We start from the raw sequence: 57,320 nt of genomic DNA on the forward strand, positions 1-57,320 counted from the left end.
TGTCGGTGTCCGCCAGCCCGAATATCCTGTTCGTCGACATGTCCGAATCGGGTGATCCGATCAACGATATCAACGCGCTGGCCGAAGTCTGCGAGCCTGGAACGGTCGTGATCGCCGCAGGCCAGGTCAACGACGTGCGCCTGTACCGCGACCTCTTGTCGAGCGGCATTCAGGACTATCTGCTGAAACCGCTGTCGCTCGAGCAAGTCCGCGAATCGCTGACCATGGCGCAGGCGATGCTGTCGGCTCCGAAACACGCGGACATGCACGACGACAAGCCGCACCATATGATGGGTATCGTCGGCGTTCGCGGCGGCGTGGGCGCCTCGCTGGTCGCGACGTCGCTCGCCTGGGCGATCAGCGAACAGGGCGACCGTCAGACGGCACTGCTCGATCTCGACGTTCATTTCGGAACGGGCGCGCTTACGCTCGACCTCGAACCCGGGCGCGGCCTGATCGATGCGATCGACAATCCGAGCCGCATCGACGGCCTGTTCATCGAGCGCGCGATGGTGCGCGCATCCGACAAGCTCAGCCTGCTGTCCGCCGAAGCCCCGATCCACCAGCCGGTGATGACCGATGGCTCCGCCTTTTTCCAGCTGGAGGAAGAGCTACGGGGCGCGTTCGAGATGACGATCGTCGACATCCCGCGCCAGGTGCTGATCCCTTTCCCGCACCTTGTGTCGGAAATGGGAACGATCCTGCTCGTCAGCGACGTGACGCTCGCCGCGGCGCGCGACACGATCCGGCTTCTGTCTTGGTTCAAGCAGAACATCCCCGGCGCGCGCGTGATCCTCGTCGCGAACAAGTTCCAGAGCGCGATCGGCGAGCTGTCGCGCAAGGAATTCGAATCGTCGATCGAGCGGCCGATCGACATCGTCATCCCGTTCGATCCAAAGCTCGTCGCGCAAGCGGCGAAGCTCGGGAAATCCTACGCTGAAACGTGCAAGGGCACCAAGTCGGCGCAGGTCTGGAACAATCTGATGCGCCTCGTCCTCGACGGTGCCGACGTCGATGCCGAAGACGTGCCGGTCGCCGCCGCGAAAGCCAAATCCGGCGGTTCGCTGCTCGGCAAGCTCGGTCTGGCCAAAAAGGGCGCGAAACAGGCGGCGTGAAGGCGTGCATGACGCGCCGTCACGATCTCCAGCGATAGAAGCGGACACCAGCTGACCATGAACTTGCCAGTCATCCTTATCGTCGCCGGGGCCATCCTGGCCTTCGCCCTCCTCGTCATTCTGGTCGGCGGGCCGTCGGCGGGCAAGGCGAAGACGCGGCGGCTGGCGATGGTCAAGGATCGTCATGCGGCTTCGACCGAAGCGGTTGTCGCGGCGCAGATGCGCAAGACGATCCAGTCGGGCCGCGCGGGCGACTCGTCGCTCACCAATCTGCTGCCGCGCCGCGAAGAGCTCGAGAAGCGGATTCGCCGGACCGGCAAGAATTGGACGCTGACGCAATATATGTTCGCGACGATGATCGTGTTCGTCGTCGCCACCGGCGCGATGCTCGTCGTCCGCGCGCCCGTTCTGATGGCGGGGCTCGTCGGGTTGCTGCTCAGCCTCGGCCTCCCCTATCTCGTCGTCGGCATGACGATCAAAAAGCGCGTCGCCGCTTTCAACAGCCGCTTTCCCGACGCGATCGACCTGCTCGTGCGCGGCCTCAAATCGGGTCTGCCGGTCACCGAAACATTTCAGGTGGTGAGCCAGGAACTCCCCGGTCCGGTCGGCGAGGAATTCAAGGGTGTCATCGAGCGCATCCGCATCGGCAACACCATGGAAGCCGCGTTGCAGGAATCGGCCGAGATGCTGGGTACGCCCGAATTCCAGTTCTTCTGCATCACGATCCAGATCCAGCGCGAAACCGGCGGCAATCTGGCTGAAACGCTGGCCAACCTGTCGGACGTCCTGCGCAAGCGGGCGCAGATGAAACTCAAGATCCGCGCGATGTCGTCGGAAGCCAAAGCGTCCGCTTATATCGTCGGCGCGCTGCCCTTTTTCGTGTTCGGCGTCGTCTGGACGGTGAACCCCAGCTATCTTGCGGGCTTTTTCGTCGAAGAACGGCTGATTATCGCCGGTATCGGCGGTCTGATCTGGATGAGCATCGGCGCCGGAATTATGGCCAAGATGATCAGCTTCGAAATCTGAGGGGCGGAAGACAGTGAACAGCAGCCTCCTTTTCTCCTCGGCCTTCTCGGGCGCGCAAAGCGGCCCGACCCTGCTCGGCATCGACGTCGTATGGGCCGGCACCATGCTGGCGGCGGTCGGCGTCTTCGCCGTGCTGTTCGCGATCTACAACACGCTGACCGTGCGCAATCCGATGACGAAGCGCGTCAAGGCGCTCAACGACCGCCGCGAACAGCTGAAAGCCGGCATCACCGCCTCGACCGCGAAGCGCCGCGCCCGGCTGGTCCGCAAGAACCAGACCGCGGACAAGATGCGCACCTTCCTCGGCAAGCTCCAGGTCCTTCAGGATAGTCAGATCAAGGAAGTCCAGCAAAAGCTGGCGCAGGCGGGTATCCGGTCGAAGGATCTCGCCGTCGCGGTGATTTTTGGCCGCATGGTGCTGCCGATCCTGTTCGGTGGGCTGGCCATCTTCCTGATCTACGGCATCGACATGTGGCCCAGCCTGACGTCGTTCAAACGCACGGCCTTCACCATGGGCGCGCTGATTCTCGGCTACAAGGCACCCGACCTCTTCGTCGACAATATGCGCCAGAAGCGGACCGACGCGATTCGCAAGGGTCTTCCCGATGCGCTCGACCTGCTCGTCATCTGCGCCGAGGCGGGCCTGACGGTCGACTCCGCTTTCGCCCGCGTGTCGAAGGAACTGGGCCGCGCCTATCCCGAGCTGGGCGAGGAATTCGCGCTGACGTCGATCGAGCTCGGCTTCCTGACCGAGCGGCGCCAGGCGTTCGAGAATTTCGCCTATCGTGTGAATCTGGAATCGGTAAAGGGCGTCGTTACGACGATGATCCAGACCGAAAAATACGGCACGCCGCTCGCCTCTGCGCTTCGCGTGCTGTCGGCCGAATTCCGCAACGAACGCATGATGCGCGCCGAGGAAAAGGCCGCGCGTCTGCCCGCGATCATGACGGTGCCGCTGATCCTGTTCATCCTGCCGGTGCTGTTCATCGTCATTCTGGGCCCGGCGGCCTGTTCGCTGAGCGACGCGATGTCGGGCGGCAGCTTCGGCGGCAAGGGCTGACGGCAACTCGCTCCGGTTAAAGAAAAGAGGGCGGAAGCGATTTCCGCCCTCTTCGCCGTCAGGCCACGCTCTGTTCGATCGCACCGAAGATGCTGTGGTGGCGTTCATCGTCCATCCAGATGCGGACCGTATCGCCCTTCTGCATGAACGGCGTCTTCGGTTCGCCCAGCCGGATCGTCTCGACCGTCCGCACTTCGGCAAGACAGCTATAGCCCAGCCCGCCTTCGCTGACCGGCTTGCCCGGACCGCCGTCGGCGTCGCGGTTCGATACGGTGCCCGACCCGATGATCGTGCCCGCGCCCAGGTCGCGCGTCTTTGCGGCATGGGCGATCAGCGCGCCGAAGTCGAACGTCATGTCGATCCCCGCGTCGGCGCGGCCCAGCGGTTCGCCGTTCAGGTCGACCGACAGCGTCCCGTGCAGCTTGCCGTCCTTCCAGCGATCGCCGAGCGCCTCGGACGTCACGAACACCGGCGACATCGCGCTCGACGGCTTCGACTGGAAAAAGCCGAAGCCTTTGGCGAGTTCGGCCGGGATCAGCCCGCGCAGCGACACATCGTTGGTGAGGCCGACGAGCAGAATCTTGTCGCGCGCCGCGACGGCGTCGATTCCCGCCGGCACGTCGCCGGTGACGACGACCACTTCGGCCTCCATGTCGCAGCCCCATGCGGGATCTCCAAGCGGGATCGGATCGCGGGGGGCCAGAAAGGCGTCGCTGCCACCCTGATACATCAGCGGGTCGTGCCAGAAGCTGTCGGGCATTTCGGCGCCGCGCGCCTGCCGGACGAGCGCGACGTGATTCACATAGGCGCTGCCGTCGGCCCATTGATAGGCGCGCGGCAGCGGCGATGCCGCGTCGCGTTCGTGGAACCGCTCCTTCGGAATCGCGTCATGGTTGAGGTCTTCGGCCAGCGCGGCGAGGCGCGGAGCGGCATAGGCCCAATTGTCGAGCGCCGCCTGCATCGTCGCCGCGATCTGGCCGGCGTCGGCATACCAGGCGAGATCGTCCGAAACGACGACCAGGCGGCCGTCGCGGCCCTTTTTGAGCGAAGCTAGTTTCACGAAAACTCCCATGTCTGACGATGCGGCTGAAACCGTCATCGCCTGTCGGGAAGCGATAATCAGCGCGACGTCGTGATCGATGCGAAACAGGTAAAGCCGCTCTGGCCTGCCTGCAAGCGCCGGATATACTGAAGATAGGCCTGCGACTGATTGTAGGTCGCACCGGGCAGCGTCTGACCACGGAACGCGCGTTTCACTTCCTCGCCGGTAAACGGCCGCGGCGATCCCGGAAACGCGCCTTTCGTCCCCGCCGGCACCAGCTTGCCCGCGCGGTCGATATATTGGCCCGCCGCCGTCGCACCGGGAACGGGAATCTCGCAGTTCATCACCGATACGGCGGTCTGAGCGAAAGCGGGTCGGATCGTCAGCGCGGCTGACACGCCGACGGCGCCCAGCGCCAGCATCCTGCGGCGCGACGGGACGGCTTCGTCCTTCATTTCGTCATCCATCTCGGGCGCGCCGGCGGGAATGTCGCTGTTTTCCATGGCCGGCGCATAACGCAATGAAGCGCCAAGGAAAAGCGAAAGACCGCCGGGTCCTGTCGGCTTCCCGCTTTGGCACAGCCTCCCTCAAAGCGTTAACGGTCGCAAAGCCGCTTGCGCCGATCCCCCGCTTCGTGCGACGCGGGCGGCGCATGTTCGATCGTCTCTCCAGCCTCGTCATCGCCCTGACGCTGGTCGTCATCGCGGCGATCTTTGCCGCGTTGACGGGCGGCGATCCCCTGTCGATCGCGCTGATGGCGGTGGCGGGTTTCGTTGCTGCCGGCACGGTTTACAGCGCCCTTCCCGCTTCCCTCACCGACGCGCAGGGCGCGGCGCCGTCGGCCGAAGCACCGCCCGTCTCGCTTCTACGCCACCCCGATTTCGCGCGCTGGGTCGATCAGGAAAAGGACCCGCTGCTCGGCGTCGCCGACAATATCGTCGCGATCGCCAATGATGCGGCGATCCGCCTGCTCGGCCGCCATATCGTCGGCGCCGACATACGCACCGCGATCCGCCACCCGGCGGCAGCCGAATGGCTCTCGCGCATCAACAGCAACGCCCCGCTCGAAACGATCAATCTCGTCGACTTTCCGCGGCCCGGCCAGCGCTGGACGATGCGCGTCGCGACGCTGTCGGGCGGACAGCGCATCGTCATGCTGTCGGACCATTCGGCGATCGACGCCGCCGACCGGATGCGATCGGATTTCGTCGCCAATGCGAGCCACGAGCTGCGCACGCCGCTCGCGGCGATCCTCGGCTATGTCGAAACGCTGCAGGACATGAACGGCGACGCCGATGCGCCGACACGCGGCCGCTTCCTGTCGATCATCCACCGCGAGGCCGGGCGGATGCAACAGCTCGTCATCGACCTGCTCTCGATCTCGCGTGTCGAGGCCGACCGTTTTCGCCGCCCGACGACGCCCGTCGACTTGGCTGCGATCGTCCAGACGTCGGTCGCGCAGCTTCGCGACAGCGAGCAGCCGCGTGCGAAGGACATCGCCTCAATATTGGGCGACACGCCGCAGCCGATGCTGGGCGACGGCGCGCAACTCGGGCAGCTTGCGCACAACATCATTTCCAACGCGATGAAATATGGCCATCCGGGAACGCCGGTCACGGTCGAGCTGGCGCGCGAGGGAAACCGCGTGCGGCTGTCGGTCAGCGACGAGAGCGACGGCATCGCGCCCGATCATCTGCCCCGCCTGACCGAACGTTTCTACCTCGTCGACGAGGCGCGTAGCCGCTCGGTCGGCGGCACCGGGCTCGGCCTCGCGATCGTCAAGCATATCAGCGAGCGCCACCAGGGCCAGCTCGACATCGAGAGCGAACTGGGCAAGGGAACGCGCGTGTCGGTGACCTTCCCGCTCGCCCTCTAGTCGATCGCGCCGAGCAGTTCGGAAATCCGCTCAAACATCTCGTCGATCTGCGGCTTTTCGACGATGAGCGGCGGCGACAGCGCGATGATGTCGCCGGTCGCGCGAACGAGCAGGCCATTGTCGAAACAGGCGTGGAACAGCTCCATCGCGCGCGCGGCCGGCGCGCCGGCGCGCGGCTCGAGCTCGATACCGGCGACGAGCCCGATGGTGCGGATGTCGATGACGTGCCGCCGCCCCTTCAGGCCGTGCGCGGCATCCTCCCAATAGCTCGCCAGTTCGCCCGCGCGGTCGAACAGACCATCGCGCGCATAAAGATCGAGCGTCGCGAGCCCCGCCGCGCTCGCCAGCGGGTGGCCCGAATAGGTATAGCCGTGGAACAGCTCGATTCCGCCCTCCACGCTGTCCAACACCGCATCGTGCAGTTCGCGCTTCACCGCGACCGCGCCCATCGGCACCGCGGCGTTGGTGAGCCCCTTCGCCATCGTGATGATGTCGGGCGTCACGCCCCACGCTTCCGACGCCGTCGCACCGCCGACGCGACCAAAGGCGGTGATCACCTCGTCGAAGATCAGGATGATGCCATGCTTGTCGCAAATCTCGCGCAGGCGCTGGAGATAGCCGACCGGCGGCACAAGCACGCCGGTCGAGCCCGCCATCGGCTCGACGATCACCGCGGCGATCGTCTCGGCACCGTGCAGGTCGACGAGCCGCTGGAGATCGTCGGCCAGCTCGGCGCCATGCTGCGGGAATCCGCGCGTGAAGGCGTTGCGTTCGATGTCGTGCGTGTGGCGGAGATGGTCAACGCCGGGCAGCCCGCCACCGAAGGCGCGGCGGTTGTGGACGAGCCCCCCGACGCTGATCCCGCCGAACCCGGTGCCGTGATAGCCGCGCTCGCGCCCGATCAGCCGCGTCCGCGTCCCCTGCCCCTTCGCGCGCTGGACGGCGAGCGCGATTTTCAGTGCCGTATCAACCGATTCGGAGCCACTATTGGTAAAGAATATTCGGTCCATTCCTTTGGGCATCAGGGCGGCGAGCCGCTGCGCCAGCTCGAACGGCAACGGATGACCGAGCTGAAAGGTCGGCGCGAAGTCGAGCGTCGCGGCGGCCTTCGCGATCGCTTCGCTGATCTCGGGACGGCAGTGCCCGGCGTTGCTGCACCAGAGGCCCGACGTCCCGTCGAGGATCTGCCGCCCGTCGGCGCTCTGGTAGAACATGCCGCTGGCGGACACGATCTGGCGCGGGTTCGCCTTGAACGCGCGGTTCGCGGTAAAAGGCATCCAGAAGGACGCCAGCTGGTCGTTGTCACCCCTCATCGCGAACCTGCTCCTGCCTACCCGTCATTGCGAGCGGAGCGAGGCAATCCAGGGCGGTTTACGCTGCTCTGGATTGCCAAGCGGCTTCGCCGCTCGCAATGACGAAGACAATCTGGCGGGTGACGTGACGACTGGCAATCGCGAAAATGGCCGATAAGGGCCCCACTGGCGCCGGCCCGCACTTCACGATAGGCTGTCCTTTCCACAAGCGGGCCGGCTCCTCGGCCCTATCGGGGGCGCATGTCAGTCAATCTGGAACAATGGATCAGCGACCATAATATCGACGAAGTCGAATGTATCGTCCCCGACATCAACGGGGTTCAGCGCGGCAAGGTGCTGCCGGCGAAGAAGTTCCTCTCCTCGGTCAAGGACAAGTCGCTGCGTATTCCGGGCAGCGTCTTCATCTGCACGATCGACGGCCACTACCCCGAAGACATCGACGACATCTGGGACAAGGATCCCGACAAGATATTGATCGCCGACCCCGACACGATCTGCGTCGCGCCGGGTTTCAGTTCGCCCACGGCCTTCGTGATCGCCGATGCGTTCAATCGCGACGGGACCGAGGTCGACATCGCGCCGCGCACGATCCTGAAGAAAGTGCTCGGCCTCTATGCCAACAAGGGCTGGAAACCGATTATCGCGCCCGAGGTCGAATTCTATCTCGTCTCGCCGAACACCGACCCCGATTTTCCGCTGACCCCGCCGACGGGCCAGTCGGGTCGCAGCGAGAACGCCAGCCAGCCCTACGGGCTCGAGGCGATGAACGAATATGAGGATATCATCGATCATATCTATGACGATTGCGAGCTGATGGGGCTCGATATCGACACGATGATCCACGAAATGGGCGCCGCGCAGCTCGAGGTGAACTTCATCCACGGCGACCCGCTGCGCCTCGCCGACGAGGTGTTCCTGTTCAAGCGCGTCGTGCGCAACGTCGCAAAGCAGCATGATGTCTACGCCACCTTCATGGCCAACCCGATGGCGGGGCAGCCGGGCAGCGCGATGCACGTCCACCAGTCGGTCGTCGATGCCGAAACCGGGCGCAACCTCTTCGCCACCGCCAACGGCCGCGACAGCGCGGCGTTCCGCAGCTATATCGCCGGCCTCATCCGCTTCATGCCGCAAATCTCGCCGATGTGGGCGCCGAATGTGAACAGCTTTCGCCGCATGCGCCCCGACAGCTCGGCACCGATCAATGTTCAATGGGGCGAGGATAACCGCAGCTGTGGCATTCGCGTTCCGATCGCCGACAAGAACAACCGCCGCGTCGAAAATCGCCTGCCCGGCGCCGACAGCAATCCGTATCTTGCGATCGCCGCCTCGCTCGTATGCGGCTATATCGGCATGGTTGACCGCATGGTGCCGCCCAAACCGATCGCCGGCAGCGCCTATAACCGCGCGCGCACGTTGCCACGCACGCTCGAGGCGGCGCTCGACCGCTTCGCCTCGTGCAAGAAGGTCCGCAACCTGCTCGGCGACGATTTCTTCGAAATCTTCTTCGCGGTGAAGGATTATGAGCTGTTCAACTATCAGTCGGTGGTGTCGAGCTGGGAACGCGAACATCTGTTGATGCGGGTCTGATCCGCGCGCCGGCGATGACCGACCCGCTGAACCACAGCTATTATGCCGCGACCGCGCACGAGCGGCGACCCCAGCGCGACATCGAAGGCGACCTTGAATGCGACGTCGCGGTCATCGGTGGCGGCTTCACCGGCCTGAGCGCCGCCCTCGCCTGCGCCGAGCGCGGTTTTTCGGTGATCTTGATCGAGCGCGAGCATATCGGTTTCGGTGCGTCGGGACGCAATGGCGGGCAGCTGATCCCGGGCCTTCGCTGGACGGCGTCCGAACTGGAAGAGGAATTCGGCCGCGAGCGCGCCGATGTACTCTTCGACCTCTGCTGGCGCGACAACCGCGTGAAAGCGCGGATCGCCAAGCACGGGATCGACTGCGACCTGAAAGCCGGACATCTGGAGGCGGCGTGGACGCCGAAGGATTTCGGCGCGATGCGTCGCGAGGCCGAGTTTCTCGAAAATCGTTTCGGCTATCGAAGCGAAATCGTCGCGAAGGCGGACATGGGCGCGCATATCGCGAGCCCTCTCTACTATGGCGGCGTCCACGATCCGCAAGCCGGCCATTTCCATCCGCTGACCTATGCGCTGGGGCTGGCCAAGGCGGCCGAGGCGGCAGGCGTTCGCATCTGGGAAGGCGAACCGGTGCGCCGGATCGTCGCGTTCAGCGACGGATCGAGCGAACTCGTCACCGAAAGAGCGATCGTCGGCGCGCGCTATGTCATCGATGCAACCGACAGCTGGATCGGCGACGTCGAACCCGATCTCGGCCGCTACACCGTGCCGATCATGAACTATAATATCGCGACCGAACCGCTCGCGAACGCCGACACGCTGCTGCCGAGTGATGCCGCCGTGGCCGACAGCCGCTTCGTGCTCAACTATTTCCGTCTGTCGGTCGACAAACGTCTGATCTTCGGCGGGGGGGAGCGCTATTCGCAGACGCCGCCGCGCGACATCGCGGCGTTCGTGCGGCCGTTCATGGCCGAAGTCTTCCCGCAGATCGCTGACGCAAGGATCGACTATGGCTGGGGCGGCGCGGTCACTGTGACACGGAACCGGCTGCCGCATGTTGGCCGCGACGGGAACATCTTCTACGCGCATGGCTTTTCGGGCCATGGCGCGCTGGTGACGACACTCGCGGGCGAGTTGATCGCCGAGGCGATGGCGGGAACCGCCGAACGCTTCGACGTTCTTGCGAACTTGCCGTCAAAGCCCTTCCCCGGCGGCCAATGGCTCCGCCGCCCGCTCGCCACGCTAGGGCTCCTCTGGTATGCGCTGCGCGACCGGTTGGGGTAAAGGAGCGTATATCCATGTCGAAATCGTCGGGCGTAATCGCGCCGCGGTCGGAAGCCGAGGCCTTTTTCAAGGCGAACCCCGACGTCGATTCGGTCGAGATGATCTACACCGACATGGGCGGCGTCCCGCGCGGCAAACGGCTGCGCCAGCACGAAGTGCTCGCGGTCTATGAAAGCGGCCGCATGATGCCGGGATCGATCACCGTCGTCGACATCACCGGGCAGGACACGATCGAAACCGGCCTCGTGTGGGAGGATGGCGACGCCGACCGCTCGATGAAGCCGATCCCCGGCACGCTCGTCCGCACGCCATGGGGCGGCGACCATGCCGCGCAATTCCTCGTCTCTTTCTACGAACTCGACGGAACGCCGCACGACCTCGACCCGCGCCACGTCCTCGGCCGCGTCATCGACCGCTTCGCCGCCGATAGTCTCACCCCCGTGCTCGCGGTCGAACTCGAATTCTACCTCGTCGATCCCCGCCGCGCGCGCGACGGGAGCATCCGCCCCGCCCGTCCCGGCTACAGTCGCAGCGCGTCGCGCAACGTCGAGGTCTATGGTCTGCGCGAACTCGACGATTTCCGGCCCTTTTTCGATGCGCTCTATGCCGCGACCGATGTGCAGGACCTGCCGCTCGAAAGCGCGATCTCGGAATTCGCGCCCGGCCAGTTCGAACTTACGCTCCGCCACAAGCCCGACGCGCTCCGCGCCTGCGACGATGCGATCATGTACAAGCGGCTCGTCAAGGCGATCGCGCAGGCGCACGGCTTTGAGGCGACCTTCATGGCAAAGCCCTTCGCCAATCAGGCGGGCAGCGGCATGCACATCCATGTCTCGGTCGATGACGCGGCGGGCAACAATATCTTCGCCGCTGACGATCCCGAAGGGACGCCGGAGCTGCGCCACGCGATCGGCGGCATGATCGGCAGCGTCGGCGATGGTTTCGCGCTCTTCGCCCCGCACGCCAACAGCTATCGCCGTTTCAAGGCGAACAGCTATGCCCCCGTCGCGCCGACCTGGGGCGTCAACAACCGCACCGTGTCGTTCCGCATCCCTGCCGGCCCGGCGCCGAGCCGCCACGTCGAGCATCGCGCGTGCGGCGCCGATGCGAACCCCTATCTCGCCGTCGCGGCTGTCCTTGCCGGCATGCACCATGGCATGGCGAGCAAGAGCGTTCCCGGCCCCGCGGTAGTCGGTAATGGCTATGACCGCGACAACAGCGGCGACGACAAGCCCCCGTCGAACTGGTTCGCCGCCGTCGACCGCTTCCATGCGTCAACGCTGATGCGCGACTATCTCGGGACACGGTTCGTCGACATGTTCAGCATCGTGAAGCGCGTCGAACAGGACAATTATTTCAGCGTGGTACCGACGCTCGATTACGACTGGTATCTTCGCAACGCATGAAAGTTTCAAAGATTCGCGGCGTCACGCAAAAATTGCCCTTTCCAAGCCGCCCCTATTGAGCCAGCTTGACGTCATACAGGGAGGCCGGCCATGGATTTCAATGAACTGATCAAGCAGACCCGCGGGCGTCGCTCGCTGCTCCAGGCACTCGGCGTCGCGGCGGTCGGGATCAGTTTCGGCGGGCTCGCCGCGTGCAGCAAGAAGGGCGGCAAGACGCTCGCGAACGGCGAGGAGGCCAAGCTCAATTTCTACAATTGGGACACCTATATCGGCGAGAATACGCTCGATAATTTCAAGGAAGCGACGGGCGTCGACGTCACGATGGACCTGTTCGACAGCAACGATGTGCTGTTCGCGAAGTTCAAGGCCGGCAACCCAGGCTACGACGTGATCGTGCCGTCGAACGATTTCGTCGAGCGGATGACGAAGGCCGACATGCTGTTACCGCTCGACCATTCGCTCCTTCCGAACAAGAAGAATATCGACCCGGCCTACATCAATGTCGAATATGACCTGCAGCGCAAATTTTCGATGCCCTACACCTGGCTCGTCACCGGCATCGGCTATCGCAAGTCGAAGGTGTCGTCGCCGCCGGACAGCTGGAAAGTGTTGTTCGACAGCCCCGAATATGCCGGCCGCATCGCCTGGCTGTCGGAGGCCGGCGACATGTTCCGGCTCTACGGCAAATATCTCGGCAAATCGGTCAACGCGCTGACCCCGGCAGACATCGCGACGATCGAAAGGATGATGATCAAGCAAAAGCCCAATGTGAAGAAATTCCACGAGGATGACGGGCAGGACCTGCTCCTGAAGGGCGATTGCGACGTCGTGCTCGAATATAATGGCGACATGGCGCAGGCGATGGTCGAGGACAAGGATATCGACTTCGTCATTCCGAAGGAAGGCAGCCAGCTCAATTCGGACAATCTCTGCATCCCGAAAGGCGCCCCGCACCCGAAGAATGCGCACGCCTTCATCAACTATATTCTCGACGCCAATGTCGACAAGCACATCACCGAGACGATCCTCTATCCGACGCCGAACACCGCGGCGCGGAAGCTGATGCCCGACAGTTATCAGAACAACCCGGTGATCTTCCCGCCCGCCGAAGCACTCGCGAAATGCGAATATGCGCGCTTCGATCCCGAACTTCAGCCGTTGTTCGAGGAAGCTTTCACCAGGGTGCGGGCGGCTTGAAAGCCTGAAAGGGGCATAGGGGGGTGACCGGGCAGGACTGGAAAACGAACAGACGCGTCTTTGCGGCGGTGTCGCTGCCTACCTTGTTCTGGATCATCCTCTTCTTCCTCCTGCCCATGGCGATCGTCTGGCTTTACAGCTTCGGCGAAAACCGGGGCCTGACCGACATCGAGATTTCGGGCACGCTCGACAATTACAAACGCGCAACCGAGTGGCTCTATCTCACCATCTTCGGCAAGAGTTTCGCGGTCGCGGCGCTCGTCACGCTGATCTGTCTGATCGTCGGCTTTCCTGTCGCGATGGCGATCACTTTCGCGAATGAAAAATGGCGCCCATGGCTGCTGCTCGGCATCATGCTGCCCTTCTGGACCAATTTGCTTATCCGCACCTATGCGCTGATGATGCTCCTCGGCACCCAAGGCTTCGCGAACAAGGGGCTCGGCGCTTTGTGGGAGGGAACGAGCTGGCTCAAGGTGCTCGCCGGGCTCCAGCCGCTCCCGACATGGGAGCCGGTGCCGCTGCTCTTCAACAATTTCGCGGTCGTCTTCGGGCTCGTTTACGTCCACCTGCCCTTCATGGTGCTCCCGCTCTACGCCGCGCTCGACCGGCTCGACCGCAGCCTGATCGAGGCGAGCCTCGACCTTGGCGCCGGCCATTTCCGCACCATCATGCGCATCGTCGTGCCGCTTGCGGCGCCGGGCATCGTCGCCGGGGTGATGATCACGCTGATCCCGGCGCTCGGCGCCTATCTCACCCCCGACCTGATGGGCGGGACCGACAGCCAGATGATCGCCAATGTGATCGAGCGCCAGTTCAAGAAAGCCAACGACTGGCCCTTCGGCGCCGCCCTCTCCTTCCTGCTCATCTATGCGATGTTCATCCTGATCGCATTGCAATCGATGCGTCGCAAAGTGCCGGAAGCGCATTGATGGCGCGCTTTGCCCGCCCTTCGCGCGCGCCGCTCGAATATAGCCGCACGCTGTGGATGCGCCTTTGGGTCGGCGCGGTGATGCTGTTCCTTTACGCGCCGCTGATCGTACTCGTCATCTTCAGCTTCAACGACAGCAAACGCAACGTCGTCTGGCGCGGCTTCACCACCAGATATTATGAAAAGGCGCTGGGCAACGACCAACTTGTCGAGGCGCTGTTCAATTCGCTCACCATCGCCGCGCTCGCGACGATCGTGAGCCTCGCGCTGGGCGCGGTCGCGGCGGTGATGCTCTGGCGTTTCCGCTTCCCGCTGAAGGGCACGGTCGACGGCACCATCTCGTTGCCGATCATCGTCCCGGAGATATGTCTCGGCGTCGCCTTCCTGATGTTCTTTGCGCGCGTAGGCTGGCCGACCGACCTCGTCTGGCCGTTCAACCTCGGCGCGATCACCATCGCGCACATCACCTTCTGCTTTCCCTTCGTGACGATGGTCGTGCGGTCGCGGCTTGCAAGCTTCAACCGCGAGCAGGAGGAAGCGGCGAAGGATCTCGGCGCGAGCGAATGGCAGATGTTCCGCGATGTGCTGATCCCGCACATCAGGCCCGCGCTCGTCGCCGGCGCGCTGCTTTCCTTCACGCTCAGCCTCGACGACTTCGTCATCACCTATTTCACCAGCGGTCCCGACACGATCACCTTCCCGGTAAAGGTCTATTCGATGGTCCGCTTCTCGGTGACGCCCGAGGTCAACGCGGCCTCGACGCTGCTCATCGTCCTCACCGTCATCCTGACCTTCATCGCGCTCAAGCTTCAGGGCGTGAAGGCGATAGCAGAAACCCACTGACCATGGCCGACCCCGCCCGCCCGATCATCCAGATCCGGAACGTCTCGAAACGGTTCGGCAGGGTGACCGCGGTCGACGATGTCAGCCTCGACATCAACGCGGGCGAGTTCTTCGTGCTGCTCGGCCCCTCGGGCTGCGGCAAGACGACGCTGCTGCGCATGATCGCCGGGTTCGAACTGCCGAGCGAGGGTCAAATCCTGATCGACGGACAGGACATGGCGGGCATTCCGCCGAACAGGCGCCCGGTGAACATGGTGTTCCAAAGCTACGCCGTCTTCCCGCACATGCGCGTCGCCGACAATGTCGCCTATGGCCTCAAGATCGCGGGCGTGAAAGGCGGCGAGGCCCGCGACCGCGTCGCCGAGGCGCTCGATCTGGTCAAGCTCGGCGGGTTCGAAAGCCGTATGCCCGATCAGATGTCGGGCGGGCAGCGCCAGCGCGTCGCGCTCGCGCGCAGCCTCGTCATGCGGCCCAAGGTGCTGTTGCTCGACGAACCGCTCTCGGCGCTCGACGCGAAGCTGCGCGCGCAGATGCAGTTCGAGCTTTCGGAATTGCAGGAAAAGGTCGGCATTACCTTCGTCACCGTCACCCACGATCAGGATGAGGCACTGTCGATGGCGTGTCGCATTGCCGTCATCAACAAGGGCGACGTGGCGCAGCTCGCGACGCCGTCGGACCTGTACGAATATCCGGCCAACCGCTTCGTCGCCGATTTCGTCGGCTCGGTGAACATCTTCGAAGGCAAGCTAAGCTTGGACGAGCCCGACAGGGCCGCGATTGACTGCACGGGACTCGGCAAGGTTTATCTCAACCACGGCGTCACCGGCCCACACGGCGCCAATGTGTGGGTCGCGCTGCGGCCCGAGAAAATCTATCTCCACGTCCCCGGCGTCGGGAAAGCGGTGAAGGCAGCGGGGGAGGACGCCCCCGAAGGCCACAATTTCGCGCGCGGCACGATCAAGGGCATGCGCTATCTCGGCGACATCACCCTGTTCGACATCGAACTCGAAACCGGCGCGCGCATTCGCGTTTCGCGCCCCAACCTCTCGCGCCGCGACCAGGAGGATTTCACCTGGGGCGACAAGGTGAGCATGCACTGGCGCGCCGATAGCCCGGTGGTGTTGCTCGGGTAGTTCAGTGGGCCTTCTTGCCCGGCAGCAGATGCAGCACGCCGACGATCACCGCGCCTAGCAGCAACCCGAACACGCCCGCACCGCCCGCATTGATCAGCCATTCCCACACGCCCGCACCCGGCAGACCGCCCGCGACCGAATGGGCGAAATCGTGCAGCCCGTGCCCGATATTGCCGATATGATATTCGTCGAGGCCGTGCAGGAAAATCTGGCCGCCGACCCACAGCATCGCCGCGGTGCCGATCAGCGCCAGCGCCGCGAGCAGCTTGGGCATGAAGGCAACCAGCCCGCGCCCGATCGCGCGGCGCGCGCTATTGCCCTCCTTCGCCATGTGAAGTCCGATGTCGTCCATCTTCACGATCAGCCCGACGACGCCATAGACCGCGATGGTGATCGCGATCGCGACGACAGCGAGCGTCGCCGCGCGCATCGCGAAATGTTCGTCGAGCACCTCGTTCAAGGCGATCACCATGATTTCGGCCGACAGGATGAAGTCGGTGCGCACCGCGCCCTTCACCATCGCCTCTTCATGGTCCTGGTCGGCGACGATCGCGGCATCCTCGGCGAGCGTAGTCTTGTTCTTCTGCAACGAATGCAGCACCTTTTCGGCGCCTTCGAAACAGAGATAGGCGCCGCCAATCATCAGCAGCGGCGTGATCGCCCATTGCGCGACGGCTGACAACAGCAGCAGCACCGGCACGATGAAGAGCAATTTGTTGCGGAAAGACCCCTTGGTGATCCGCCAGATGATCGGCAGCTCGCGGTCGGGAGTGAAGCCGGTGACGTAGCGCGGCGTCACCGCGGTATCGTCGACCACCACCCCCGCCGCCTTGACCCCGGCCTTCGACGCCGCCGCGCCGATATCGTCGATGCTCGCGGCGGCGACCTTGGCGATGGTCGCGATGTCGTCGAGCAGAGCAAAAAGGCCGGAGGGCATAAGGTCTTGGTCTTTCCTGTTCAGAGCGCCCGGAGCTTGGGCATCACCTCATCCAAGGATTTGCGGATGATGGCAACCACCTCGTCGATCTGTTCGGTCGTGATGATCAGCGGCGGGCACATGACGAGGCTATCGCGAATGCCGCGCACCATCAGCCCGTTCGCGATGCAGGCATCGCGCGCCATCGGTCCCGCGGTTCCTTCGGCGCCGCCGAAGCGGGCGCGCGTCGCCTTGTCGGCGACGATCTCGACCGCGCCAAGCAGTCCGACCGATCGCGTCTCACCCACGAGCGGGTGATCGTTGAGCGTCGCGAGCGCCTTGGCGAGATACGGGCCGGTAACGCTGCCGGTGCGCTCGACGAGGCCTTCGCGTTCGATGATCTCGATATTCCTGAGCGCGACCGCTGCGGCGACCGGATGCCCTGAGTAAGTGAAGCCATGGACGAAATCGCCGCCGGTCTTGAGCACATCGACGACATGGCTCGCGACCGCGGTGGCGGAAATCGGGAGATAGCCCGACGACAGCCCCTTCGCCATCGGCATCAGGTCGGGGGTGAAGCCCATCGTCTCATGCCCCCACATCTGGCCGGTGCGTCCGAAGCCGCAAATCACTTCGTCCGCGACGACGAGCAGGCCATATTTGCGGGCGACGGCCTCGACCTTGGGCCAATAGCCCTTGGGCGGGATGATCACCCCGCCCGCGCCTTGCACCGGCTCGCCGATGAAGGCGGCGCAGTATTCGGGGCCGACCTCGAGGATCTTGTCCTCGATCGCAGCCACGCACGCGTCGCAGAATTCTTCCTCGGTCATCCCCTGCCCTTCGCCATAGGCATAGGGCTGGCGCACATGTTCGACGCCCGGGATCGGCAGGTCGCCCTGCGCGTGCATCGCCTTCATCCCGCCGAGCGAAACGCCCGCGACGGTCGAGCCGTGATAGGCGTTCCAGCGGCTGATGAAGACGGTGCGTTTCGGCTCGCCCTTGAGCTTCCAATAGTGGCGCACCATGCGGAACACCGTGTCGTTCGCCTCGCTGCCCGAGGCGTTGAAGAAGATATGCGGCAGGCGGTTCTGCGTCAGGCTCGCGATCTTCGCCGCGAGCGTCACCGTCGGCGGCGTCGCGGTCTTGAAGAAGGTGTTGTAGAAAGGCAGTTCGCGCATCTGCGCCGCCGCCGCCTCGACCAGCTCTTCGCGGCCATAACCGACGTTGACGCACCAGAGGCCCGCCATCGCGTCGAGGATGCGATGGCCGTCGCCGTCGTGAATATAGCAGCCCTCGGCATGGGTGATGATCCGGCTGCCGCCGAGTGCCTCGATTTCCGCCCAATCGGCCTGCGCGGGTAGATGGTGCGCGATGTCGAGGCGGCGCAGTTCGGCGATGTTGTGATTGCGGGGCATGAATTTGCTCCTGAGCTGGAAGTCCGTTTGCATCGAGCGAAGTCGAGATGCCCCTCGGTCTTGCGCTACGAGATGGGTGTCTCGAATCCTGAGCGCGTCGAAGGGCTCGACACGAGCGGAGCGAGAGCCTCGGCTCTTCGGTCAGGGCGAAAAGCTGATCCGCGCGAGATAGCGGTCGTAGCGGGTGATGCGGCGGCTCATAATTCGCCTCTCAAAGCGCGTCCGAGCAGCTTGAAATAGGTCTGGCTTTCGGCATTGCCATCGACCGCCCATTCGGGATGCCATTGCACCGCAAGCAGCGGCGCGCCATTCGGCCGCGCACTGAACGCTTCGACGAGGCCGTCGGGCGCGCGCGCCTCCACCGAAAGCCCGTCGGCGAGCCGTCCGACGCCCTGATAGTGGACCGAATTCACGTCGAGCGATGGGACGCCATAGGCCGATGCCAGCATCCCCCCCTCGACCAGATCGACATGGTGGCGATGATCGAACATCGCATCGAACAATGTTCCGTCGGGCGTATGATGGCGAAGAAGCGCGCCGTTGATCGCTGTGTCGCGGCGCAGCGTGCCGCCGAGCGCGACATTGATGTCCTGAAACCCGCGGCAAATCCCGAACAGCGGGCGCTGCGCGGCGATCACCGCACGAACAAGATCGCGCATCATGCGATCGCGGTCGGGGTCGAACGGCCCCTCGCCCGCGTCATCCTCGCCATAACGCACGGGCTCGATATTCGACGGTGAGCCGGTGAGGAGCACCCCGTCGAGCCGTCCGACGATCTCGTCCGCGTGCATATAGTCGGGAAGCGACGGGATCAGCAGCGCCGCGCAATCGGCATGGCGCATCGCCGCCATCGCATAGCGGTTCATCACCGCCTGCGCACATTCGGTTCCAACCATGCGGTTGCAGGCGATGATGCCGAGGACGGGGCGTTGCGACATGGTGCCACGCTGCCGATTTTGGCGCCGCAGCGCCAGCGGAATCTTAGGCGTGTTGCCGCGCGAAGGCCGCCGCCGCGCCAAACAGGCCGGGCTGCGGGTGGGTGATCAGCTTGACCGGAAGCGCCGACATGAAGCCTTCGAACCGCCCCTTTTCGATGAAGCGTTCGGGAAAACCCGATCGGACCAAGCTGTCGCGGATGCGCAGCCCCAGCCCGCCCGCGACGACGACGCCGCTTGCTCCCTGCGCCAGCGCGAGGTCGCCAGCGACGCTGCCGAGCGACAGGCAGAAGCGGTCGACCGCCGCCGCGGCAAGACTGTCCTCGCGGTCCATCGCCCGGCTCCAGATCTCCTTGTCGTCGAGCGGGGTCACCGCGCGCCCTTCGAGCGCGGCGAGCGTTTCGTAAATATCGACGATCGCCGGGCCTGACACGATCCGCTCGACCGATACGCGCCGGTGGCGTTTGCGCAGCCGCGCGAGGATCGCGTCCTCGATGCTGTCGAGCGGCGCGAAGTCGATATGCCCGCCTTCGGTCGCCTGGACGCGATATTGATGGCCGTCGCGCCAGACATGCGCGACGCCAAGGCCGGTGCCGGGACCGATGATTGTGATCGTTCCGGTCGCGGGAAGCGGCTCGTCGGGGCCCGCGAGCCGCTCGAAATAGCTCGCGTCGGCCTGCGCGACCGCGTGGCCGACCGCTTCGAAATCATTGACCAGCACATAGCGGTCGACGTTGAGCTTTTCGCCCACCAGCGCCGGGCGGATGATCCACGGATTGTTCGTGAAGCGGATGATCTCGCCCCGCGTCGGGCCCGCGATCGCGATCGCCACCGCGCGGGGTAGCGCGCCGCCCTGCTGCCGTTCGAAATCCTGCCACGCTGTCTGGAAGCTCGCATGATCCTTGGTGTGCAGCGTCGTCTCTTCGCCGAGCGAAAGGACCCGGCCGCCTTCGACTTCGGCGATCGCAAAACGCGCGTGCGTACCGCCGATGTCCACCGTGACGATCTGTTCGCTCATGACTCTCCCTTGCCGGCCTGCGTGACCGGTGCGACCTTGGCATGTCCGATGGCCCATGGCGATGCAACAGGGCATAGCTATGCGCGCGCTTGCCTTGGGTTGGCAAATCGCATAGATGCGAGTCATTCGCAATAAGGAAACTCCGCCATGTCCGACGCCCCCTCCGCTCCCACTCACGACTGGAACGGCGACAGCGGCGATCGCTGGGCCGCCAATCTGGCGCGGCTCGACCTGATGCTCCAGGATTTCGGCGACGCCGCGGTCGCGGCGGCCGATGCGAAACCGGGCGAGCATATCCTCGACATCGGCTGCGGTTCGGGCACATCGAGCTTCGCGCTGGCCCGTTGCGTCGAACCCGCGGGGCATGTTCTCGGCGTCGACATATCCGAACAGCTCGTCGCGATCGCACGCGCGGAGGCGCCCGTCGGAGCGCCGGTCGAGTTCCGTCTGGCCGATGCCGCGACGGCGCCGCTGCCCGCGGAGCGCTTCGACCTTCTCTTCTCGCGCTTTGGCGTGATGTTCTTCGACGACCCGGTAGCGGCGTTCGCGCATGTGCGCGGGGCGCTGAAGCCCGGCGGGCGGCTCGCCTTCGTCTGCTGGCGCGGGGCGGCGGAGAATGACTGGGTGCGCCTGCCGATGTCGGCGATCCGCGGCATCGTAGACGTGCCCGCCGCCGATCCCCAAGCACCCGGCCCCTTTGCCTTCGGCGACAGGGAGCGGATGGCACGCATCCTGGCCGCGGCGGGATTCACCGCCATCGACATCGCGCCGTTCGACGCCGCTATCGCCTATGGCCGCGGCGCGACGCGCGAGGAGGCGGTCGACGATGCGCTCGACATGGCGTTTCAGGTCGGACCGCTGTCGCGCGCGCTGGCCGATCAGTCGGAGGATGTTCGCGCCCGCGCCGCCGAGGCGGTGCGCGCCGCCTTCGAAAAACGGCCCGGCGACACCTCGATCCGGATCGACGGCGCCGCCTGGATCGTCACCGCGCGCGGCTAGCATATTTTTTTCCAAGGTCGCGCGGAGATCATTCCGTCTTGTGATTGTCGCCGGGAAGAGGTCCCGGTCCCGATCTCAAGAGGAACCCGATGCGCAAGACCTTGCTGGCCTCCACCTGCCTGGCCACCCTCCTTTCGACCGCCGCCCATGCCGAAACGACGATCACCACCGCGACGGCGGCACCGGTGCGCACGTCGACGATCAAGTCGGGGGCGCCCGACGATATCAAGATCACCTCGGCGGGGTCGATCAAGCCGACCGTCGCCGGGCCCGCGGTGACGATCGACAGCAACCACAAGGTCGTCAATGACGGCACGATCGAATTCGCCAATGTCGATGGCGCGACGGGCATCCTCGCGGGCGCCGGAACGTCGGGCGGCATCACGAATGGCGCAACCGGCAAGATCACCATCGGCGAAACCTATGCCGCGACCGACATCGACAAGGACGGCGACCTCGACGGCGCGTTCGCGATCGGCAGCAACCGCGTCGGCATCGCCACAGCGGGCGCCTTCACCGGCAACATCGTCAACGCGGGCGCGATCGCGATCGAGGGCAATGACTCGGCGGGCATCCGCCTCGGCGGTCCGCTGACGGGCAAATTCACCAACGACGGCACGATCAGCGTTCTCGGTGATCGCGCGCTCGGCGTCGGTCTGCAGGATGTCACGGGCGATGTCCGCCTCGCCGGCACGATCACCGCGATCGGCGTCGATGCGATCGGCGCGCGCCTCGCCGGCGACGTCACCGGCGCGCTGGTCGTCCAGGGCAATCTCGCCGCCACCGGCTATCGCGTCACCACGCCGCCCGCCGACCCCTCGAAGCTCGATGCCGACGACCTGCTGATCGGCGGCAACGCGCTGTCGGTCGAGGGCGATGTGACGGGCGGCATCGTCCTCGCCGTCGCCCCCAAGGATGCCAAGCCCGACGACAAGGACGAGGACAAGGACGGGATCGAGGACGCCAAGGAAGGCAACGCCGTCGTGCGTTCCTTCGGCTCGGCGGCGGCTATCCGCATCGGTTCGGCCGACCGCGACGTCGCGATCGGCGCGGTCGCCGGGACGGGCACGGGCCTTGGCTTCATCATCGACGGCGCCGTGCTCGGTGACGGGCTTTATGCAGGCAAGGACGGCAACGGCATCCAGATCGGCGGCCTCGGCGGCGCGGTCACCATTGCCGGCGGCATCGGTATCGGCGCTACCGGCAGCGTAGCCGCGAAGTCGAAGGACAAGGCCGCCACGGCGATCCGCATCGGCAGCGGCGCGACGACCCCCGAAATCCGCAACGCGGGCAAGATCGAAGCGACGACCGGCGGCAAGGAAGCTGGCGCGGTCGCAACGGCGGTGATCGTCGAAGCCGGCGGCGACGTTGCGCTGATCCGGAACAGCGGCACGATCGCCGCCAAGACCGGCGGCGACGGCGGTACCGCGCGCGGCATCGTCGATCTGTCGGGCAATGTCGACATGGTCGAGAATAGCGGCACGATCAGCGCGACCGGCGCGCTCGCCTCGTCCGACCGCAACATCGCGATCGACCTGTCGGCGAACAACAACGGCGCGACCGTGAAGCAGACAGCCGTCGCCTCGGGCGTCACGGCGCCCAGCATCGTCGGCGACGTCCGCTTCGGCGGCGGCAACGACGTGTTCGACATCGCCGACGGCTCGGTGAAGGGAAACAGCTTCTTCGGCGCCGGCGACAACAAGCTCGCGCTGTCGGGCGATGCGACCTACGCTGGCAATGCCCGCTTCGGCGCCGGCAGCGACGCGATGACCTTGGCCGGAACCTCGAAGTTCACCGGGCTCGCCGATTTCGGCGGGGGCACCGACACGCTGACGATCGGCGGCACCTCGATCTTCTCCGGCACGCTCGCCAATTCGCAGGGGCTTGCGGTTTCGGTCGCAGGCGGCGCCTTCGACATCGGCGGCAAGGCGACGATCGCCTCGCTGGCGGTCACCGACAAGGGCACGCTCGGCGTGATGCTCGATAGCGGGGCCACCGGGACCGGGCTTCAGGTCACGGGCAACGCCAGCTTCGGCGAGGAATCGAAGCTCGCGCTCAAACTGTCGAGCATCGAGCAGGCCGAGGGCCAGCATATCGTGCTGACCGCCGGAACGCTGACCGGCGCCGACAAGCTGACCGCCTCGCAGACGCTGCTGCCCTTCCTCTACAAGGGCACGCTGACCTCGAACGCCACGCAGCTGATCGTCGATGTGTCGCGCAAGAGCACGACCGAGCTTGGTCTCAACCGCTCGGAAGGCGGCGCGTTCGACGCGGTGCTCGACGCCGTCGTCGCCGACGAGAAAATCGAGGACGTCTTTCTCGGCATCACCGACGGCGACCAGTTCCGCAACCAGCTCGGCCAGATGCTCCCCGAGCATGAAGGCGGCGTGTTCGAAACCGTCACCTCGGGCTCGCGCGCCCTGTCGCGCTATCTGCAGGATCCCAACGCACCGTTTCAGGACGAAGGCAAATGGGGCTATTGGGTCAACCAGGCGGTCTGGGGCACGTCGAAGAGCGTCGGCGACACGGCGAGCTATGACGTCAGCGGCTGGGGCATCTCGCTCGGCGCCGAAATCGAGAGCGACGTCGGCAATTTCGGCGGCTCGGTCGCCTATCTCAGCGGCAAGGACGGCAACGGCAGCAACGCCAACGAGGTCAGCACCAGCCAGTTCGAAGGTGCGCTGCACTGGCGCCTGCGCTCCGACGGCTTCATGGCGAACGCCCGCGTCTCGGGCGCGCCGGTCAGCCTGAAGGGCACCCGCATCTTCCGCGCCGAGGCCGGCGCCGAGGACATCGAAAAGACGATGAAGGGCAAGTGGGACGCCACGCTCTGGTCGGCTTCGGGCTCGCTCGCCTACGACACGCGCGTCGGCGGCCTCACGCTCCGCCCGATGGTCGCGGTCGACTATTTCAAGCTGAAGGAAGATGGCTATCAGGAAACGGGTGGCGGCGACGCGCTCGACCTCACGGTCCTGAGTCGCGACAGCGACGAGCTTGCCGTATCGGGCACGATGACGCTCGGCCTCGAATTCGGCGGCGGCGACGAATATGACGGCTGGACGCGCTTCGAACTCGAAGGCGGCCGCCGGCAGATCGTCAGCGGCGCGCTGGGCGCGACGACCGCGTCGTTCAAGGATGGCACGCCCTTCACCCTTGTTCCAGATGACCGCACGAGCGGCTGGGTCGGCCGTTTCCGCGGCATCGCCGGCAATTCGGCCTTCCAGGTCGCCGGCGAAGTATCCGCCGAGGAACAGCAAAGCCACATCGGCTGGGCGTTCCGTGCGAGCCTGCGGGTCGGTCTCTAGCCCCCCGACCGACCCTGCCCGCAAGGGGGAAGCGGCCTCCCCTACCCTCGCTTCCCCCTTGCCTTGGCGAATCAATGAAGAAACCGATGCACGCACTGGCCATCCTCTCTTACCCCCCGCCGCGGTTGCGCCGCAGGGCATGGACGCTATATGACGGCAGCATCAGGGGGACGTATGGCGCAGGGCGAAGCGGCGCTAATCGACGGAAGATGGCGTTCCAAAGCAAGCAATCCATGACCGATTCGCATGATCGAACCGACGCCGCCCAGGGCATCGAAGGCGTGTTGCTTGCCAACCGCGACCGTATCGTGCGCTTCCTCGAGGTTCGCGGCGCCGGCGACGGCGCCGAGGATCTGTTTCAGGATCTGTGGATGCGGCTGACCGATCGGCGCATGGGTCCGATTGCGGATCCCCTGCCCTATGTCATGCGCGCCGCGAACAATCTGATGCTCGACCGCTACCGCTCGGCACGCCAGCGCGAGCTGCGCGACAAGGCATGGGGCGAGGCGTCGGCGACGCAAAGCCCGTCGAGCGAATGCGCGCTGATTTCGCGCGAACAGTTGGCGCTCGTTGAAAGTGCGATTGCGGCGACGGGCGAGCGTCCCGCCCGGATTTTCAGACGCTTTCGCGTCGAGGGAATCCATCAACGCGATATTGCCAGCGAAATGGGGGTCAGCCTGAGCACCGTCGAAGCCGATCTGCGCAAAGTCTATGCGAAGCTCGCCGAAATCCGGAGGCAGTTCGATGCAGGTTGAACGGACGGATGCCGAAGCGCGCGCGATCGACTGGCTGGTCCGCCAGCGCGATCCCGATTTCACCGACTGGGACGGTTTTGCCGACTGGCTCGCCGAGGATAACGCGCACGCCGCGGTTTACGACGCGGTCGCAAGTCTCGACCGCGACCTCGACGCGCTGCCGTCCGCGTCGGCGCCTGCCGTCACGATCATAACCGATGCGCCCGCACGCCATCACCCGTCGCGGCGCAGGTGGTTCGGCGGAGCTATGGCGGCGGCGCTGGTCGGCGCGATCGGCCTGTCGAGCCTGGGCCTGTTCGGCGATGATGGCCGGATCGAGACCCTAGCGGGCGAACATCGCACCGTCGAACTCGCCGACGGGTCGAAGATCGAGATCAACGGCGCCTCGGTGGTCGAAATCGACAAGGATCGCCCGCGCTTTGCCCGGCTGGAATCGGGCGAAGCGATGTTCCACGTCGTGCACCGCGAGCATGATCCCTTCGTCGTCGAGACGGGCGGTGCAAAGATCGTCGATCTTGGCACCGCCTTCAACGTCGTGCGCCGCGACAGGCAGACGTCGGTGGCGGTGTCCGAGGGTATCGTCCTCTATAACCCCGACCGCGACAATGTCCGGCTGGTTGCGGGCAAGGGCATCGAAGCGCGCGACGGCGATCGTAACGCGCCGGCGGTGCAGGACGTCGACGTTGCGAATGTGGGCGGCTGGCGCAGCGGGCTCCTCGTCTACAACGGCACGCCGCTTGCGGTCGTCGCGGAGGATCTGAAGCGCACCGCGGGGATGCAGGTGAGCATCGCGCCCGACGCGAACGACCTGTCGTTCCGCGGCGCGCTGATCATCGACAAGAACCGCGACCGCACGATCGCCGACCTCGCCGCGCTGTCGGGGACGAAGGCCGAGCGGCAAGGCGATGGCTGGATATTGACCCGCTGAGCACGCGCCCGCGCCTTTCCCTCGCCGTCGCAGCGATAGCGCTGTGCCTGCCTACGCAGGCGCTGGCGGGGGAGGAGCGTGCGTTCGACGTGCCGAAAGGCAGCCTGTCCGCCGCGCTTCCGCTGATCAGCCGGCAGGCCGGGGTCAGTATCAGCGTCGGCGATGCGAAGCTCTGGCAGGCACGCGTCAAACCGGTGCGGGGGCGGATGAGCGTCGAAAAGGCGATCCAGCGCCTGCTCGAGGGCTCCGATGCGCGCGCGGTCCGGGTGAGCGCGACGAGCTGGCGCATCGAACGGCGCCCCGCCCGCGTCGCCAGGGCCGCACCGCCGCCGCGACCGGCGCCGCAGCCGCGGGCCCGCGAGCCGTCGAACGACATGGTCGCAGCCGCGCGCGACGAGATCATCGTCACCGCGTCGAAGACCGACCTTCCCCATTCGCACTTCGCCGGCGTCGTCACCCGATTGGATGGCGGCGATTTGGCGTTCGGCGGCGAACGCGGAATGGATTCGATCCTCTCGCGCACCGCGACCGTTTCGTCCACGCATCTGGGCCCGGGACGCAACAAGCTGTTCATCCGCGGCATCGCCGATTCGAGCTTCACCGGCCCGACGCAATCGACCGTCGGTCAATATTTCGGCGACATCCGCCTCAGCTACAACGCCCCCGACCCGGACCTGCGCCTCTACGACATCGACAATGTCGAAATCCTCGAAGGGCCGCAGGGCACGCTCTATGGCGCGGGCTCGCTGGGCGGCATCATCCACGTCGTGCCGAAAGCGCCCGATCCGCGCGCGATGAGCATCCAGGCGATCGCCGGCCTGTCGGTCACCCAGCATGGCGACCCCGGCGGCGACATCGCCGCGATCGCCAACCTGCCCGTGGGCGAGGACGGCCATGCGCTGCGCCTCGTCGGCTATATGCTCACCGACGGCGGCTATATCGACAATCCGTTGCGCGGGCAGAACGACGTCAACCGGGTGCATGTGCGCGGCGGAAGAGGCACCTTCCGGCTTGAAGCTGGCGACGACTGGACGATCGATTTCGGCGGCATCTATCAGGCGATCACCTCCGACGACGCGCAATATGCCGACAAGGATGCGCCGCCGCTGACCCGCGCGTCGATGGTCGAGCAGAATGCGACCGCGCGTTACGGCATGGGCACGATCGTCGTGATGAAGGATTGGGGCGATCTTTATTTCCAGTCGTCGAACGCCTTCATCGACCATCGCCTTTTCGAGCGGTTCGATGCGAGCCTGCCCGAATCGCGGCGCGGTGCCGGGGACGGTGCCGGCGCTGTCATGGGCGCGGTCGATGTCGAGCGTCTGTTCGCCCCGGTCGAGATCACGCCCATGGCCGATGTCCCGCGCGTGCTCGACCAGCATAATGACACGCGCATGTTCGTTAGCGAGAACCGCCTGTCGCGCCCATATCACGACGGGCTCGGCTGGGTCGTCGGCGCGAGCTTCGTCAACAATCGTGCGCGGCAGGACCGCGAATATGGTTATGGTCCGCTTCGCGCGGTCCTGCCCGGCGTGACCAACCGGATCACCGAAGTCACCGGCTATGCCGAAGCGACGGTCGAAATCATGCCCGACCTGATCGCCTCGGGAGGCCTTCGCCTCTCGCACGCCCGGCTGGGCGGCGAGGCCGAGGGCGTATCCTTCGCGCTGGCGGAAGCGAACCGCGCGACGACCGCATCGCGCAACGAAACCGACCTGTTGCCGTCGCTTTCGCTGTTGGCCACGCCGCTCGATAATGTCCGGGTCTATGCGCGTTATCAGGAAGGTTTCCGCCCTGGCGGCCTCGCGGTCGACGGCAATTTCGTGCGGCGTTTCCTCAACGACAAGGTCCGCACCTGGGAAGCCGGGATGCGTTTCGGCGACAAGGGCCGAAGCCTGCTCGACGCGAGCATTTCGATCTCGCACAGCCGCTGGCGCAATATTCAGGCGGATTTCATAGACAGTAGCGGCTTCCCGACCACCGCCAATATCGGCGACGGCCGCATCACCAGCCTGTCCGGCGCCATGGCCGTCCGGCCTACCTCCGCGCTGACCTTCGAACTCGGCGCGGTCTACAACCACAGCCGCGTCGACGATCTGTCGCCGCAGATTCTGCCAGTGTTCGCCGCCGCGCCGGCGCGCCTCGGCCGCATCCCCAATGTCGCGAGCCATGCCGTGCGCGGATCGGTCAATTACGCGACGATGGTCGGCGACGAGGATTTCCGCATGAACGGCTGGGCGAATTATATCGGGCCCTCGCGGCTCGGCATCGGGCCGGTGCTCGGCGAAAGCCAGGGCGATTATGTCGATACCGGGCTCGCCATGCGCGTCGGCAACGATCGCCGCGGCCTGTCGCTGACGGTCACCAATCTGTTCGATTCGCGCGGCAATCGCTTTTCGCTCGGAACCCCGTTCCTGGAGGGCAATGAGGGCTTCCTCACCCCGCTGCGTCCGCGCACGCTGCGGATCGCGGTGGACGTGGCTTATTAGCGACGGCCCCCTTTTGGGGTGGGGAGCGAACGTTCCTATAGGATGGCGGCTACCCGTCGCCGCCGGCGCCGCATCAATCCGCCAGCGTGATCCGCTCATAGCGGTCCATATGGAAGTCGGCGCTGCCGAACTGGCTCTCGATCATCGTCGCGCGCTTGAAATAGTGGCCGATGGCGAGTTCCTGCGTGATGCCGATCCCGCCGTGCGTCTGGATCGCATTCTGCCCGACGAAGTTCGCGCCGCGCGCGACCTTGTTCTTCGCCGCCGACACCGCCGCCATCCGCTCGTTCGCGGGCAGGCCCAGCTTCAGCGTGCCCATGATCGTCATCGAACGCGCCTGTTCGACCTCCATGAACATGTCGACCATGCGGTGCTGGAGCACCTGGAATTTGGCGATCGGCACGCCGAACTGCTTGCGCTGCTGCGTATATTCGAGCGTGCCTTCGTGCAGTTTCTGCATCACCCCGGTCGCCTCGGCGCAGACGGCCACCGTCGCTTCATCGACGATCTGCTCGACCAGCGGCAGGCCCGCGCCCTCGCCGCCGAGCAACGCGTCGCCGGGGATCGCGACATTCTCGAAATAGATTTCCGACGCGCGGCTGCCATCGACGGTCGGATAGTCGCGGCGGACGATGCCGGGCAGATTGGCGTCGATCAGGAACAGCGAGACGCCGTCCTTGTCCCGCTGACCGCCGCCGGTGCGTGCGGTGACGAGCAGGTGCGTCGCCCAAGGCGCGGCATAGACGACGCCCTTGTGACCGTTCAGCAGATAGCCCGCGCCATCCTTTTTGGCTGTGGTGCGCAGATTGGCGAGATCGTAGCGCCCCTGTGGCTCAGCATAGGCGAAAGCGACGATCGCATTGCCCGCGATGATCTCGGGGATCATCGCGTCGGCCTGCGCGCCGCCGACAGCCTTCAGCGCGCCGCCCGCGATGACGACGGTCGGCAGATAGGGCTCGATCCCGATGACCTTGCCGAGCTCCTCCATGACGATCGCATTTTCGAGCGCGCCGCCGCCGAGGCCGCCATGCTCTTCGGCAAAAGGCGCGCCGAGCATACCGAGTTCCTGCGCGAGCGCGGTCCAGATTGCCGGATCGCGACCGCCGTCGCCATTGATGAACTTCTGGCGTGTCTCGAAATCATAGGTGTCGCTCAGGAAGCGGGCGAGCGTGTCGCGGATCATGTCCTGCGTTTCGGTGTAGGTGAAATCCATTGTTTGCCCTCTCATAAATAGGGACAGTCCCTATTTATCGGATATCATCATTGCGGCTGGCCCGGCGCTCGCGATAAATAGGGACTGTCCCTATTTATGGGCGCCGGTGCGTTAAAGCCCCAAAACCATCTTTGCGATGATGTTGCGCTGGATCTCGTTCGATCCGCCATAGATGGTCGTCTTGCGCATGTTGAAATAGGTCGGCGCCGCACGGTGCGCATAGTCCGGACCGATCGGATGTTCGTTATCGCCCTCGCCGAACCCGCGGAAGTAGGGCGCGCCATAATGTCCGACGGCTTCCAGCGTCAGTTCGGTCAGCCGCTGCTGGATTTCGCTGCCCTTGATCTTGAGCAGGCTCGATTCCGGCCCCGGTCCCTTGCCCGCATTGGCGCCGGCGAGGCTGCGCAGTTCGGTGAATTCGAGCGCGGTCAGATCGACCTCGAGCTCGGCGAGCTTGCGCTTGAAGAAGGCATTGGCGATCAGCGGTTTGTCGCCGTCGAGTTCGGTGCGCGCGATGTCCTTCACCTTCTCGATCCCGCGCTTCGACGCCGCGACGCCGGCGATGCCGGTGCGTTCGTGCGCGAGCAGGAATTTGGCGCAGGTCCAGCCCTTATTCTCTTCGTAAACGCGCTGCGACACCGGCACGCGGACGTCCTCCAGCCACACCTCGTTAACCTCATGCTCGCCGCCGAGCGTGATGATCGGGCGCACGGTGATGCCGGGCGATTTCATGTCGATTAAAAGGAAGCTAATGCCTTCCTGCTGCTTGGCATCCTTGTCGGTGCGGACGAGGAAAAAGCCCCAGTCGGCGTGCTGCGCGAGGGTCGTCCACGTCTTTTGTCCGTTGACGATATAATCGTCGCCCCCAGAATCATTGGCGCGAACCGCCGTCGTGCGAAGCGAGGCGAGGTCGCTGCCCGAACCAGGCTCCGAATAGCCCTGGCACCACCAATCCTCGCCCGACAGGATGCGCGGCAGGAAATGCGCCTTCTGCTCGGGGGTGCCGAAGCTGTAGATGACCGGGCCGACCATCGCGAGACCGAAGGGCATCAGGCGAATGCAGTCGGCGCGCGCGGTTTCTTCGGACCAGATGAAACGCTGCGTCGGCGTCCAGCCGGTGCCGCCATATTCGACCGGCCAGGCGGGCGCGATCCAGCCCTTTTTGTGAAGGATCTTGTGCCAGGCGAGGAAATCCTCCTTGGACAATTCTTCGCCCTCGTCCTGCTTGCCGCGGAGTTCCGCGGGGTAATTTTCGGCGATGAATTGGCGAACTTCCTGCTGGAAGGCCAAATCTTCGGGGCTGAATTCCATGTCCATCGCGAATCTCCCATTGGGCATTGGCGCCCTTATAATGGACGCTCACCTTTACGTAAACGGCAAGTTGCGACTTGCAACCTTCCTTGCCCCGATGATTGCGCCTATCATCGCCGCTTGTCCAGCATGTGCGACAAGCCGCGTGCGGACCGGGAGGGGGCGAAGAATGACCAGAAATCAGCGGGCCGCGCTGTGGATCGCGGCGATCATCGGCGTCGGGGTGCTGTCAGCATGGCTGTTCCAGCGGCCGATCGGCATGTGGCTTTTCGACCGAGCCGTCGAGCGCGGCGTCGCGCGCGATCCGCTCGCCACCCTCCCCGACGGACTGCATGTCGGCCTGTGCGGTACCGGTTCGCCGCTTCCGGCGCGCGAGCGCGCGGCGTCCTGCACCGTCGTCATCGCGGGCAAGGCGATGTTCGTCGTCGATGCGGGCGAAGGCGCGGCGCGCAATATTTCGCTGATGGGCCTGCCCAACGGCCAAATCCGGGCGCTTTTCCTCACGCACTTTCACTCGGACCATATCGACGGCATGGGTCCGATGATGCTGCTGCGCTGGACCGCCAGCGGGAACCGGTCGCCCCTGCCCGTCCATGGCCCGACGGGCGTCGAGGGGGTGATCGCGGGGTTCAACGCCGCCTACGCGCTCGATAACGGGTATCGCACCGCGCACCATGGTGCCCAGATCACGCCGCCCGCCGCCGCCGGGGCGGTCGCGATGTCTTTCGACCTCCCGGCCTCGCCGACGGTCGTTTATGATGCCGGGGGCTTGCGCGTCACCGCCTTCGCGGTCGATCATCGCCCGGTGCGGCCCTCGGTCGGCTATCGCTTCGACTATAAGGGGCGCAGCGTCGTGATCAGCGGCGACACCGCGCGATCGAAAACGCTCGAAACGGCCGCGAAAGGCGCCGACCTGCTGATCCACGAGGCGCTCCAGCCAAAGATGGTGAAGACGCTCGCCGCACAGCTCGACAAGGTCGGCCGCAAACAGACCGCGCAGATCATGCGCGACATCCTCGATTATCACGCGAGCCCGGCGCAAGCGGCCGACAGCGCACGCACCGCGGGGGTGAAGATGCTCGTGCTCAGCCATGTCGTGCCGTCGATGCCCTCGCCCTATCTGGACGCGGCCTTCCTCGATGGGGCCGAGGATCATCTCGACGGACCGATCGTCGTCGGCGAGGATGGCGAATATTTCTCGCTACCCGCGAAGGGCACGGCAATCGAACGCGGACGCTGGTTTTAGGGCCTGTCCTGAAGGCGCGTAACGAGCACGACGGCGCCCTCGCTGGCATAGGGCCCGCGCACCTCCGCGATCGTCAGGTTGACGTCGACGGCTGACCCGTCGCGCGTCACCATCTGCGACGCGAGGCGGGCCGGGTCGCCCGAGCGGAAAACCGATTCGAGCGCCTCGACGAAGGCGGCGCGCTGCCCGACCGCCAAAAGCGCGGAAAAGCGCACGCGGCGGATCGCGGCCGGATCGACGCCGACCAGCGCGGTGAGCATCATATTCGCCGACTCCACCGTTTCGCGGACCGAAATGCGGGCGTGACCGATGCCGCCATCGCTCTCGATTGCATTCAGCATCGCGGCGCGCATTCCGCCGGCCGCAACATCCTCCATCGCCTCGCTGATGTCGCGCAGCATGATCGCGCCGCCGACGGGCGCCGGAACCAGATCGACGTGCAGCCACTGGCGCGGTCGCAACAGTCCGGGCAGGTCGCCCGAAAAGCGTTCCCTGTGGCCGAGCAGGCGGGTGATATGGTGGCTAACGAGACTGTCGCCGAGCGACGGCAGCGCGGCGATCAGCGCCTCGCCGATCAGGCTGGCCGCCGGCATTTCGAGCATATCGGACGCCGCGGGATTGACCGCTACGATGCGCCGCTGCCGGTCGATCAGGATCACCGCGTCGCGGACCGATTCGACGAGTCCGGCAAGCGAGGCCTGGAGCAGATCCGACGCCGCGGCTACATCGCGCGCCATCTTGCCGTCGAGACGGCGATAATCGTCGAGCGAGATCAGCACATGCGCATCCTTGCCATGATGCGTCACGACGACGGGCTTGCGCGCCGACTGCAATCGCCAATTGGCAAAGCCGCGAATGAAATCCGCCGCCGATACGCGCTGTGGTTCTTGTGCGGTCGCCACGATCACCCCCAAAGTCTTACGACCATTATAGGGCCCGCGAGGGGTGATCGGGCGCGCCATTAGGTCCCTAATGGCGCCACCCTGCGCGGGATCAGACCAGCCGCGCCTTGCCGCAGCGCAGCGCGTTGATCCGCGTATCGGCCTGCCCGACCTGCAAGCCGAGCAAGCCCGTGAGGTCCGATAGCACGCTGTCGAGCACCGGGGCGGCAAGCGCGACCGTTTCGCCGACCACGCTCGTCAAGGCTTTCAGGTTCAGGGCCAGGCCGAGGACGTTGACGTCGAGTTCCATCTCGTCCGCGAGCGACCCCGCCGCGCCCGCGACCAGCCCGGTGCTCGACACCGTCTTCACCTTTCCCTCGTCGATCTCGCTGCGCGAAAAGGCGACGGGCTTTTCATCGAGGTCGGACAGGGTCAGCTCGGCCCGCGCGTCGATGCTGACGAGCGGCAATTTTACCACGCGCGCGGGTTGAGGGTCGAGCGGGCGCTGCATGTCCTGGAAATCGCTGTCGGGAACCGTCCCGATCGCGACCATCGCAGGGGACGTCACGACGCCGAGCGATACCGCGGCGCCGCTGTTTGGCGCACAGTCGATGTCGGTGATCCGCGCCGAGGCCGACCCGAGCTCGGCGAGCAGCGGCACATGGACGCTGGCGAGCGGTGTCGCGACGCGCGTATCGACCTTCAGCCGGACCTGCGCGGTGCGGACGATGACATCATTGGTATCGGTCACCGCGATGAGCGGCGAGTCGGCGGGCGGCTCGCCGACGAGCAGCGCGATATCGACGCCCGATCCGCCGGGCAGGTTGCCCGCTAGCGACAGGTCGACCTGGCGGTTCGCATTGCCGAGGAGCAACATGGCGCGAAGGAGGCTGAGCGCGTTGACCTTCACCGGATTGGCGGCGTCGATGCGGATGCTCGACGAGCGTGGGCCGAGGTCGATCGCCCGCGATGGCAGCAGCGCGCGCGGCAGCGCGGCATCGGCGATATGTTCGAGCGCGCTCGCCGCCTGCCCGTCCGACGCGCTCGCCAGCGCCGATACCACTTGCGGCAAGGTCGCCTGCGTGTTTAGCGTTTGGCCGAACGTCAGCACATCGGCATCGAGCTGCGTCCGGAGCGCGTCCGAAAAGGCGAGCAGGTCGATGTCGGTGCTCGCGAGCGCATTATAGTCCATGACCGAAAGGCTGACCTCGCTGCCGGTCAGTGCCGACAGCAGCGCGTTGGGCAGGCCGCCGTTCAGCGCCGCGACGCGCGATCCGAGCGAAAAGGCGGCATAGCCGCGCCGCGCGCCCGTCGCGGTCGCGCGGATGATGCTATCCTGCCGGCCGGTCAGAAAGCTGCCGAAGAACAGCGGGCGATTGCGCGTCAGCGTGACTCGTATCGCATTCGGCGACGCGCCGCCGCCGCTGAAGCGCTGTTCGGCCTGAATCGAGGGATCCGCCGTGTAAGTGCCCGGGATCAAAGCCGCGATGGCGATGCCGCAATCGCAATTGGCCGCGATGATCCGCTCCGCCGCCGCGCGCTCCTCGCCCGGCCGCCCGGCCGCAGCCATCGCCGCGGCGTCCGCGATCCCCTGCAACTTCCGCCGGTCGAGATAGAGCGAACCGAGGTCGACCGCGAAGGCCGCCGACCCGATCAGCATCGTCATGCCGAAGGCGGTCGTGATGCTGATGCTCGCACGGCGGTTGCGGACAAGGCGGCGCAGGGCGGAAAGCATCGTCAATCGACCGGCAATTCGAAGGTCGCGCGGGCGCGAATGACCTCACCCGGCGACGGAACGAAGCTCGAGCGCAACAAGCTGTCCTGCGGCGCCGTGTAAGTGACGGCGACGGTAATCGCCTCGCCGGTTTCGGATATCGCGACGCTGTGCGTGCCGCCCACGGCTTGCAGGCTGCGCGCCACCGCGCGGTTCGCGACCGCGCTCCGGTCGGCGGCGTCGAGGCCGACGATCGAAGCCCGCGCGCCGTCGTTGGCGGCCTGCTGCACATTATGCGCGAGCATGAAATATTGGCCGTAGACGAGGACACCCATCAGCAACGCGAGGAGCAGCGGCAGCACCAGCGCCATTTCGACGATGGCGGCGCCGCGCTCCTCGCGCGCCAGGGTAAGGTCTGCCTTGCCGATGTTGCGGACGCACCGCGAAAATATGCTGGAACCGGTCATGCGGCCAGAATGGCGCGGGCAAATGAAAGCGGCGTCGAGAAGACCCGACGCCGCCTTTATGTATTTTGCAGGATTTCGCCGCGCGTCACATCGCGGCAATCGGCGGCAAAACGGCCCATGTTGCCGTGTGGTTAATCGCCGCGATGCACCGCTACGCGCAAAATGCGATCATTCGGCGTCCTCCAACTTGTCCTGCGTGCGCAGCTCGAAGTCGGACGCGTCGTGGCGTTCGCGAAGCTGGCTCGCCGGATCGCCCGTCACGCGGTTGACCATGCGCCCACGCCTCACCGCCGGGCGCGCCGCGAGCTGGTCGGTCCAGCGCTGGACATTCTTGTAATCGTCGACCTGCAGGAATTCACCGGCTTCATAAACGAGCCCCTTGGCGAGCGCGCCATACCAGGGCCAGATCGCCATGTCGGCGATCGTATAGTCGGTGCCCGCGATATGCTCATGCTCCGCCAGCTGGCGATCGAGCACGTCGAGCTGGCGCTTCACTTCCATCGCATAGCGATTGATCGGATATTCCTGCTTCGTCGGCGCATAGGCGTAGAAATGCCCGAAACCGCCGCCGAGAAAAGGCGCGCTGCCCATCTGCCACATCAGCCACGACAGCGTTTCGGCGCGCTTTGCGGGATCGGTCGGCAGGAAAGCGCCGAATTTTTCGGCGAGATGGATCAGGATCGCGCCCGATTCGAACACGCGGATCGGATCGGCCCCGCTGCGGTCGACAAGCGCGGGGATCTTGCTGTTCGGATTGGCGCCGACGAAACCGCTCGAAAATTGGTCGCCCTCGCCGATATTGATCAGCCAGGCGTCATATTCGGCGCCCGCATGGCCCGCCGCGAGCAGTTCCTCGAGCATCACCGTGACCTTCACGCCATTGGGTGTGCCGAGCGAATAGAGCTGGAGCGGATGCTTGCCGATCGGCAGATCCTTGTCGTGCGTCGGGCCCGCGACCGGCCGGTTGATATTGGCGAAGCGCCCGCCGCTTTCCTTGTCCCACGTCCAGATTTTCGGCGGCACATATTCGCTGTTGTCGGTCATCGGGAGCTCCTCGGCTGATTTTTATACTGACCGGTAACTTAAGTGGCGGTTGCCGTTTGTCCACCCTTCCCGTTCAAATAATCCTTGCCGCACGCAAAGCCGAGATCGCTTCGGCGTCATATCCGAGTTCGGCAAGGATCGCATCGCTATGCTCGCCGACCAGCGGCGCGCGCCGCGCGACCGCCTTGTCGATGCCCGATAGGCGAATAGGCGCACGGATCACCGGGAGGGCGCCGTTGGCGCCGGGATAATCGACCGGCTCGACCAAGCCCATCGCCGCCACCTGCGGCTGCGCCAGCGCCTCACCCGCGCGCAATACCGGCGCGGCGGGAACCCGCGCCGCGCCCATTTCCGCGATAGCCTCGGCGCTCGTCCGCTCGATGCACCAGCGCTGCATGATTGTGCTCAGCTCCTCACCATTGTCGCCGCGCAAAATGTCGCTGGCATATAGCGGATCGTCGATCAATTCGGGGCACCCGACGAGTTCGGCCCAGCGCGCGAAGATGCCATTCCCGACGATCTGGGTGACGATCCACCCGTCGCGGGTGCGGAAAATGTCGGTCGGCCCCGAACTGAAAGCCCGGTTTCCGAGCGGCTGGCGGTCGATGCCGTTCAGCGCATGATCGATTGTGAGCGCGTTCGACAGCGCGAGCGCGGTGCCGAGCAGCGATCCCGACACGCATTGACCCTTCCCCGTCGCCTCGCGTGTCCGCAGCGCGAGCATGATGCCGAAAGCGCAGTGGAGCGCGGTGCCGAAATCGACATAATTGACCTGCGCGCGATAGGGCTGGTCGGGCGTGCCGGTGAGGTGCACCGTTCCCGACATCGCCTGTCCCACCGCATCGAAGCCGACGCGGCTGGCGAGCGGCCCTTCGCTGCCGAACGCCGACGCCGTCGCGAGAATGATGCGCGGGTTGATCGCGGAAATACTGTCATAATCGAGGCCTAGCTTGACGAGCGCGTCGTGCGGCAGGTTGGCGATCACCACATCGGCGGTTTCGGCGAGGCGGCGGACAATCTCGCGGCCTTCGGGGCTGCCGGGCTTCAAGGTCAGGCCGCGCTTGGCGCGGTTCATCTGCATGAACATCGCGCCCGATCCGTCCTCGGCGACCGGCACGGTATAGCGATCGTCGTTGCCGCCCGGCGCCTCGATCCGGATGACGTCCGCGCCATAGTCGGCGAGCAAGGCCGCGCAATAAGGCCCTGCGATATAACGACCAAAATCGAGTACGCGGATTCCTGTCAGCGGCACATCGCCCTCCCGGCTTGTTTCGGACGGGCTAGCAGCCGCCCGTCGAGCCTGCCAGCGCCTTCGTCGAAAGCTGCCGCTTGCATGTTCGCGCCCGGACCATATGCTCGGCACATAATTTCAAACGGGGATAATATCATGGCGCGCTTCGCTCTCGCCCTTGCGGCGACTCTGGCTTGTTCAACCTCGGTCTGGGCGCAAGCCGCGCCCGATGCCGACGCGAAGAAGGAGGATAAGTGGGACGTCAACGCCCCGCCGGGCCTCGCGACGCGCAAGGTTCAGCTGTCGGTCGACGAGGGAAGCTGGATGAACGTCGATGTCGCCCCCGACGGCCGCACGATCGCGTTCGACCTGCTCGGCGACATCTACACCATGCCGATCGAAGGCGGGACGCCGACGCGAATCGCCGAGGGGCTCGCCTTTGAGCATCAGCCGCGCTTCTCGCCCGACGGCCAGCGCCTCGCCTTCGTCTCCGACCGCGCGGGCGGCGACAATATCTGGCTGATGAATCGCGACGGCAGCGACAAGCGCCAAATCTCGAAAGAAGATTTCCGCCTGCTCAACCAGCCGAGCTGGTCGCCCGACGGCCAGTTCCTCGTCGCCAAGAAACATTTCACCACCGGACGCTCGCTCGGCACCGGCGAGGTGTGGATGTATCACGTCTCGGGCGGCGCGGGCGTGCCGCTGGTCAAGAAGCCCAATGAAAAGCACCAGAAGGAGCTGGGCGAGCCGATCTTCGCTCCCGACGGCAAGAGCGTCTATTATACGCGCAACGTCACCCCCGGCCCGATCTTCGAATATGCACAGGACAGCAACACCGACCTGTTCCACATCGAACGCTATGACTTGGGCGATGGCGAAATCAGCACCGCCGCGTCAGGGCCCGGCGGCGCGGTGCGGCCGACTCCTTCGCCCGACGGCAAGCGCCTCGCCTTCGTCCGGCGCGAAGGCACGCAGTCGAAGCTGTACGTCAAGGACCTCGCCTCGGGCGTCGAGAAAAAAGTCTATGACGCGCTCGACCAGGATGTGCAGGAAACCTGGGCGGTCACCGGCGTCTATCCCAACATGGCGTGGACCCCCGACAGCCGCGACATCGTCTTCTGGGCCGGCGGCAAGCTGCGCCGCGTGAACGGTAACGGTGGCGAGGCGCGGATCATTCCGTTCAGCATCAATGACGACCGCGTGATCGTCGATGCGACGCACCCGGCGGTCGAGGTCGCGCCCGACAGCTTCGCCACCAAAATGCCGCGCTGGGCCGAAGTGTCGCCCGACGGCCGCAGCGTCGTCTTCGAAACGCTCGGCAAGCTCTGGGTCAAGCCCGCGACCGGCGGCACCGCGCGGCGGCTGACGAGCGCCAAGGACGCCGCGATGGAGCTGTGGCCGAGCTGGTCACGCGACGGCAAGTCGCTCGTCTTCGTGCGCTGGACCGACGCCGGTCTGGGCGAGATCCACGTCACCGGCGCGGGCGGCGGCAACTCGCGCAAGGTGACCGGGACGCCCGGCCATTATGCCGAACCGCGCTTCTCGCCCGACGGCAAGACGATCGTGTTCGAGCGGCGCGGCGGCGGGGGGCTCACCTCGGAGCGTTGGGGCGAAGACCCCGGCGTCTATCGCATCGCCGCCGCTGGCGGGGCGGCCGAACGGATCGCTAGCGACGGCGCCAAGCCGCAATTCGGCGCGACGAGCGACCGTGTGTTCATGGTCACCGCGGGCGGCGGCAAGAGCCAGCTCGTCAGCACCGACCTCCACGGAGAGGACAAGCGCGTTCATGCGAGTGGCGAGCTCGTCAGCGATTACGAGATTTCGCCCGACGGCCGCACGCTCGCCTTCCGGCAGAATTACGACGCCTATGTCACCCCGTTGATGCCCGGCGGACAGGATGTGTCGCTCGGCATCAAGAGCGGCGCGCTCCCCGTCACCCGCGTTTCGGGCAGCGGCGCCGAATATATGCACTGGTCGGACGGCGGTCGCCGCCTGCACTGGAGCCGCGGCGCGACGCTGCTCAGCGCCGATCTCGCAAGCCTCTTCGCGAGCGCGCCCATGGACGACAAGGCGCCGAAATTCACGCCGCCGACCGATGGCGTCTCCTTGTCGATGACACGAGCGGCGGCGAAGCATGAAGGCATCGTCGTCATTACCGGCGCGAAGATCGTGACGATGGCCGACAAGGACGGCGGGGTGATCGAAAATGGCGCGATCGTCATCGACGGCGACCGGATCACCGCGGTCGGCCCGGCGAGCGCGATCACCGTGCCTGCGGGCGCGGTGACGATCGATGCGGCGGGCAAGACGATCGTCCCCGGCTTCGTCGACGCGCACGCGCACGGATCGCACGGCGACGACGAGTTGGTCCCGCAACAGAACTGGTCCGAAATCGTCAATCTCGCGATGGGCACGACGACGAGCCATAACCCCTCGTCGCGCGCGTCGGAGATTTTCGTCTCGTCCGAAATGCAGCGCGCCGGCCTGATCCTGGCGCCGCGCATCTTTTCGACCGGCGAGGTCATCTATGGCGCGAAGGCGGCGGGCGTCTATGCCGAGATCAACGGCTATGACGACGCGCTCGCGCACGTCCGCCGGCTGAAGGCGCAAGGCGCGCACAGCGTCAAGAATTACAACCAGCCGCGCCGCGACCAGCGCCAGATGGTCGTCAAGGCCGCGCAGATGGAGGGCATGACCGTCGTGCCCGAGGGCGGTTCGCTGTTCACGCAGGACGTGACGCTGATCCAGGACGGCAACTCGACCGTCGAGCACAACATTCCGCTCGACATCTTCTACAAGGACCTCGTCCAGCTGTGGGGCCAGACCGAGGTTGATTACACCCCGACGCTGGTCGTGACCTATGGCGGCCCCGCCGGCGATCCCTATTGGCGTGCGCATACCAACGTCTGGGAACATCCGATCCTGACAAAGCATATCCCGCCGGCCGAACTCGCCGCGAACAACAAGCGCCGAGTGATCGCTCCGGAAAGCGACTACGTCGACGATGATTCGGCGCGCGAGGCGGGCAAGATCGCCGCGGCGGGCCGCATGGTCTCGATCGGCGCGCACGGTCAGCAATCGGGGCTCGGGGCGCATTGGGAAATCTGGTCGTTCGTACGCGGCGGCTGGAGCAATATCGACGCGCTGCGCGCCGCGACGATCATGCCTGCAACATCGCTCGGCTATGCCAAGGATGTGGGATCGCTCGAGGCGGGCAAGCTCGCCGACCTCGTGATCCTCGACGCCGACCCGACGCAGGACATCCGCAACACCGAGAAAATCCACCGCGTAATGCTCGGCGGACACCTCTATGATCCGCTGACGATGAACGAGGTCGCGACGGGCGACCGCACGCGCGCGTCCTATTGGTGGGAAGCCGACAAGCCCTGACCGGCGCGCCCTTGCGGCGGCGGCCCCGCGAAATTGTGACGAGAGGGTTGCAAGTCTCGCGGACCGCCGCTAGGGGCGTCTCCTCTCAGCGAGGAGAGTTGGCTGAGTGGTCGAAAGCGTCGCACTCGAAATGCGAAGTGCCGGCAACGGTACCGAGGGTTCGAATCCCTCACTCTCCTCCATTTCTTTCCCTTAGCGGATTGAAATGATTGGCCTTTTCGACCGAGGCCTTAAATCGTTCCCTCATTCGTGCCCACATAAGGTTTTCTTTATGCGCGCTTCGCGATATATTCGCCGGCAGGGGAAGCGTGCGCCAACCGAAGAAGGCCCCCGCTGGTTTATCGGCTGTGCCGAACCACTCCGCCCGATCGTTGCGGCGCTTCCCTCACCAATCCAGCCGCCGTCGCTCGCACTCAAAAAGGCTTGGACAGCTCGAAAGAAAACAGGCCAAAACTCTCGCGCCCATCCTTCCCCCGAACCTTTTTGATTCCGAGCCTGACGATTTGCATGGAATCTCTACGAAGCTCGTTGAGGAGGGCTTGAGCGAGATCGGTGGGAAGACCCATGAAGACCTCGCATCCTCCGCTTTCGTAAATCCTCACCCCGCCGATGCGTGACTCTTTAAACCAGTCCGTCATTGGACCGACAATAATGCCGATCCGCTCGGGTAGATGAAGCGCGTCAATGACGGTCTCATCTCGGTGCAGCACCTTGCCGTAGATCGAAAATCCTCGACCTGCGTCCCACCCGTCGATGAATGCGATCTTGAAATCGCTCTCCATCACGTTGTCTATTTCTACCGCGACCCACTCATCCGGCAATTCAAAGCGGAAATTTTCGGCTTGCCGCGACTTGGGCAACTGCTCCAAAATTCTCAAGCACATAAAAATGACCGCGACGATCAATCCGGCGATGACCCAATTGTCCATCAAGCAAGCCCGATCAACGCGGCTATTGCTCCGCCAGCAAAACTTCCGAGAGAAAGTAGAGCGGCACCGACGCCGACCTTCAAGAAAGTGTCACCCCGCTTCTCCTCTGAGGATTCATCCTCTCGATGATCGAGCCTCGCCATCGCAGACCGCGAATTGATCGCTTGCTTGTGGACTGCGAGCATATAACTGGCCTGCGAATAGAACGCGCCAAAATATGCGAACATCGCGAGCCCGAGGCCGCCGGCAAACGACGCGAACGAACGTTTCAACCAAAGCAGATCGAAGGCCGCTCGCTCGTGGCCGAGAAATGTAAATAGGGCGATGATCGCGCCCCCGTTGACCAGCACCAAAGTTTTGAGCGCAGACTGTGAGAAATCGTGCTGGAATTGCAGACGTTGCGCCGCCTCCGCCATGTAGGCCTCATAGTCGCGCCGGTTGGTATCGTAGTATGGAACGACGTCCGATTGGTTCTCTTTCATTGCCGCCCCTCCGCGTTGGAGCAAACATATGGCACGACGCGAGAATGCGGAAAAGGGTCCCCTTGATTACTCCAGCACGAACCCCGGAGGCAGCGCCTCGACCTCGAACCCGGGAGGCGGTGGCGGAATGCCGTTCACTTCGGCAAACTGCTCCAGTTGCTCAGGGCTGGCATCAGGCGACGTCAGCATGGTGCCATAGGCTTCCTGCACTTCGGGCCGCATCCCGGCGAACGCGTTCTGTTTCTTGAAATCCGCCAGCGTCGCAGCGTCCCAACTGGAATAATCAATGGCGCCGAATTTCTGGCCCTTGCGAATGTCTGCGATAAACTCGGGGGCCGCCGCTTCGGATGCCTGCCGCCCCTTGCTCTTCCAGTAGGCGTCAAGGTCCGCCTGGCTGAAATTCTTGTTGCCCGACTGGCTGGCGAGGAAGCCGTAGAAATCACGCTCCTCCTCGTCGGTGAGGCGCTGAAACTCGGGCCGCAACTCAGGCAGGTCGCTGGTATAAACCGCCTCCTCGCCGGGACGGATTTTCAGGTTCCAACGGTCAGCCGTGCGGTGGACGTCGGGAGTCATATATTCGGTAGCGTGCGCGCCCTGCCGGTTCAGGCGGCCAAGACGCTCGGCTTCCAGATACTGCCCACGGCGGCCGGGATCGTCGGCGAGATATTCGGGTGCGGCGAGGCCGTGCCCCTGCCACAGCATCGGCAGCGCGGCATCAAGATCGCCGTCGCGGGCAATAACGACGGGGCGACCGAACGTCTGCTTGCCGATGCCGCGCACATCGGTCTGCGGGGTGATGAACCCCTCCAACGCGTTCGTGGACTGCTCGCCGATACGCAGCGGGCCACGACCGGGGCGATAGCCGATCTGGTCCGACTCCCAAGCATCGAACCCCGACAGGCGGGCATTGCGCTTGTCGGTCAGGCGGATTGTGTCGCCGTCCACGACTTCGCCGGTCGGCTCCAGCTCGAAACCCGGCGGCGGCGGAGGATCAATCCCTTGTCATCGTCCCGGCGCCGCGAGGAATCGAGCCGACGCGATGGAGGATCAGCTAATGGCGCCTACACGGCGCGCGGAGCCGGTGCCATTTACGATAGGAGAATCTGAGAGTGAGCGTGATAACCCTCAACATTGACATTGGCGAGCTGGCCAGCGCCCTTGCCGACCAGTTGGCCGAGCGCGGACTCGTCGTGCCGCAACAGGCCGAACGATCCGACGCAGACGAACTGTGGAGCGCCGCGCAGGTCCGCGATTATCTCGGCATCGGTCAAACCACATTCTATCAGCGCCGCAAGACGCCGGGTTTCCCTAGCCTCGTTGATCGACCGGGGCAGCCCCGTTGGCGCGCAGGCGAGATACGCGCTTGGGCTGCCGGGAATTGACCATATAACGGGGGAGCGAGGCGCTCATCGGAGGGTGGCGGGGGAAACCTTGCCGCCCTCATTTTTTGCGCCGTCCCCGCTCAGGTTGCGCCAATTCTGGATTATAGACAGGGCTTTTGCTTCGCCAGTCGTTGCTCCCGGCGTAGAGTTTGCTGGTTGCGCGCCAGTCCCCGCCATCGGTCAAGTTCGACAGATACACGTCGATTTGCTCACGGCTCCACCGCTCCTTTCCACCAAAGAAGATCGGCATAGGCAGACGCCCTGAGACCACTTCACGCTCAAACGCCGCTTCCGACATGTCGAGATAGGCCGCAGCGGTTTTACGCAGCATGGCCGCAGGCCAATACGGCAGCTTGGTCTCCCTTGCCCGATGGGCACCTGTCACTGTGCAGGAACGATCATCGTTTGAAACCTGTGGACGTCACTCCCAATGGCAATCGTGATAACTGCCGGAGTCGGCTGCTTCACCTTTCTCAGAGCCTTGGGAATCTCAATTGCGACCCGGCCACCGAACGAACCGCCAGGGTCCACGGTGGACGTCTGCATGTTGGCGTCAAGGGCAGCGACAGCCGCTTGCTCATTGCGCTGGATCGTTTGCATCATTTGCTGATTGTCGCGATTCGCCTGCGCTTGCGCGGCCTGAGCTGCGCCAGCGTCATAGCTGCTGTAGTTCCCGTGCGCGTAAGACCCGTCATTTCCGTATGCGGAGAAAGTGCCGTTGCTACTCCCGGCATTCGAGGCCGCGGCGGAATTGGAACCCGCCGCCAGCGCCCCCGCCAAGCGTCGCCACTTTGCCTTGTTCCTCGTTTCTCGCAGAAGCTGGTCATATGTCAGGACGACGAAGGTTTCCCCCTGCGCGGAAACCGAGATGTTTTCAGGTCCAAAATTATAGGGAACCTCGCCGACGTTCCGCGTCAGCACCACCAGAGACGCGCGCTTTTTTGTCGGCTCGCGGTCCTCCATGACTCCGACAACCGAGCGCTCCATGACGCTTGTTACGGCCTCGGTGCCGGAAAACATGCGCGAGGATTGCGTCTCATCGGCGCGAACATCGAGCAGCACCTTTGCATTCGCTGCGACAGGCACAAGCATCGCCACGCTAACGAGTAAGATAAAACGCTTCACAGGCCCGCCCCCTACTGCTGTCATCCAGCGTTATAGCTAGTTTACACAAGCGCCGATAGTTGTTCGGTGGCCCCGCCACATCGGGTCGCTGATGCGGCGGGGCTGGCGACCAGATAGCCGTAGCCGGTAAAGGATGGGTGAAACTCTCAAATCGAGAGCAGTTCCGCTTGATTCCCTACCCACAATGACCGACATTTGTCCCGCTGGTCGGCCGGACGAACGAGACGCCACGGCCTTGGGGCGGGAGCTTGAGACTACCCGCCCGCCAGTCTCTGTTTTCCCGCCGCCGTCATGATAGCCTCAGACGTCTCGCTGAGCGAGCCGCGGACGGTTTGCTTGTGATCCGCGTCGAAGAAGATATCGGTAAGCGGCCCGCTGTTGTCCGTGTCGCCATCCATGGTGCGAATGAGGTCGATGTTCACGATTACCGGATCGCCAAAGGGATCATTGAACGTAACCAGCCTCATCGTCTCTCTCCTGTCCGCCTATGATTTTCCGTTGATTGTTTTCAAGTATCTGGAGAACCCGGTGGCCCTTAGATTCTCTTCTCGCACGCGCGCGCGTATCGGTCTCGTTATTCCCTCGCGCGCGCGTATTGCTGCAAAAACCCCGCGCGCGTGATTGCGTCCAACAATTCCCCTGCCCGCTTTTTCCCGCCCTAAGGGTGCCTGACAAAATTCGGGGCCTATGACTGCCTCGCAAAATTCCGGCATGACTGCCTGAAAAAATTATGCACCTTTCGGCGTCGCACAATTCGCCCCTTTTTCTGGCATGAAGAAATTACGTGCCTCGCGTATCGTCTCCGCTGTTTCCGCCTGTAAAAACAGTTAGGTCTACCACCAGCGTTCGCGCGCCAGTTGAGCAGCCCTCGCAATCAGGGACGGGTCAAGCTCGATTGCCGCCACCAGCACCAGCATGGCGTGATGCGGCGAGTATCGTTTCTGCTCGGCATTGCGGACAACATCCTTCGTCAGCCCGTAGCGCTCGGCGAACCGCACCTGGCTCATTCGCAATTGCCGGAACCGCAGCGCCGCCAGATCGCGACCGAACTTCGCATCCCCTGTATCTTCGCCTTCCGTCATGCTGGTCTCCATTAAATCCCATTATCAATTGGCGTCACGTGACCGTCACGACCCCCGCAGATTCTGCACCCGTCGAAATGCCGAAAATCGCCCACGATGATTTTTGCTTGTGTCGGTCCCATAGGAAGGGGGGCAGAGGGGAGAAGGGGTGTAGTATTATATTGGGGCAAGAATCTTTCCCCTTTGGCAGATCAGAGAAGGCGGGCCATCGGGGGGTCATTTTTCCCCTTCCCGCCCGGATGGATTATCTCGATGAAGTAGCGATCAACCAGCACGTCGCGGGCCGCACGATAGGTCGGGAGGCTCACCCCGATCAGGCTGGCGGCCTCACGCGCCAAGGTGAAGGGCTTTCCGTTGCGGTTGCTATGGGCCATGCGAAGCTGGATCAGCAGCGCAAGCGCGGTCGGCTGGTCTAGCAGGTGGTCAGCCTCGCTGCGCGTGATGACGGCGTTCGCCTCTCCACCGACGCGGAACAATCGGCCCTCGCTCTTGTAGCCCCAGATCGACGAGGCCACCCGGCTAACCTCTTCGGCGCTCATAGGCTCGGCAAACTGTGAATTGATCCGGGCCACCATTTGCATCAAGTCCTCCAATGATGTCGCGCTGTGACCAGCGGCGATCGATCGCTTGAACAAGGCCCTGTTCCGACCGTCGCCATCCTTCATAGCCCTGATTGGCGAATTGTCTGGCATCGCAGCTTCCGCCGCAGGTTCAGCGTCGGGACCAAACTTCGGCAGCCGCATTTTCGGCAACGATCCGAGATCGGCAAGACTGCCTTGGATTATCTCATAGGAGCCGACGCCGCCGTGACTTGGCGCGGCGATTACCAAGCCCCCACCGAGAATGTCGAACTTGCGCGACGGATCAGGCCGAACCATCCTCTTTTCGCCATTATGGGCATAGTAGGCATGAAACTTGCCCGACGCGCTGCGGACGATGAACGGCGAAGGCCCAAACTCGTCCATGGCGTCCCTGAATCCGCGTTCGTCGGGTTCGTCATAGTCAAAGACGGTGATCTTGTTTCGAGGGCCACACCATAGGCCTAGACCCGCAGCGCCGGAGAACTTGCGGCGCAACTCGCCAGCACCGCGAAGGCCCATGCCCGCCACGCCGCGAGGTTCGACGAGCGCGAAATAGAGATCGCACTTGGTCGGGCGCTTTGGGTTCGCCGCCCTGGCACCGTCTTTCGATGCTTCGCTATGCTGGCGAAAGCCAGCCCCTTCGCCGTCTCGATAGCTGGGTGGGTCGGGTTGGTTGATACGTTCATGCCGCATGACGCATCCCCTTCGCGGCATTGGCTTCGACGCGACTTGCGATCCGGTCGAGCCATTGCTGTTGAAGCGCGGACGGATTGCGGACGGTGGCAATATCATGGAGGAATCGGCGCTCGCGCGGCCCCAGAGTGTTCGCAAGCCCTCAGGCCGTTCCACAATTGCTCTTTGCCCGAGTTGTAGTCTTTTCCGCAGTCGTAAAGAAGCTGTGCCAGCCGGTCAGCCCGTAGCCATTCCTCATCGTTACTCATCGTCGCCTCCGCTGGCGATCCGCAGTTGAAGATGACGACGCGGCAGCCGGTGCGGAACCGGCGTTCGGGGATCAGCCTAGCCGCGCCGCCTGCTCACGCCCGCCTCTCGGCAAGCTGAACGACGTTCGATGTTTCGCCCATCAGGAAACCCGACCAATGGTCTAGGAGGGTGCGGCGCATCAGAAGGAATTGGGTGCGCTTGTAAGCTCGCACCACGGCATCAGGAACGACGTGCGCCAGCGCAGCCTCTGCCACCGCATCCGGTATCTCCGGGTGACGTTCGGCCGCAAAGTCGCGCAGCGAGGATCGGAACCCGTGAGGGACGAAAGGCAGTTTCGCATCGCGCATTACCTTGCTTATCGTCATATCCGACAGCTCGGTCTTTTTCCGGTTCGGGAATATCAGCGCGTCGGGCTTGCTCGAATCCGACAGCGCCGTTGCGCGTTGCAAGACAGCGAGGGCCGCAGCGTTCAGAGTGACCGTGTGGGCTTCGCCAGTCTTTCGCATCAGATCGGCGGGCCGGTTCCAGTCCGATCGCTCAAGATCAATATGACCCCAGCGCGCTTCACGGACCTCTATCGAGCGCGCCCCGGTAGCGATCAGGAACATGAGCGCGAGGCGACCGACCGTTTCGTTTTCCTCCCCGAGCTTGCGGTAGAAGGCTGGCACGTCAGCAAAAGGCATGGCGGCGAAGTTCCCGCCCTTCTTGGTCTTGCCGGTCAATGCGCGCACAGAGGCGCGAGGTGCTTCCGTCGCTCGCCATTTCTTCGCATGGGAATAGTCGAGAACCGCGGCGATCCGCTGGCGGGTCTTTTTCGCCATATCCGGTTTAGTGAGCCAGATCGGCGCGAGCGCAGCCGCAATGTCGGCAGCCTCGATAGTATCGACCCGACGACTGCCAAGCAGCGGATAGGCGTGCGCCTCAAGGCTATTCAGGAAAGCATCAGCCGTGCGCTTGGCCCAGCCGTGCGATTGCGCGGCATGGGTAGCGATAGCGGCTTCCTTGAACGTCGGCGGCGGATTGCGGTCCTTCCGCCGCTCGGCAACGGGATCGCCACCGGCCTTAGCGACATTCCGATACCGCGTGGAAAGCTCGCGCGCCTCTGCCAGCGTCAACCGCGCCTTTTTCTCAAGGGCGATATCGTCACCCATGCTGCCGCGCTCGGACAGGGCGGCAGTTTCCAGCGCGCCCAGCCCGTAATCGCGCCGCTCGCCTTCATACTGAACCCGCAACACCCAAGAGCGCGCGCCGGTCGGCTTCACGACTAGATACAGCCCCCCACCGTCCGCGTAGCGCCCCGGCTTTAGGTTCGGGCTGGTTATCTGTTTGACGGTCAGAGCCATCGCCATTCGTTCCCACACTTTTACGCGGCAGCGAGCGAAGCGCCGCGAATGTCAGCGAAGGATAGTGCGAGCAGAATCCTTTGCAAGAGCGGGTTTCATCGGGCGACGGCGAAACCGAGCGAAAGAACAGTTAGGTTCCCTCACTCTCCTCCATTTTTCCCTGTTTTCGACCCAGGCGAACAGCCGCCCCGGCCTCACGCCGGGACGGCTGGAATGCCTAGCCCCTGATGCTGAGCAGCGATGGCGCCGTCAGCGACGCGACGACCGCGCCGACGATCAGGAACAACACGATCGCGACGATGACGACGACGGCGGTATAACCGAGCGCCTTGTCTTCGGGGGCCTTCATCAGCACTGGCAACCCCAGATAGAGAAGATAGAGCCCATAGAGGCCGAACAGCGCGCCGATCAATCCGAGCGCGGGAACCAGCCCGAAAATCGCGCCGACCCAGCCCGCGGTTCCCGAATAGGCCGCCACCTTCAGCGCCTGCACCTGATCCTTCTGTCCGCCGAAATTGGGCGCCAGCCCGTCGATGACGAGCGCGAGGATGAAGACGGTCGCGAGCGTCAGGCCATAGGACAAGACGGCGGAACCGAGCGCGGTGCCAATCGGCGGATGATAGGTGACGCCAAAGGCGGTGAAGCCGAAGACCTGCCCGCCGATGAACTGTGCGATCGGGCCGATCGCGGCGAGCACCACCACGTAAGGAGCATAGATCGACTGCGTCGTCGCGGGCTCAGCCGCGATGACCGGCCATGTTTCCTTCGGCTTCAGCAAAATATCCTTCGCGCGCTGGACGATGCCCGAAGCCGGGCCGGAGATATTGGGTGGTACGTCAGCCATGATGCTACTCCCCTGAAGATACGGCCCGCGACCCGAATGGGAAAACGCACAAGCCAAGGGAGCAATTAGCTCATATGGCCAGTGCATCTGTAACGCTGATCACAGCCGATTCGGCGATCCGCGGCCGTTGCAAATGTAACGGACTTGAAACGGGCGTAAACAGCCATAGATTGATCATATGACATTCGAGTCTTCCTCCGAACTTCCCGCAACCGTTACTGCCCCGCTGATCGGCCGCGCGCGCTTTGCGCCGGGCGACATCGTGCGCCATCGCATGTTCGATTTTCGTGGCGTCGTGTTCGACATCGACCCGGTCTTTGCCAACAGCGACGAATGGTATGAGGCGATTCCGGAGGAAATCCGCCCCGCCAAGGAGCAACCCTATTATCACCTGCTCGCCGAAAACGGCGACTCATCCTATATCGCCTATGTCAGCCAGCAGAATCTGGTCGCCGACGGCGACGGCGGGCCGATCGACCACCCGCAGATCGAGGCGATGTTCGACGGGCTCGACCACGGCCGCTACCGCGTCCGCGCGATCCATCGCCATTAGGGCATGATAATTCTCACTTGAATCGTCATCCCGGCGAAGCCTGTCCTGAGCGTCTACAAGGCAGTCGAAGGGGCCGGGATGACGGATAGAAGGAAGGCGGTCTCGCTTAGTGGGGACGAACGTCAGGCCTTCAGCTTCCAGCCCGATGCCAGCAGGCGATAGGTGATGACGCCGAGCAGGATATTGACCGCGACCAGCACCAGCGCCGCCGTCAGCACCGGATTGGCAATCGTTGAATCGACCGTGCCGATGAAGCCGTAGCGAAAGCCCATGATCGCGTAATAGACGGGATTGCCATGCGCGATTGTCTGGAACCAGGGCGCCAGCTTGTCGACCGAGTAGAAAGTGCCCGACAGCAGCGCGAGCGGGGTGACGACGAAATTGGTCACCGCGGCGGCATGGTCGAATTTTTCGGCCCAGACCGACGTAATGAGACCGAGGAAGCCGAGCATCATCGCGCCGAGAATGCCGAAAATGGCGACCGCCCAAAGATGATCGGTGCCGACATGGACGCCCGGCCACAGCAGCATTGCGAGCCAGAGCGCGAGACCGACGAGGACCGCGCGCGTGACCGCGGCGCCGACCAGCGCGATGATCAGCTCCCCGACCGCGAGCGGCGGCATCAGATAATCGACGATCGTCCCCTGGATCTTGCCGACGAGGAGCGAGAAGCTCGAATTGGCGAAGCTGTTCTGCAGCATCGCCATCATGATCAGGCCGGGCGCGATGAAATCGGCGAAGGGCACGCCGATGACCGTGCGCCCCGCGCCGCCGAGCGCGACGGTGAAAATGACGAGGAACAGGAGCGTGGTAATCGCCGGGGCCCAGATTGTTTGCAGCTGGACCTTGAAAAAGCGCCGCACCTCCTTGACATATAGCGCCTGCATACCCGGCACGTTCAGCGTGTGGATGTGCGGGACGCCGGGTTCGGCGAAAGCCGGAACCGCGCGGATATTCGCTGAGTCGGCGTTCGAAATTTGGGGCTGGTCGTTCATGGCGTTCTCGCCTATCGCCTCCCCGATCTTACCGCAAGCTGGGCCGTCGTGACTTCGATCCGAAAGGATCGCAATGCGGACGATATGGCCCGCGGCGTGGAATGATAAGGAACATTTAGATGTCATGGACTGACGAGCGCATCGAACAGCTGCGCAACATGTGGGAAAAGGGCTTGACCGCCAGCCAAATCGCCGACGAACTCGGCGGGGTCAGCCGCAATGCGGTGATCGGCAAGGCGCACCGCCTCGGCCTGAAGTCGCGCCCCTCACCCGTCAAGGCGACCGACAAGGTGGCAAAGCCGGTCAAGGCCGCGGCGCCCAAGCCCGCGTCTCCCGCCGTCGCTCCGCGACCCGCAGCCCCGGTAGCGCCGCGTCCCGTGACAGCGGCGCCAAGGCCTGAACCCAAGCCGCCCGTCCAGGCATCAGACGAAGGCGGCGTCCAAGCCGCGCCGAAGCCGGACGCGCCGCGTATCGTTTCGATCGGCCCCGGCGGCTTTATCCGCCAGGGTCCCGGCGACCAGCAGGCGCCGATCCCGCCCGCGCCGCCGCGCCGGCTGGTGCCCGCGAAGCCGAGCCCCGAGATCGCAGACAAGACGACCTTACTCGACCTCAACGACCGCATCTGCCGCTGGCCGATGGGGCATCCGGGCGAGCCCGACTTCCATTTCTGCGGTGAGGCCGTGAACCCCGGCTTCCCCTATTGCGTGGAGCATTGCGGACGCGCCTATCAGGCGCAGCTGCCGCGCGGTACGCGCCGCCCGCCCCCGCCGCCGCCCTTCGGTGGTCCCCGAGTTCGTTAAGAGCATCCGGTGAGGCCCTTCGGGCAGGATTTCGAATTCGCCCGCGCGCTCGGTCTGCAAATGGTCGAGCGCGCTGACGGGCGCTGCACGATGGCGATCGATATCGAGGCCGCGCGTCATTTCAATCCGCAGGGCGTCGCGCACGGCGGCGTCGCCTATTCGCTCGCCGATACCGCGATGGGCGGCGCGCTGTTCAGCACGCTCGACGATGGTTTCTGGTGCGCGACGCTGGAGATCAAGTTCAACTATCATGTCGGCGTGCGCGAAGGCCGGCTGATTTGTGAGGCAAGCGTGCTCCACAAGGGCAAACGTGTCGCGAATATCGACGCGCGCCTGTTCCAGCACGACCGTCTTGTCGCGAGCGCGAACGGCAATTTCGCGATCTTTCCGGCGCCAAACGCCGGATAAGTGAAAGGCGCCGGATCGTTGACCCGGCGCCTCCCTTTCCGCTCCCAAGAGGTCAGAAGCGGTAGCTCAACGTCCCGCGCACGCTGTGCGTCTGGAAATTCGGGTCGCTGCGGCGAATATCGGTCCCGCCGCCGTTCAGCAGGAACGGGTTGGTCGCCGGATCCGCGGTGCCGGCGCCGACGTTCACGACATAATCCTTGTCCTTGACGTCGGTGTACAGATATTCGAGCCCGAGCCCGATATTGTTGGTGACCATCACCTCGGCGCCGCCGCCGACGGTATAGCCCCAGGCATTGGTCTTGCCATTGTCGTCAAAGCTGTTCGCGGCGTTCGTCGTCGTGAACTTGTTGTCGAGCCGCGCATAGGCGCCGCCGCCCGTGACATAGAAGAGCGCGCCGCCGCCCGGTGTATAGCCGGCGCGCAGGCGAGCATTCGCCTGATAGTCGGCTTCACGGCTGATCGTGTAGCTCGCGGGCGTCGTCGAAAAGCCGCTGACGCTGTCGCGCGCGACGCTGTGGCCGCCCTCGATCACCGCGCCGAGCACGAAATTGCCCATGCGCTTGTCATAGCCGAGGCGCCCGAAAAATTCGGGTCCGTCCTTGTCGTTGCGGCAACCGACATTGGCGGTTCCCGTCGCGGCACCGTTACAGAAGCCGGGGCCGAAGGCATCGGTGTCGCCCACGGTCGTCACCTGGTCGCCATAGGTGCCATCCTGATCGGTGTCGAAAATCAGGGATTCACCGCGGTCGCTTCCTTGCAGCGATGCGCCGCCGCCAATCGAGATATAGGGTCCGTCGAAGTCCTGCGACGCGTCGCGATTGTCTTGCGCGATGGCCGGAACGGCGAACAGGGAAGCCGCCGAAACGGCGAGGAGAGCTGCGAATTTCATTGTTATTACTCCACTTTTTGATGACCTTGCAGTCGCCGGTCCAACCCGGCGGCGCCCGCCAAAGTTCCTTGCGTTCGTCGAAATGCGATGAACCGAGCCCGTCGCAAGATGCGTGCGCGCGGCCCAAAACCGCGCTTGCCAGCGCCCTTCCCGGCCCCTTATAGCCATCCTATGAGTCACGATTTGTTCGACGCCGCGAACCCCGCCACCGAAAGCTACAACGCTTCGCAGATCGAGGTGCTGGAAGGGCTCGAACCCGTTCGCCGCCGCCCCGGCATGTACATCGGTGGAACCGACGAGCGCGCGCTCCACCATCTCGCCGCGGAGGTCATCGACAACAGCATGGACGAGGCCGTCGCGGGCCACGCGACGCGCATCGAGGTCATGCTCGATGCCGGCAACCGGCTGACCGTCGTCGACAACGGCCGCGGCATGCCGGTCGATCCGCATCCGAAATTCCCGGGCAAGTCGGCGCTCGAGGTCATCATGACGATGCTCCATTCGGGCGGGAAGTTCGAGGGCAAGGCCTATGCGACGTCGGGCGGCCTCCACGGCGTCGGGGTCAGCGTCGTCAACGCCTTGTCGGTCGACACGGTGATCGAGGTCGCGCGGAACAAGCTACTCTATCGCCAGCGTTTTTCACGCGGCGCCCCGCTCGGCGGGCTTGAGGAACTGGGCCCGACCCCCAATCGTCGAGGCACGAGCGTGTCGTTCGTTCCCGATCCCGAAATCTTTGGTGAGCATGGCCGCTTCAAGCCGCAGCGCCTCTATCGCATGGCGCGTTCGAAGGCCTATCTGTTCGCGGGCGTCGAAATCCGCTGGAAATGCGCGCCCGAACTGATCGGCGACGACACACCCGCCGAGGCGGTGTTCCAGTTTCCCGGCGGCCTTGCCGATCACCTCAAAGAACAGATTGGCACGCGCGAATGCGCGACCGCCGAACCCTTCGTCGGGCGTCAGGAATTCCCTGGCGAACAGGGCCGCGCCGAATGGGCGATCGCCTGGCCGCTCTGGTCCGACGGATCGTATAGCTGGTATTGCAACACCATCCCCACGCCAGCGGGCGGCACGCACGAAGCCGGGCTGCGCGCCGCGCTGACCAAGGGCTTGCGCGCGTTTGGCGAGTTGATCGGACAGAAAAAGGCGGCGCAGATCACCGCCGAAGACGTGTTCAACGGCGGCGAGATGATGCTGTCGGTCTTTATCCGCGATCCGCAGTTCCAGAGTCAGACCAAGGATCGCCTCTCGAGCCCCGAAGCCGCGCGCCTCACCGAAAATGCCGTGCGCGACCATTTCGACCATTTCCTGTCGGACAATATGGACCGCGGCCGCGCGCTGCTCGGCCTCGTCCTCGACCGCATGGATGAGCGCCTCAAGCGCAAGGCCGAGCGTGAGGTCAAGCGCAAGACCGCAACCAGCGGTCGCAAGCTCCGCCTGCCCGGCAAGCTGACGGACTGTGCGAACAACGGCCCCGAAGGCACGGAATTATTTATCGTCGAAGGCGACAGCGCGGGGGGCAGCGCCAAGCAAGCACGCGACCGCAAGACGCAGGCGATCCTGCCGATCCGCGGAAAGATCTTGAATGTCGCGAGCGCCAGTGCCGACAAGATTCGCGCCAATCAGGAGATCGCCGATCTCGCGCTCGCGCTCGGCTGCGGAATGCGTAAGGATTGCGACGCCGATCGGCTGCGTTACGACAAGATCGTGATCATGACGGACGCCGACGTCGACGGCGCGCATATCGCGACGCTGCTGATGACCTTCTTCTTTCAGGAAATGCCCGACATCGTGCGCGAGGGGCATGTCTATCTCGCGCAGCCGCCGCTCTATCGGCTGACGGCAGGCAGCACATCGGCCTATGCGCGCGACGACGCGCACCGCGCCGAGCTCGAAGCGACGCTGTTCAAGGGCAAGAAGGTCGAGGTCGGGCGTTTTAAGGGTTTGGGCGAAATGAACCCCAATCAATTGAAGGAAACGACGATGGACCCGGCGACGCGCTCGATGCTGCGCGTCACGCTGCCGCAGGAATATGAAGAACGGCATCAGGTCAAGGATCTGGTCGACCGGCTGATGGGCAAGCATCCCGAGCACCGCTTTCAGTTCATCCAGGCCAATGCCGCGACGCTCGACGAGGCGGCGATCGACGCCTGACGAAAAAATTTTCGCGTCCCCGTCAGAAAGTCGCCGCCCCGCCGACTAAAAGGGCATGCGACACGAAAAATGGGAGTCCGGCGTGGCCGACGGGGATCATGATCGGCTTTTTACGGAAGCGATCGACCGCTTCGGCGGTGCGCTCGCCCGTCTCGCACGCGGCTATGAGGCCGATGCGGACCTGCGGCGCGATCTCGAACAGGAATTGCAGGTCGCGCTGTGGCAGAGTTTCGCCGCCTTCGACGGTCGCTGCTCGCTCAGCACCTGGGTGTGGCGCGTCGCGCACAATCGCGCGACATCGCACATGCTCGCAAACAAGCGCCACGCGCAGCGCGGCTGGGCATCGATCGAGGAGGTCGAAATCGCCGATGCCAACGCCACGCCGTTCGAACGCGCCGACAGCGACCGCGCGATGGCGCTGATCCTGTCGATCATCGACCGGCTCGACCCGCCCGACCGGCAGATATTGCTCCTCTATCTCGAAGGGGTGGCGGGGGCGGAAATCGGCGCGGTTACCGGCGTCTCGCCCGACGCCGTGGCGGCCAAGATCCACCGTTTCAAATCCATGCTGACGCGCCGCTTCGGCGGTGCCGGAGACATCCGATGACCGATTTTTCCGACGACAGTTTTTCCGACGACGGGGGCCTCCATGCCCTGTGGCAGGGCAGCGAGCCCATCCTCGCGCCGCTCCCGCTCGACGAGATCAAGCGCCAGGCGGGGCGTTTCGGCGACGCCATCCGTCGGCGCAACCGGCGCGAATATGTGGCCACGGCGCTGGTCGTCGCCGTGTTCGCCTTCTACGCCGCGATCTTCGCCGAACCGCTGGTCAAGCTAGGCAGCCTGCTGATCATCGCCGGTGCGCTCGTCGTCGCGTGGCAGCTTGCCCGCCGCACCTCCCGCGCCGATCCCGACGCAGAGGCGCAGGATATAAGCGGCTATTACCGGGCCCGGCTGGTGCGCGAGGAACATATGCTCGCGCGCGTCGGCCGCTGGTATCTCGCGCCCTTTGTTCCCGGCCTGCTCCTGTTCCTGCTCGGACAGGCGAAAGCGAGCGGAATGGGCGGCTCGCTCGTGTTCCTGCTTGTGGTCGCGTTCCAACTGCTGGTGTTCGGCAGCATATGGATACTCAACCGCCGCGCCGCGGCCATGCTTCGCGCCCGGATCGCCCGGATCGACCGTGCCGGCACCCTCCAAGGAGATAGCCAATGACCAAAACCCTGCTCGCCGCCCTCTGCACTGCCGCCATGACGCTGCCGGCCTCCACCGCCTACGCGGTCCAGTCGCCCGAAATCGCGGCCGCGGCCGACACCGCCTTCGATCGCCGCGCGGCGGAGCTCGTCGACCTGCTCACCGCGCGGATCCCCTTTGCCGACTATTTCGACCCGAGCTTCCAGACCGCCATACCCGAAGCGCAATTCAAGGCGATCACCGCCAGCCTGATCGCGCAATATGGCCAGCCGCTTTCAGTCGACAAAGTGACGTCCGCCAACGGCCGTGCCGGGACAGTGCTGCTTCGCTTCGAAAAGGGCGTCGCGACCGTCGCGCTGGAGGTCGGTCCCGGGACGGATGCGCGTGTTACCGGCCTGCGCATCGCCAATTTCGAGATGGCCGACGATAGTTTCGACAAGGTAGCAGCCGAAATCGCCGCGCTGCCCGGCCGCACCGGCTTCCTCGTCGCCGAACTCGACGGCGGCACGGTCAAGCCGTATGCGGCTGCCCATGCCGATGAGCAATTCGCCATCGGC

Annotated in this window: 52 protein-coding genes and 1 tRNA gene (2 of these 53 only partly in view); 27 read left to right on the forward strand and 26 right to left on the reverse strand. The window is 64.6% G+C overall.

Translation table 11 applies throughout. The features are described 5' to 3' along the window. The 3 genes from GGR90_RS09865 to GGR90_RS09875 all read left to right on the forward strand — a co-directional run. Positions 1 to 1,115, forward strand: the 3' portion of a protein-coding gene (locus GGR90_RS09865; RefSeq protein ID WP_167921260.1) for a pilus assembly protein CpaE. It extends 157 nt beyond the left edge of the window; 1,115 of the gene's 1,272 nt are visible here — the last part of the coding sequence; the start codon falls outside the window, past its left edge; it ends in the stop codon at positions 1,113 to 1,115. 57 nt (positions 1,116 to 1,172) lie between these two features. Further along, complete coding sequence (locus GGR90_RS09870; RefSeq protein ID WP_167921261.1) at positions 1,173 to 2,141, forward strand: type II secretion system F family protein; 969 nt, start codon at positions 1,173 to 1,175, stop codon at positions 2,139 to 2,141. A gap of 103 nt (positions 2,142 to 2,244) precedes the next feature. Further along, positions 2,245 to 3,201, forward strand: a complete 957-nt coding sequence (locus GGR90_RS09875; RefSeq protein ID WP_167921542.1) for a type II secretion system F family protein — start codon at positions 2,245 to 2,247, stop codon at positions 3,199 to 3,201. 58 nt (positions 3,202 to 3,259) lie between these two features. Here GGR90_RS09875 and GGR90_RS09880 read toward each other — a convergent pair whose 3' ends face one another. Then, the gene (locus GGR90_RS09880; RefSeq protein WP_167921262.1) at positions 3,260 to 4,261 is read right to left on the reverse strand and encodes a fumarylacetoacetate hydrolase family protein; all 1,002 of its coding nucleotides are present in this window, start codon (positions 4,259 to 4,261) and stop codon (positions 3,260 to 3,262) included. 59 nt (positions 4,262 to 4,320) lie between these two features. Continuing rightward, complete coding sequence (locus GGR90_RS09885) at positions 4,321 to 4,746, reverse strand: hypothetical protein (protein ID WP_167921263.1); 426 nt, start codon at positions 4,744 to 4,746, stop codon at positions 4,321 to 4,323. Positions 4,747 to 4,895: 149 nt separating this feature from the next. Between GGR90_RS09885 and GGR90_RS09890 the strand changes: the two genes are divergently transcribed. Continuing rightward, the gene (locus tag GGR90_RS09890) at positions 4,896 to 6,119 is read left to right on the forward strand and encodes an ATP-binding protein (protein WP_167921264.1); all 1,224 of its coding nucleotides are present in this window, start codon (positions 4,896 to 4,898) and stop codon (positions 6,117 to 6,119) included. On the opposite strand, the gene aptA is transcribed toward GGR90_RS09890, so the two are convergent. Further along, a complete protein-coding gene (gene aptA / locus GGR90_RS09895; protein ID WP_167921265.1) occupies positions 6,116 to 7,432 on the reverse strand; it encodes an omega-aminotransferase AptA in 1,317 nt (438 codons plus the stop codon). The two genes, GGR90_RS09890 and aptA, sit on opposite strands and share 4 nt — an antisense overlap. Positions 7,433 to 7,672: 240 nt before the next feature. On the opposite strand from aptA, the gene GGR90_RS09900 reads away from it, so the two are divergent. The 7 genes from GGR90_RS09900 to GGR90_RS09930 all read left to right on the forward strand — a co-directional run bounded on the left by GGR90_RS09900 (position 7,673) and on the right by GGR90_RS09930 (position 15,812). Beyond that, positions 7,673 to 9,019, forward strand: a complete 1,347-nt coding sequence (locus GGR90_RS09900) for a glutamine synthetase family protein (protein ID WP_167921266.1) — start codon at positions 7,673 to 7,675, stop codon at positions 9,017 to 9,019. A gap of 14 nt (positions 9,020 to 9,033) precedes the next feature. Beyond that, a complete protein-coding gene (locus GGR90_RS09905) occupies positions 9,034 to 10,305 on the forward strand; it encodes an NAD(P)/FAD-dependent oxidoreductase (RefSeq protein WP_167921267.1) in 1,272 nt (423 codons plus the stop codon). Between the two features lie 14 nt (positions 10,306 to 10,319). Further along, the gene (locus GGR90_RS09910) at positions 10,320 to 11,711 is read left to right on the forward strand and encodes a glutamine synthetase family protein (protein ID WP_167921268.1); all 1,392 of its coding nucleotides are present in this window, start codon (positions 10,320 to 10,322) and stop codon (positions 11,709 to 11,711) included. Positions 11,712 to 11,801: 90 nt separating this feature from the next. Beyond that, positions 11,802 to 12,908 (forward strand): ABC transporter substrate-binding protein, encoded by a 1,107-nt coding sequence (locus tag GGR90_RS09915; protein WP_167921269.1) that lies wholly within the window; start codon positions 11,802 to 11,804, stop codon positions 12,906 to 12,908. A 23-nt stretch (positions 12,909 to 12,931) separates the two neighbouring features. Then, on the forward strand, positions 12,932 to 13,837 hold the full coding sequence (locus tag GGR90_RS09920; protein ID WP_167921270.1) for an ABC transporter permease subunit: 906 nt from the start codon (positions 12,932 to 12,934) through the stop codon (positions 13,835 to 13,837). After that, entirely contained in the window at positions 13,837 to 14,679 is an 843-nt protein-coding gene (locus GGR90_RS09925; RefSeq protein WP_167921271.1) for an ABC transporter permease, read from the forward strand. The genes GGR90_RS09920 and GGR90_RS09925 overlap by 1 nt, the downstream gene beginning before the upstream one ends. Positions 14,680 to 14,681: 2 nt before the next feature. Then, on the forward strand, positions 14,682 to 15,812 hold the full coding sequence (locus GGR90_RS09930) for an ABC transporter ATP-binding protein (RefSeq protein ID WP_167921272.1): 1,131 nt from the start codon (positions 14,682 to 14,684) through the stop codon (positions 15,810 to 15,812). 1 nt (position 15,813) lies between these two features. On the opposite strand, the gene GGR90_RS09935 is transcribed toward GGR90_RS09930, so the two are convergent. From GGR90_RS09935 to GGR90_RS09950, 4 genes are all read right to left on the reverse strand, one after another. Next, on the reverse strand, positions 15,814 to 16,749 hold the full coding sequence (locus GGR90_RS09935) for a DUF808 domain-containing protein (protein WP_167921273.1): 936 nt from the start codon (positions 16,747 to 16,749) through the stop codon (positions 15,814 to 15,816). 20 nt (positions 16,750 to 16,769) lie between these two features. Next, positions 16,770 to 18,143, reverse strand: coding sequence for an aspartate aminotransferase family protein (locus GGR90_RS09940; RefSeq protein WP_167921274.1), 1,374 nt, complete (start codon positions 18,141 to 18,143; stop codon positions 16,770 to 16,772). Between the two features lie 197 nt (positions 18,144 to 18,340). Beyond that, positions 18,341 to 19,081, reverse strand: a complete 741-nt coding sequence (locus tag GGR90_RS09945; protein WP_167921275.1) for a gamma-glutamyl-gamma-aminobutyrate hydrolase family protein — start codon at positions 19,079 to 19,081, stop codon at positions 18,341 to 18,343. Between the two features lie 43 nt (positions 19,082 to 19,124). Beyond that, positions 19,125 to 20,096: a glucokinase gene (locus tag GGR90_RS09950; RefSeq protein ID WP_167921276.1), complete on the reverse strand. Its 972-nt coding sequence runs from the start codon at positions 20,094 to 20,096 to the stop codon at positions 19,125 to 19,127. 147 nt (positions 20,097 to 20,243) lie between these two features. On the opposite strand from GGR90_RS09950, the gene GGR90_RS09955 reads away from it, so the two are divergent. From GGR90_RS09955 to GGR90_RS09975, 5 genes are all read left to right on the forward strand, one after another. After that, positions 20,244 to 21,095, forward strand: a complete 852-nt coding sequence (locus tag GGR90_RS09955) for a class I SAM-dependent methyltransferase (protein ID WP_167921277.1) — start codon at positions 20,244 to 20,246, stop codon at positions 21,093 to 21,095. An 89-nt stretch (positions 21,096 to 21,184) separates the two neighbouring features. Beyond that, on the forward strand, positions 21,185 to 24,400 hold the full coding sequence (locus GGR90_RS09960; protein ID WP_167921278.1) for an autotransporter family protein: 3,216 nt from the start codon (positions 21,185 to 21,187) through the stop codon (positions 24,398 to 24,400). A 233-nt stretch (positions 24,401 to 24,633) separates the two neighbouring features. After that, positions 24,634 to 25,155 (forward strand): RNA polymerase sigma factor, encoded by a 522-nt coding sequence (locus tag GGR90_RS09965; protein ID WP_167921279.1) that lies wholly within the window; start codon positions 24,634 to 24,636, stop codon positions 25,153 to 25,155. After that, positions 25,145 to 26,083: a FecR family protein gene (locus tag GGR90_RS09970; RefSeq protein ID WP_167921280.1), complete on the forward strand. Its 939-nt coding sequence runs from the start codon at positions 25,145 to 25,147 to the stop codon at positions 26,081 to 26,083. The genes GGR90_RS09965 and GGR90_RS09970 overlap by 11 nt, the downstream gene beginning before the upstream one ends. Positions 26,084 to 26,172: 89 nt before the next feature. Further along, positions 26,173 to 28,572 carry a TonB-dependent receptor gene (locus GGR90_RS09975; protein WP_342449926.1) on the forward strand — a complete coding sequence of 800 codons (2,400 nt, stop codon included), beginning with the start codon at positions 26,173 to 26,175 and terminating at the stop codon, positions 28,570 to 28,572. Positions 28,573 to 28,645: 73 nt separating this feature from the next. On the opposite strand, the gene GGR90_RS09980 is transcribed toward GGR90_RS09975, so the two are convergent. Next, positions 28,646 to 29,785, reverse strand: coding sequence for an acyl-CoA dehydrogenase family protein (locus GGR90_RS09980; RefSeq protein WP_167921544.1), 1,140 nt, complete (start codon positions 29,783 to 29,785; stop codon positions 28,646 to 28,648). 111 nt (positions 29,786 to 29,896) lie between these two features. Further along, positions 29,897 to 31,102, reverse strand: coding sequence for an acyl-CoA dehydrogenase family protein (locus GGR90_RS09985; RefSeq protein WP_167921281.1), 1,206 nt, complete (start codon positions 31,100 to 31,102; stop codon positions 29,897 to 29,899). Between the two features lie 163 nt (positions 31,103 to 31,265). Here GGR90_RS09985 and GGR90_RS09990 point away from each other — a divergent pair, with 163 nt between their 5' ends. Further along, positions 31,266 to 32,342, forward strand: coding sequence for an MBL fold metallo-hydrolase (locus GGR90_RS09990; protein ID WP_167921282.1), 1,077 nt, complete (start codon positions 31,266 to 31,268; stop codon positions 32,340 to 32,342). On the opposite strand, the gene GGR90_RS09995 is transcribed toward GGR90_RS09990, so the two are convergent. From GGR90_RS09995 to GGR90_RS10015, 5 genes are all read right to left on the reverse strand, one after another. Continuing rightward, complete coding sequence (locus GGR90_RS09995) at positions 32,339 to 33,244, reverse strand: PAS domain-containing protein (protein WP_167921283.1); 906 nt, start codon at positions 33,242 to 33,244, stop codon at positions 32,339 to 32,341. The genes GGR90_RS09990 and GGR90_RS09995 overlap by 4 nt on opposite strands. A gap of 91 nt (positions 33,245 to 33,335) precedes the next feature. Further along, positions 33,336 to 34,958: a TadG family pilus assembly protein gene (locus tag GGR90_RS10000; protein ID WP_167921284.1), complete on the reverse strand. Its 1,623-nt coding sequence runs from the start codon at positions 34,956 to 34,958 to the stop codon at positions 33,336 to 33,338. 2 nt (positions 34,959 to 34,960) lie between these two features. Next, positions 34,961 to 35,404, reverse strand: coding sequence for a TadE/TadG family type IV pilus assembly protein (locus GGR90_RS10005; protein WP_167921285.1), 444 nt, complete (start codon positions 35,402 to 35,404; stop codon positions 34,961 to 34,963). Positions 35,405 to 35,572: 168 nt separating this feature from the next. Then, complete coding sequence (gene yghU / locus GGR90_RS10010) at positions 35,573 to 36,448, reverse strand: glutathione-dependent disulfide-bond oxidoreductase (RefSeq protein WP_167921286.1); 876 nt, start codon at positions 36,446 to 36,448, stop codon at positions 35,573 to 35,575. A gap of 73 nt (positions 36,449 to 36,521) precedes the next feature. Continuing rightward, positions 36,522 to 37,700 (reverse strand): CoA transferase, encoded by a 1,179-nt coding sequence (locus GGR90_RS10015; RefSeq protein ID WP_167921287.1) that lies wholly within the window; start codon positions 37,698 to 37,700, stop codon positions 36,522 to 36,524. Between the two features lie 135 nt (positions 37,701 to 37,835). Here GGR90_RS10015 and GGR90_RS10020 point away from each other — a divergent pair, with 135 nt between their 5' ends. Both GGR90_RS10020 and GGR90_RS10025 read left to right on the forward strand, forming a co-directional pair. Beyond that, complete coding sequence (locus GGR90_RS10020; RefSeq protein ID WP_167921288.1) at positions 37,836 to 41,069, forward strand: amidohydrolase family protein; 3,234 nt, start codon at positions 37,836 to 37,838, stop codon at positions 41,067 to 41,069. Positions 41,070 to 41,161: 92 nt separating this feature from the next. Continuing rightward, a tRNA-Ser gene (locus GGR90_RS10025) sits at positions 41,162 to 41,251 on the forward strand. A 231-nt stretch (positions 41,252 to 41,482) separates the two neighbouring features. Here the strand turns inward: GGR90_RS10025 and GGR90_RS10030 are convergent. From GGR90_RS10030 to GGR90_RS10040, 3 genes are all read right to left on the reverse strand, one after another. After that, complete coding sequence (locus tag GGR90_RS10030) at positions 41,483 to 41,998, reverse strand: hypothetical protein (RefSeq protein ID WP_167921289.1); 516 nt, start codon at positions 41,996 to 41,998, stop codon at positions 41,483 to 41,485. Beyond that, positions 41,998 to 42,480: a hypothetical protein gene (locus GGR90_RS10035; protein WP_167921290.1), complete on the reverse strand. Its 483-nt coding sequence runs from the start codon at positions 42,478 to 42,480 to the stop codon at positions 41,998 to 42,000. Before GGR90_RS10035 ends, GGR90_RS10030 begins: the two co-directional genes overlap by 1 nt. Before the next feature lie 66 nt (positions 42,481 to 42,546). After that, positions 42,547 to 43,425 (reverse strand): thermonuclease family protein, encoded by an 879-nt coding sequence (locus tag GGR90_RS10040; RefSeq protein WP_167921291.1) that lies wholly within the window; start codon positions 43,423 to 43,425, stop codon positions 42,547 to 42,549. Between the two features lie 164 nt (positions 43,426 to 43,589). Here GGR90_RS10040 and GGR90_RS10045 point away from each other — a divergent pair, with 164 nt between their 5' ends. Continuing rightward, on the forward strand, positions 43,590 to 43,862 hold the full coding sequence (locus GGR90_RS10045) for a helix-turn-helix transcriptional regulator (RefSeq protein WP_167921292.1): 273 nt from the start codon (positions 43,590 to 43,592) through the stop codon (positions 43,860 to 43,862). A 58-nt stretch (positions 43,863 to 43,920) separates the two neighbouring features. On the opposite strand, the gene GGR90_RS10050 is transcribed toward GGR90_RS10045, so the two are convergent. The 7 genes from GGR90_RS10050 to GGR90_RS10080 form a co-directional block, all read right to left on the reverse strand. Then, positions 43,921 to 44,193: a hypothetical protein gene (locus tag GGR90_RS10050; RefSeq protein WP_167921293.1), complete on the reverse strand. Its 273-nt coding sequence runs from the start codon at positions 44,191 to 44,193 to the stop codon at positions 43,921 to 43,923. Positions 44,194 to 44,243: 50 nt separating this feature from the next. Next, complete coding sequence (locus GGR90_RS10055; protein WP_167921294.1) at positions 44,244 to 44,987, reverse strand: hypothetical protein; 744 nt, start codon at positions 44,985 to 44,987, stop codon at positions 44,244 to 44,246. Positions 44,988 to 45,241: 254 nt separating this feature from the next. Beyond that, entirely contained in the window at positions 45,242 to 45,454 is a 213-nt protein-coding gene (locus GGR90_RS10060; protein WP_167921295.1) for a hypothetical protein, read from the reverse strand. 366 nt (positions 45,455 to 45,820) lie between these two features. Next, on the reverse strand, positions 45,821 to 46,069 hold the full coding sequence (locus tag GGR90_RS10065) for a helix-turn-helix domain-containing protein (RefSeq protein WP_167921296.1): 249 nt from the start codon (positions 46,067 to 46,069) through the stop codon (positions 45,821 to 45,823). A 191-nt stretch (positions 46,070 to 46,260) separates the two neighbouring features. Further along, positions 46,261 to 47,343, reverse strand: a complete 1,083-nt coding sequence (locus tag GGR90_RS10070) for a primase C-terminal domain-containing protein (protein ID WP_167921297.1) — start codon at positions 47,341 to 47,343, stop codon at positions 46,261 to 46,263. 341 nt (positions 47,344 to 47,684) lie between these two features. After that, positions 47,685 to 48,935, reverse strand: coding sequence for a tyrosine-type recombinase/integrase (locus GGR90_RS10075; protein WP_167921298.1), 1,251 nt, complete (start codon positions 48,933 to 48,935; stop codon positions 47,685 to 47,687). Between the two features lie 217 nt (positions 48,936 to 49,152). Beyond that, positions 49,153 to 49,779, reverse strand: coding sequence for a Yip1 family protein (locus GGR90_RS10080; RefSeq protein ID WP_209023669.1), 627 nt, complete (start codon positions 49,777 to 49,779; stop codon positions 49,153 to 49,155). A 178-nt stretch (positions 49,780 to 49,957) separates the two neighbouring features. Between GGR90_RS10080 and hspQ the strand changes: the two genes are divergently transcribed. Continuing rightward, positions 49,958 to 50,332 carry a heat shock protein HspQ gene (hspQ, locus tag GGR90_RS10085; protein ID WP_167921299.1) on the forward strand — a complete coding sequence of 125 codons (375 nt, stop codon included), beginning with the start codon at positions 49,958 to 49,960 and terminating at the stop codon, positions 50,330 to 50,332. Between the two features lie 122 nt (positions 50,333 to 50,454). Here the strand turns inward: hspQ and GGR90_RS10090 are convergent, their stop codons facing one another. Continuing rightward, positions 50,455 to 51,327 (reverse strand): ABC transporter permease, encoded by an 873-nt coding sequence (locus GGR90_RS10090; protein ID WP_167921300.1) that lies wholly within the window; start codon positions 51,325 to 51,327, stop codon positions 50,455 to 50,457. Between the two features lie 119 nt (positions 51,328 to 51,446). Between GGR90_RS10090 and GGR90_RS10095 the strand changes: the two genes are divergently transcribed. Both GGR90_RS10095 and GGR90_RS10100 read left to right on the forward strand, forming a co-directional pair. Further along, positions 51,447 to 52,127, forward strand: coding sequence for a GcrA family cell cycle regulator (locus tag GGR90_RS10095; RefSeq protein ID WP_167921301.1), 681 nt, complete (start codon positions 51,447 to 51,449; stop codon positions 52,125 to 52,127). Positions 52,128 to 52,136: 9 nt separating this feature from the next. After that, positions 52,137 to 52,535: a hotdog fold thioesterase gene (locus GGR90_RS10100; RefSeq protein WP_167921302.1), complete on the forward strand. Its 399-nt coding sequence runs from the start codon at positions 52,137 to 52,139 to the stop codon at positions 52,533 to 52,535. 52 nt (positions 52,536 to 52,587) lie between these two features. On the opposite strand, the gene GGR90_RS10105 is transcribed toward GGR90_RS10100, so the two are convergent. Continuing rightward, a complete protein-coding gene (locus GGR90_RS10105) occupies positions 52,588 to 53,424 on the reverse strand; it encodes an outer membrane protein (RefSeq protein WP_167921303.1) in 837 nt (278 codons plus the stop codon). Between the two features lie 171 nt (positions 53,425 to 53,595). Here GGR90_RS10105 and parE point away from each other — a divergent pair, with 171 nt between their 5' ends. The 4 genes from parE to GGR90_RS10125 all read left to right on the forward strand — a co-directional run. Further along, on the forward strand, positions 53,596 to 55,575 hold the full coding sequence (gene parE / locus GGR90_RS10110; protein WP_167921304.1) for a DNA topoisomerase IV subunit B: 1,980 nt from the start codon (positions 53,596 to 53,598) through the stop codon (positions 55,573 to 55,575). 82 nt (positions 55,576 to 55,657) lie between these two features. Then, positions 55,658 to 56,182 (forward strand): sigma-70 family RNA polymerase sigma factor, encoded by a 525-nt coding sequence (locus tag GGR90_RS10115; protein ID WP_167921305.1) that lies wholly within the window; start codon positions 55,658 to 55,660, stop codon positions 56,180 to 56,182. Further along, complete coding sequence (locus GGR90_RS10120) at positions 56,179 to 56,784, forward strand: hypothetical protein (RefSeq protein ID WP_167921306.1); 606 nt, start codon at positions 56,179 to 56,181, stop codon at positions 56,782 to 56,784. Before GGR90_RS10115 ends, GGR90_RS10120 begins: the two co-directional genes overlap by 4 nt. Beyond that, positions 56,781 to 57,320: the 5' portion of a serine hydrolase gene (locus tag GGR90_RS10125; protein WP_167921307.1), read on the forward strand. Its footprint extends 774 nt past the window's final position; the window shows 540 of its 1,314 coding nt (coding positions 1–540); it begins with the start codon at positions 56,781 to 56,783; the stop codon falls past the right edge of the window. Before GGR90_RS10120 ends, GGR90_RS10125 begins: the two co-directional genes overlap by 4 nt.

The sequence above is a fragment of the Sphingopyxis italica genome, from assembly GCF_011926545.1.
In the GTDB taxonomy this organism is placed as follows: Bacteria; Pseudomonadota; Alphaproteobacteria; order Sphingomonadales; family Sphingomonadaceae; genus Sphingopyxis; species Sphingopyxis italica.

Bases quoted from the DNA above. Each gene is read 5' to 3' on its own strand.
- GGR90_RS09870 (WP_167921261.1), top strand. From the start codon at position 1,173: ATGAACTTGCCAGTCATCCTTATCGTCGCCGGGGCCATCCTGGCCTTC.
- GGR90_RS09875 (WP_167921542.1), top strand. From the start codon at position 2,245: ATGCTGGCGGCGGTCGGCGTCTTCGCCGTGCTGTTCGCGATCTACAAC.
- GGR90_RS09885 (WP_167921263.1), bottom strand. From the start codon at position 4,746: ATGGAAAACAGCGACATTCCCGCCGGCGCGCCCGAGATGGATGACGAA.
- GGR90_RS09890 (WP_167921264.1), top strand. From the start codon at position 4,896: ATGTTCGATCGTCTCTCCAGCCTCGTCATCGCCCTGACGCTGGTCGTC.
- aptA (WP_167921265.1), bottom strand. From the start codon at position 7,432: ATGAGGGGTGACAACGACCAGCTGGCGTCCTTCTGGATGCCTTTTACC.
- GGR90_RS09900 (WP_167921266.1), top strand. From the start codon at position 7,673: ATGTCAGTCAATCTGGAACAATGGATCAGCGACCATAATATCGACGAA.
- GGR90_RS09905 (WP_167921267.1), top strand. From the start codon at position 9,034: ATGACCGACCCGCTGAACCACAGCTATTATGCCGCGACCGCGCACGAG.
- GGR90_RS09910 (WP_167921268.1), top strand. From the start codon at position 10,320: ATGTCGAAATCGTCGGGCGTAATCGCGCCGCGGTCGGAAGCCGAGGCC.
- GGR90_RS09915 (WP_167921269.1), top strand. From the start codon at position 11,802: ATGGATTTCAATGAACTGATCAAGCAGACCCGCGGGCGTCGCTCGCTG.
- GGR90_RS09925 (WP_167921271.1), top strand. From the start codon at position 13,837: ATGGCGCGCTTTGCCCGCCCTTCGCGCGCGCCGCTCGAATATAGCCGC.
- GGR90_RS09930 (WP_167921272.1), top strand. From the start codon at position 14,682: ATGGCCGACCCCGCCCGCCCGATCATCCAGATCCGGAACGTCTCGAAA.
- GGR90_RS09935 (WP_167921273.1), bottom strand. From the start codon at position 16,749: ATGCCCTCCGGCCTTTTTGCTCTGCTCGACGACATCGCGACCATCGCC.
- GGR90_RS09940 (WP_167921274.1), bottom strand. From the start codon at position 18,143: ATGCCCCGCAATCACAACATCGCCGAACTGCGCCGCCTCGACATCGCG.
- GGR90_RS09945 (WP_167921275.1), bottom strand. From the start codon at position 19,081: ATGTCGCAACGCCCCGTCCTCGGCATCATCGCCTGCAACCGCATGGTT.
- GGR90_RS09950 (WP_167921276.1), bottom strand. From the start codon at position 20,096: ATGAGCGAACAGATCGTCACGGTGGACATCGGCGGTACGCACGCGCGT.
- GGR90_RS09955 (WP_167921277.1), top strand. From the start codon at position 20,244: ATGTCCGACGCCCCCTCCGCTCCCACTCACGACTGGAACGGCGACAGC.
- GGR90_RS09960 (WP_167921278.1), top strand. From the start codon at position 21,185: ATGCGCAAGACCTTGCTGGCCTCCACCTGCCTGGCCACCCTCCTTTCG.
- GGR90_RS09965 (WP_167921279.1), top strand. From the start codon at position 24,634: ATGACCGATTCGCATGATCGAACCGACGCCGCCCAGGGCATCGAAGGC.
- GGR90_RS09970 (WP_167921280.1), top strand. From the start codon at position 25,145: ATGCAGGTTGAACGGACGGATGCCGAAGCGCGCGCGATCGACTGGCTG.
- GGR90_RS09980 (WP_167921544.1), bottom strand. From the start codon at position 29,785: ATGGATTTCACCTACACCGAAACGCAGGACATGATCCGCGACACGCTC.
- GGR90_RS09985 (WP_167921281.1), bottom strand. From the start codon at position 31,102: ATGGACATGGAATTCAGCCCCGAAGATTTGGCCTTCCAGCAGGAAGTT.
- GGR90_RS09990 (WP_167921282.1), top strand. From the start codon at position 31,266: ATGACCAGAAATCAGCGGGCCGCGCTGTGGATCGCGGCGATCATCGGC.
- GGR90_RS10000 (WP_167921284.1), bottom strand. From the start codon at position 34,958: ATGCTTTCCGCCCTGCGCCGCCTTGTCCGCAACCGCCGTGCGAGCATC.
- GGR90_RS10005 (WP_167921285.1), bottom strand. From the start codon at position 35,404: ATGACCGGTTCCAGCATATTTTCGCGGTGCGTCCGCAACATCGGCAAG.
- yghU (WP_167921286.1), bottom strand. From the start codon at position 36,448: ATGACCGACAACAGCGAATATGTGCCGCCGAAAATCTGGACGTGGGAC.
- GGR90_RS10020 (WP_167921288.1), top strand. From the start codon at position 37,836: ATGGCGCGCTTCGCTCTCGCCCTTGCGGCGACTCTGGCTTGTTCAACC.
- GGR90_RS10030 (WP_167921289.1), bottom strand. From the start codon at position 41,998: ATGGACAATTGGGTCATCGCCGGATTGATCGTCGCGGTCATTTTTATG.
- GGR90_RS10035 (WP_167921290.1), bottom strand. From the start codon at position 42,480: ATGAAAGAGAACCAATCGGACGTCGTTCCATACTACGATACCAACCGG.
- GGR90_RS10050 (WP_167921293.1), bottom strand. From the start codon at position 44,193: ATGCTGCGTAAAACCGCTGCGGCCTATCTCGACATGTCGGAAGCGGCG.
- GGR90_RS10060 (WP_167921295.1), bottom strand. From the start codon at position 45,454: ATGAGGCTGGTTACGTTCAATGATCCCTTTGGCGATCCGGTAATCGTG.
- GGR90_RS10065 (WP_167921296.1), bottom strand. From the start codon at position 46,069: ATGACGGAAGGCGAAGATACAGGGGATGCGAAGTTCGGTCGCGATCTG.
- GGR90_RS10070 (WP_167921297.1), bottom strand. From the start codon at position 47,343: ATGCGGCATGAACGTATCAACCAACCCGACCCACCCAGCTATCGAGAC.
- GGR90_RS10075 (WP_167921298.1), bottom strand. From the start codon at position 48,935: ATGGCTCTGACCGTCAAACAGATAACCAGCCCGAACCTAAAGCCGGGG.
- GGR90_RS10080 (WP_209023669.1), bottom strand. From the start codon at position 49,779: ATGGCTGACGTACCACCCAATATCTCCGGCCCGGCTTCGGGCATCGTC.
- hspQ (WP_167921299.1), top strand. From the start codon at position 49,958: ATGACATTCGAGTCTTCCTCCGAACTTCCCGCAACCGTTACTGCCCCG.
- GGR90_RS10090 (WP_167921300.1), bottom strand. From the start codon at position 51,327: ATGAACGACCAGCCCCAAATTTCGAACGCCGACTCAGCGAATATCCGC.
- GGR90_RS10095 (WP_167921301.1), top strand. From the start codon at position 51,447: ATGTCATGGACTGACGAGCGCATCGAACAGCTGCGCAACATGTGGGAA.
- GGR90_RS10105 (WP_167921303.1), bottom strand. From the start codon at position 53,424: ATGAAATTCGCAGCTCTCCTCGCCGTTTCGGCGGCTTCCCTGTTCGCC.
- parE (WP_167921304.1), top strand. From the start codon at position 53,596: ATGAGTCACGATTTGTTCGACGCCGCGAACCCCGCCACCGAAAGCTAC.
- GGR90_RS10120 (WP_167921306.1), top strand. From the start codon at position 56,179: ATGACCGATTTTTCCGACGACAGTTTTTCCGACGACGGGGGCCTCCAT.